39 protein-coding genes, 2 tRNA genes and 3 rRNA genes (1 of these 44 running past the window's edge) are annotated in these 57,671 nt (G+C 38.8%); 28 read left to right on the forward strand and 16 right to left on the reverse strand.

Annotated features, from left to right (window positions below):
• From A9996_RS05280 to A9996_RS05305, 6 genes are all read left to right on the forward strand, one after another.
• A partial coding sequence (locus A9996_RS05280; RefSeq protein ID WP_211272632.1) for a COR domain-containing protein occupies positions 1-774 on the forward strand: 774 nt, incomplete at its 5' end.
• 19 nt (positions 775-793) lie between these two features.
• Positions 794-1,360, forward strand: a complete 567-nt coding sequence (locus A9996_RS05285; RefSeq protein WP_157487183.1) for a hypothetical protein — start codon at positions 794-796, stop codon at positions 1,358-1,360.
• A 19-nt stretch (positions 1,361-1,379) separates the two neighbouring features.
• Complete coding sequence (locus A9996_RS05290; protein WP_066431923.1) at positions 1,380-2,003, forward strand: acyltransferase; 624 nt, start codon at positions 1,380-1,382, stop codon at positions 2,001-2,003.
• Between the two features lie 173 nt (positions 2,004-2,176).
• Complete coding sequence (locus tag A9996_RS05295; RefSeq protein WP_245905313.1) at positions 2,177-3,517, forward strand: dihydrolipoamide acetyltransferase family protein; 1,341 nt, start codon at positions 2,177-2,179, stop codon at positions 3,515-3,517.
• A 131-nt stretch (positions 3,518-3,648) separates the two neighbouring features.
• Positions 3,649-5,709, forward strand: a complete 2,061-nt coding sequence (locus A9996_RS05300) for an alpha-ketoacid dehydrogenase subunit alpha/beta (protein WP_066431929.1) — start codon at positions 3,649-3,651, stop codon at positions 5,707-5,709.
• Between the two features lie 62 nt (positions 5,710-5,771).
• Positions 5,772-6,014 carry a hypothetical protein gene (locus A9996_RS05305; RefSeq protein WP_066431931.1) on the forward strand — a complete coding sequence of 81 codons (243 nt, stop codon included), beginning with the start codon at positions 5,772-5,774 and terminating at the stop codon, positions 6,012-6,014.
• A 49-nt stretch (positions 6,015-6,063) separates the two neighbouring features.
• Here the strand turns inward: A9996_RS05305 and A9996_RS05310 are convergent, their stop codons facing one another.
• The 4 genes from A9996_RS05310 to A9996_RS20075 all read right to left on the reverse strand — a co-directional run bounded on the left by A9996_RS05310 (position 6,064) and on the right by A9996_RS20075 (position 10,660).
• Complete coding sequence (locus tag A9996_RS05310) at positions 6,064-7,734, reverse strand: SulP family inorganic anion transporter (protein WP_066431934.1); 1,671 nt, start codon at positions 7,732-7,734, stop codon at positions 6,064-6,066.
• A gap of 132 nt (positions 7,735-7,866) precedes the next feature.
• Positions 7,867-8,472, reverse strand: a complete 606-nt coding sequence (locus A9996_RS05315) for a DUF4136 domain-containing protein (protein WP_083993855.1) — start codon at positions 8,470-8,472, stop codon at positions 7,867-7,869.
• Between the two features lie 17 nt (positions 8,473-8,489).
• Positions 8,490-10,499, reverse strand: coding sequence for a urocanate hydratase (gene hutU / locus A9996_RS05320; RefSeq protein ID WP_066431937.1), 2,010 nt, complete (start codon positions 10,497-10,499; stop codon positions 8,490-8,492).
• Positions 10,499-10,660, reverse strand: a complete 162-nt coding sequence (locus A9996_RS20075; protein WP_169817239.1) for a C1orf53 family protein — start codon at positions 10,658-10,660, stop codon at positions 10,499-10,501. Before A9996_RS20075 ends, hutU begins: the two co-directional genes overlap by 1 nt.
• 50 nt (positions 10,661-10,710) lie before the next feature.
• On the opposite strand from A9996_RS20075, the gene A9996_RS05325 reads away from it, so the two are divergent.
• The 4 genes from A9996_RS05325 to hemL are packed head-to-tail and all read left to right on the forward strand — an operon-like array spanning position 10,711 to position 14,088.
• Positions 10,711-11,043 carry a hypothetical protein gene (locus A9996_RS05325; RefSeq protein ID WP_066432196.1) on the forward strand — a complete coding sequence of 111 codons (333 nt, stop codon included), beginning with the start codon at positions 10,711-10,713 and terminating at the stop codon, positions 11,041-11,043.
• Positions 11,040-11,951, forward strand: a complete 912-nt coding sequence (locus tag A9996_RS05330) for a 1-aminocyclopropane-1-carboxylate deaminase/D-cysteine desulfhydrase (protein WP_083993856.1) — start codon at positions 11,040-11,042, stop codon at positions 11,949-11,951. Before A9996_RS05325 ends, A9996_RS05330 begins: the two co-directional genes overlap by 4 nt.
• Before the next feature lie 7 nt (positions 11,952-11,958).
• Entirely contained in the window at positions 11,959-12,798 is an 840-nt protein-coding gene (locus tag A9996_RS05335; protein ID WP_066431940.1) for a glucosaminidase domain-containing protein, read from the forward strand.
• Positions 12,799-12,801: 3 nt separating this feature from the next.
• Complete coding sequence (hemL, locus tag A9996_RS05340; RefSeq protein WP_066431943.1) at positions 12,802-14,088, forward strand: glutamate-1-semialdehyde 2,1-aminomutase; 1,287 nt, start codon at positions 12,802-12,804, stop codon at positions 14,086-14,088.
• Between the two features lie 202 nt (positions 14,089-14,290).
• Here hemL and A9996_RS05345 read toward each other — a convergent pair whose 3' ends face one another.
• Both A9996_RS05345 and A9996_RS05350 read right to left on the reverse strand, forming a co-directional pair.
• Positions 14,291-15,202: a glycerophosphodiester phosphodiesterase family protein gene (locus tag A9996_RS05345; protein ID WP_083993857.1), complete on the reverse strand. Its 912-nt coding sequence runs from the start codon at positions 15,200-15,202 to the stop codon at positions 14,291-14,293.
• Positions 15,203-15,369: 167 nt separating this feature from the next.
• A complete protein-coding gene (locus A9996_RS05350; RefSeq protein WP_066431946.1) occupies positions 15,370-15,810 on the reverse strand; it encodes a DUF4890 domain-containing protein in 441 nt (146 codons plus the stop codon).
• A 270-nt stretch (positions 15,811-16,080) separates the two neighbouring features.
• On the opposite strand from A9996_RS05350, the gene A9996_RS05355 reads away from it, so the two are divergent.
• Together A9996_RS05355 and A9996_RS05360 are read left to right on the forward strand one after the other, a co-directional pair.
• Entirely contained in the window at positions 16,081-17,370 is a 1,290-nt protein-coding gene (locus A9996_RS05355; protein WP_066431948.1) for a DUF2157 domain-containing protein, read from the forward strand.
• A 4-nt stretch (positions 17,371-17,374) separates the two neighbouring features.
• Positions 17,375-17,932, forward strand: coding sequence for a GDYXXLXY domain-containing protein (locus A9996_RS05360; protein ID WP_066431950.1), 558 nt, complete (start codon positions 17,375-17,377; stop codon positions 17,930-17,932).
• Positions 17,933-18,044: 112 nt separating this feature from the next.
• Here the strand turns inward: A9996_RS05360 and A9996_RS05365 are convergent, their stop codons facing one another.
• The 3 genes from A9996_RS05365 to lysS form a co-directional block, all read right to left on the reverse strand.
• Positions 18,045-20,510: a zinc-dependent metalloprotease gene (locus A9996_RS05365; protein WP_066431952.1), complete on the reverse strand. Its 2,466-nt coding sequence runs from the start codon at positions 20,508-20,510 to the stop codon at positions 18,045-18,047.
• A gap of 212 nt (positions 20,511-20,722) precedes the next feature.
• Positions 20,723-21,625, reverse strand: a complete 903-nt coding sequence (locus A9996_RS05370) for an endonuclease/exonuclease/phosphatase family protein (RefSeq protein ID WP_066431960.1) — start codon at positions 21,623-21,625, stop codon at positions 20,723-20,725.
• 4 nt (positions 21,626-21,629) lie between these two features.
• Positions 21,630-23,318, reverse strand: a complete 1,689-nt coding sequence (gene lysS, locus A9996_RS05375) for a lysine--tRNA ligase (RefSeq protein ID WP_066431963.1) — start codon at positions 23,316-23,318, stop codon at positions 21,630-21,632.
• A 280-nt stretch (positions 23,319-23,598) separates the two neighbouring features.
• Between lysS and A9996_RS19530 the strand changes: the two genes are divergently transcribed.
• From A9996_RS19530 to A9996_RS05390, 3 genes are all read left to right on the forward strand, one after another.
• Positions 23,599-23,757 (forward strand): YqaE/Pmp3 family membrane protein, encoded by a 159-nt coding sequence (locus A9996_RS19530; RefSeq protein WP_083993859.1) that lies wholly within the window; start codon positions 23,599-23,601, stop codon positions 23,755-23,757.
• 224 nt (positions 23,758-23,981) lie between these two features.
• Positions 23,982-24,683: a lipoyl(octanoyl) transferase LipB gene (gene lipB, locus A9996_RS05385; RefSeq protein ID WP_066431969.1), complete on the forward strand. Its 702-nt coding sequence runs from the start codon at positions 23,982-23,984 to the stop codon at positions 24,681-24,683.
• Positions 24,684-24,700: 17 nt separating this feature from the next.
• Positions 24,701-25,180 carry a hypothetical protein gene (locus A9996_RS05390; RefSeq protein WP_066431971.1) on the forward strand — a complete coding sequence of 160 codons (480 nt, stop codon included), beginning with the start codon at positions 24,701-24,703 and terminating at the stop codon, positions 25,178-25,180.
• Between the two features lie 254 nt (positions 25,181-25,434).
• Here A9996_RS05390 and A9996_RS05395 read toward each other — a convergent pair whose 3' ends face one another.
• The 3 genes from A9996_RS05395 to A9996_RS05405 form a co-directional block, all read right to left on the reverse strand.
• On the reverse strand, positions 25,435-26,484 hold the full coding sequence (locus A9996_RS05395; protein WP_066431973.1) for a nucleoid-associated protein: 1,050 nt from the start codon (positions 26,482-26,484) through the stop codon (positions 25,435-25,437).
• Positions 26,485-26,610: 126 nt separating this feature from the next.
• Positions 26,611-29,040, reverse strand: coding sequence for a ribonuclease HII (locus A9996_RS05400; RefSeq protein WP_066431975.1), 2,430 nt, complete (start codon positions 29,038-29,040; stop codon positions 26,611-26,613).
• Between the two features lie 26 nt (positions 29,041-29,066).
• Positions 29,067-29,669 (reverse strand): ribonuclease HII, encoded by a 603-nt coding sequence (locus A9996_RS05405; RefSeq protein ID WP_066432201.1) that lies wholly within the window; start codon positions 29,667-29,669, stop codon positions 29,067-29,069.
• Positions 29,670-29,871: 202 nt separating this feature from the next.
• Here A9996_RS05405 and A9996_RS05410 point away from each other — a divergent pair, with 202 nt between their 5' ends.
• From A9996_RS05410 to rrf, 13 genes are all read left to right on the forward strand, one after another.
• Positions 29,872-32,997, forward strand: coding sequence for a SusC/RagA family TonB-linked outer membrane protein (locus tag A9996_RS05410; protein WP_066431977.1), 3,126 nt, complete (start codon positions 29,872-29,874; stop codon positions 32,995-32,997).
• Positions 32,998-33,021: 24 nt separating this feature from the next.
• The gene (locus tag A9996_RS05415; RefSeq protein ID WP_066431980.1) at positions 33,022-34,653 is read left to right on the forward strand and encodes a RagB/SusD family nutrient uptake outer membrane protein; all 1,632 of its coding nucleotides are present in this window, start codon (positions 33,022-33,024) and stop codon (positions 34,651-34,653) included.
• A 132-nt stretch (positions 34,654-34,785) separates the two neighbouring features.
• Positions 34,786-35,082 carry a RagB/SusD family nutrient uptake outer membrane protein gene (locus tag A9996_RS05420; protein ID WP_317047114.1) on the forward strand — a complete coding sequence of 99 codons (297 nt, stop codon included), beginning with the start codon at positions 34,786-34,788 and terminating at the stop codon, positions 35,080-35,082.
• A 433-nt stretch (positions 35,083-35,515) separates the two neighbouring features.
• Positions 35,516-38,818 carry a SusC/RagA family TonB-linked outer membrane protein gene (locus A9996_RS05425; protein ID WP_066431989.1) on the forward strand — a complete coding sequence of 1,101 codons (3,303 nt, stop codon included), beginning with the start codon at positions 35,516-35,518 and terminating at the stop codon, positions 38,816-38,818.
• Between the two features lie 8 nt (positions 38,819-38,826).
• Positions 38,827-40,335, forward strand: coding sequence for a RagB/SusD family nutrient uptake outer membrane protein (locus tag A9996_RS05430; protein ID WP_083993860.1), 1,509 nt, complete (start codon positions 38,827-38,829; stop codon positions 40,333-40,335).
• 69 nt (positions 40,336-40,404) lie between these two features.
• The gene (locus tag A9996_RS05435; protein WP_066431991.1) at positions 40,405-42,015 is read left to right on the forward strand and encodes an aryl-sulfate sulfotransferase; all 1,611 of its coding nucleotides are present in this window, start codon (positions 40,405-40,407) and stop codon (positions 42,013-42,015) included.
• Between the two features lie 499 nt (positions 42,016-42,514).
• Positions 42,515-44,443 (forward strand): putative porin, encoded by a 1,929-nt coding sequence (locus tag A9996_RS05440; protein ID WP_066431993.1) that lies wholly within the window; start codon positions 42,515-42,517, stop codon positions 44,441-44,443.
• A gap of 1,250 nt (positions 44,444-45,693) precedes the next feature.
• Positions 45,694-46,023 carry a hypothetical protein gene (locus tag A9996_RS05450; protein ID WP_066432001.1) on the forward strand — a complete coding sequence of 110 codons (330 nt, stop codon included), beginning with the start codon at positions 45,694-45,696 and terminating at the stop codon, positions 46,021-46,023.
• 275 nt (positions 46,024-46,298) lie between these two features.
• Positions 46,299-47,816 (forward strand): 16S ribosomal RNA (locus A9996_RS05455).
• Positions 47,817-48,026: 210 nt separating this feature from the next.
• Positions 48,027-48,100 (forward strand) — tRNA-Ile (locus A9996_RS05460).
• An 83-nt stretch (positions 48,101-48,183) separates the two neighbouring features.
• A tRNA-Ala gene (locus tag A9996_RS05465) sits at positions 48,184-48,260 on the forward strand.
• Positions 48,261-48,690: 430 nt separating this feature from the next.
• Positions 48,691-51,521 (forward strand): 23S ribosomal RNA (locus A9996_RS05470).
• A 142-nt stretch (positions 51,522-51,663) separates the two neighbouring features.
• Positions 51,664-51,772, forward strand: a 5S ribosomal RNA gene (gene rrf / locus A9996_RS05475).
• The 16S, 23S and 5S rRNA genes sit together here with 2 tRNA genes alongside, the layout of an rRNA operon.
• Positions 51,773-52,360: 588 nt before the next feature.
• On the opposite strand, the gene A9996_RS05480 is transcribed toward rrf, so the two are convergent.
• The 4 genes from A9996_RS05480 to A9996_RS05495 all read right to left on the reverse strand — a co-directional run.
• Positions 52,361-52,591 (reverse strand): DUF6095 family protein, encoded by a 231-nt coding sequence (locus A9996_RS05480; RefSeq protein ID WP_066432003.1) that lies wholly within the window; start codon positions 52,589-52,591, stop codon positions 52,361-52,363.
• A gap of 367 nt (positions 52,592-52,958) precedes the next feature.
• Positions 52,959-53,774, reverse strand: a complete 816-nt coding sequence (locus A9996_RS05485) for a DUF4249 domain-containing protein (RefSeq protein WP_066432006.1) — start codon at positions 53,772-53,774, stop codon at positions 52,959-52,961.
• A gap of 2 nt (positions 53,775-53,776) precedes the next feature.
• Positions 53,777-56,152 (reverse strand): TonB-dependent receptor, encoded by a 2,376-nt coding sequence (locus A9996_RS05490; RefSeq protein ID WP_066432011.1) that lies wholly within the window; start codon positions 56,150-56,152, stop codon positions 53,777-53,779.
• Between the two features lie 110 nt (positions 56,153-56,262).
• On the reverse strand, positions 56,263-57,671 hold the 3' portion of the coding sequence (locus A9996_RS05495; protein ID WP_066432013.1) for an NADP-dependent isocitrate dehydrogenase. 829 nt of this gene lie beyond the right edge of the window; the window shows 1,409 of its 2,238 coding nt (coding positions 830-2,238); its start codon lies beyond the right edge, outside the window — the gene reads right to left on this strand; the stop codon is at positions 56,263-56,265.

The following is a 57,671-nucleotide window of genomic DNA, read 5'->3' on the forward strand; positions in this document are numbered from 1 at the left end:
TTTCTTCATTTTAAGAATGATCTTATTTTAAAGCAAGTTATATTTTTAAATCATGAATGGGTTACAAAAGGTGTATATAAAATACTCGATGACCCAATAGTTATAGAAAATCGTGGAATTTTTACAGATAAAGATATTGAGAGGATTTGGAAAGATTCTGAACATAAACCCAAGACTGTTGAACTAATAGCTTTAATGAAAAATACAAAATTTGATTTGTGTTTTAAAGTTGGCTCTAACAAATATTTAGTCCCAAGATTGTTGCCTGTAGATCAAATTGACTATTTATGGGATAAGGATCAAACAACAGCAAAGTTTGAGTACAGATATAAGTTCATGCCTAAAGGAATTTTAACTCGTTTAATTGTAAAGCTCAATGAAGACATTTTTGAAAATAATTATTGGAGATATGGGGTAAAATTAAACCATGAAAATACGTTTGCGCTGGTCCGAGAGTATTATTTTGAGAATAAGATTACTATTAGTTTAATAGGGGATTCAGTAAAGGAATATCTCTATATTTTGAGGAAAAATATAGCGTCTATTCATAAAGACTACAATGAGCTCGAGTTTAAAGAAATGGTTCCTTGCAGTTGCAGTTATTGTGAAAAAAGTAAAAAACCTCATTTTTTTGAATTCAAAGTTTTAAAAAAATACGAGGTTAGTGGCAAATCTAACATTGTGTGTGATGAGTCAGTGGAAGACGTAGATGTTAATTTACTTTTAAGTAATTACGGGAAAGAATTAAGACAAAAGGAAATTAGTCGTATGTGAGAATTTAAATGCGGAAATTTTGAATAGTTTGGGATTTCTAAATTTAGATTTTCTTCCTGAAAAAGACAGCTTCACTGTTTTTGGTAGAGTGCTGTCAGATTCTCAAATTATTGGAATTAGGGATAAGGATTTCATATTGGATTCAGAAAAAAAAGCTATTGAATCTGAAAACCCAAACTACTGTATACTTAATTACTATTGTATAGAAAATTATTTATATCACCCTGATAATATTGAAGAATTACAATTACAAGGTTTCGATAAAGAATCATACATTGAAGACATTAAAAAATATAAAAACGAAAAAATTCTTGTCATTGCTCAAAAGTTAGACAAAGCTAGAAGCACATTCTATGAGTTAAAAATACATGGCGAGAAATATAGAGACGAAAAAAATTCTACAAAAATTCTGGAGAAACTCAGAAGTGACAACTTTTTTGATTTTTACGAGTTTCTGAATATGAAGGACTACCGTAAAAACTACCTAGGTAAATTCAACTTAAATCAAGATTGTCTTTCCTCAACGAAATGGTTTAAAGATTCAATTGAGAATTTGCTAATCCGAAAGGTTAAAGTAAATATTTAAGATTTAAAGATAATAATGAATGGTATACTCATTTAATAAATACATCCCTGTCATTCACCAAACTAGTTTCGTGCATCCTTTGGCAGCAGTTACAGGCAATGTCATCATTGGCAAAAATTGTTACATCGGTCCAGGCGCAGCAATCCGAGGCGATTGGGGACAAATCATTTTGGAAGATGGTGTCAACGTACAAGAAAACTGCACGGTGCATATGTTTCCAGGTAAATCTATAACCTTAAAAGAAAGCGCTCATGTGGGCCATGGCGCAATTATTCATGGCGCCAATTTGGGCAGAAATTGTCTGATTGGAATGAATTCGGTCATCATGGATGATGCTGAAATTGGTGACGAAAGCATCGTTGGAGCCCTGAGTTTTGTCAAAGCCGAAACCATCATTCCAAAACGAAGTTTGGTGGTTGGCAATCCAGCAAAAGTGATAAAAGAAGTGAGTGATGAGATGATCGCTTGGAAAACCAAAGGCACAGAACTGTATCAGCAATTGCCAAGGGATTGTCATGACACGCTAAGAATGGTTGAGCCTTTGAGGGAGGTTCCCGAAAACATGAAAATTCAGGAAGGTGTTTATGATACGCTTCGGGACCACTTCTTACGCAGGCAGGAATCTCATGATAAAAAAGCATGAAACCTTGATATGTTTATATAATGGCAATCAAGCCAACCTGAGCTCCAATAATGCCTCAATTCTTAACGCGATAGTGAGATTCAAAAACAGCAATAATCAGACCTCACAGGTTTCTAAAACCTGTGAGGTCTCAAAGAGATAAAATGTCGATGTTCGAATTAAAAATGCCCAAAATGGGCGAAAGTATTACCGAAGGAACCATCATCAATTGGCTCGTCAATGAAGGCGATTCTTTTGAAGAAGGAGACATCATCCTGGAAGTGGCCACAGATAAAGTGGACAACGAGGTTCCAGCTCCGGTTTCAGGAACTTTAGTAAAGACCTTGTTCAATGCCAAGGATGTTGTACCGGTTGGAACGGTGATTGCTGTATTGGAAATTTCAGAAGAAAAGTCATCAAAAAAGCAATCAGTCACTTCTAGCCGTAGCGAATCGTCAAAAGAGGATCTATCACGTGATAAGAAATCAACTAAAAAGTCATCCCATTTAGCATCCCCTGTTCCAAGCTCAAGTTCAAATTCAAGTTCAAATTCAAATTCAGCATCATTTTCAGTACCGAGTAATTCCTCCCCTTCGGGGAGGTCTGTAGGGGATCTATTCTTCTCCCCACTAATCATTTCCATCGCCAAAGAACAGCACATCAGTTTTGAAGAACTCTCCAGAATTCCAGCAACTGGAAACGAAGGAAGGTTGCGTAAAAGTGATCTGTTCAGTTATTTAGAAGAAGGCCGGCCCTATAAATTTGCGCAAGCCGTAATCCAAGATCCCACAGCTTACCGAATTCCGCAATTGAATTTTGATAAAGGCAAAGGGAAAATTATTGAAATGGACCGTATGCGCCAAATGATTGCAGATCATATGGTCTATTCCAAACATACAGCGCCGCACGTCACTGCTTATGTGGAAGCCGATATGACCAACATGGTCAATTGGCGAAATGCAAACAAAGAAGCGTTTCAAAAAAAACATGGTGAACGGTTAACCTTTACACCATTATTTGTAGAAGCTGTCGCCAAGGCCATAAAAGATTTTCCAAATATCAACGCTTCGGTGGATGGTAGTAACATTATCGTGAAAGAACATATCAACATAGGGATGGCCACGGCATTACCAAGTGGGAATTTGATTGTTCCGGTTGTTAAAAATGCAGACCAAAAAGATTTGAGAACCTTGGCTGAAAACGTGAACGAAATGGCCAATAAAGCAAGAGAAAACAAGTTGGGAGGAGACGATATTAAGGGCAGCACTTTTACGATTTCCAACGTAGGAACTTTTGGAAGTGTCATGGGAACGCCCATCATCAATCAGCCCGAAGTCGCCATTTTAGCGCTCGGCATTATAAAAAAACGTGCTGAGGTTATTGAGACTAAAAAAGGTGATGAAATTGCGGTTAGAAGTATGATGTATTTGTCTTTATCCTTTGACCACCGCGTTGTAGATGGATTTTTAGGAGGAAGTTTTGTGCGTCGTGTCGCTGATTATTTCGAACAATTTGATAGTAATAGAAAAATATAATGTGAACAAGACCTCACAGTCCCGACGCTTCGTGGTTGAAAACCTGTGAGGTCTGAAGCCAATTTGCGTTAGGACTAGTAACGTACCTGCCTGCCTGCAAAAAGTCCGCCCCAACGCCCAAAAAATAAAACATGAGTATTGTAACAAAAGAGATATTAAAAAAAGCGTTTTCAAACCTTTGTACGGCCAAAGCCATGGCGGAATTGTACGAAGCCAATTTTAAACACGTTTCAAAATACGTTCATGCCACGTCTAGAGGCCATGAAGCCATCCAGACGGCTTTGGGGATGCAATTATTACCTCAAGATTATGCCTTTCCCTATTATCGCGATGATGCGATGCTCTTATCATTCGGATTGAAACCGTATGATCTGATGCTGCAACTAATGGCCAAAAAAGATGATCCGTTTTCTGCGGGACGTACTTATTATTGTCATCCAAGTTTAAAGGATGACGACAAGCCAAAAATTCCGCATCAATCTTCAGCAACGGGAATGCAAGCGATTCCTGCAACAGGAGTGGCCATGGGAATGCAGTACAAAGAATTACAAGGTTTGAACGATAAAGCGATAAAAGATTTGCCTCTAGTGGTCTGTAGTTTAGGCGATGCTTCCGTAACCGAAGGTGAAATTGCCGAAGCTTTTCAAATGGCAGCTTTAAAGCAAATGCCAATTATATTTCTGATACAGGATAACGGTTGGGACATTTCAGCAAATGCCGCTGAAACCAGAGCACAAGATGCCTTTGGATATGCTAAAGGTTTTAACGGATTGGAAGCCATTTCAATAGACGGCGCAAACTTTATAGAGAGTTATGAAGCTGTTGAAAAAGTCATAAAAACGATTCGCCAAGAAAGAAGGCCTTTTTTGATTCATGCTAAAGTTCCGTTGTTGAATCACCATACGTCTGGAGTTAGGATGGAATGGTATCGTGACGATTTGGAAGAAGCGCGATCACGAGATCCATATCCAGTTTTGAAACAGCAGGTGTTGGATAGTGGGGTTTCTTCAGAAGAAATCCTAAACATAGAGAACGAATGCAAAACAGCCGTAGAGACAGATTATTATCTGTCTCTAAAGGCCGAGGATCCGAAACCAGAAGATTTATTCACGCATGATTTTGCACCGACGCCCATCACCGAAGAAAAGGGAGAGCGTTCCCCAAAAGGTGCTGAAAAAGTGGTTATGGTAGATTGTGCATTGTTTGCCGTAGAAGAACTGATGACCAAACACAAAGAATGTTTACTCTATGGACAAGACGTTGGCGGTAGGCTGGGAGGCGTTTTTAGAGAGGCGGCAACATTAGCGCAAAAGTTTGGCGATGATCGCGTGTTCAATACACCAATCCAGGAAGCATTTATTGTGGGTTCCACTGTTGGCATGAGTGCCGTCGGATTAAAACCCATCGTTGAGGTTCAGTTTGCCGATTATATTTGGCCAGGACTCAATCAGTTATTTACAGAAGTCAGTAGAAGTTGCTATTTATCAAACGGAAAATGGCCCGTAAGTATGATCCTGCGCGTGCCAATTGGTGCTTATGGTAGCGGCGGACCTTACCATTCCTCATCTGTAGAAAGTATCCTTACAAATATTAGAGGGATAAAAATTGCGTATCCAAGTAATGGTGCCGATTTAAAAGGCTTGATGAAAGCTGCGTATTACGATCCAAATCCTGTGGTTATTTTAGAGCATAAAGGCTTGTATTGGAGTAAAGTTCCAGGAACTAAAGGTGCAACGTCTGTACAACCCGCTGAAGATTATGTGCTACCGTTTGGGAAGGCATGGGTACTTCAGGAAATCTGGAAACAGGAGCATATGGAAACGCTAACCATAGTAACTTACGGTATGGGTGTGCATTGGGCCATGAATGCTTCTGAAGCATTAGGGATGAAAGAGCAGATTGAGGTGATTGATCTACGAACCTTGTTTCCGTTGGATGAGGACACGATTATGAAATCGGTCAGAAAAACTGGAAAATGCTTGGTAGTAACTGAAGAGCCTTCCAATAATAGTTTTGCAAGAGCATTGGCAGGAAAAATTCAGGAAGAGTGCTTCAGGTTTTTGGATGCTCCAGTAATGACCATTGGTAGTGAGAATATGCCAGCCATTCCATTGAATTCAACCTTAGAAGAAACGATGATTCCCAGTACGGAGAAAGTAAAGCGAAAAATAAATGAGTTACTAAATTATTGATTTACGTTAACGCTCCTATTAAATACTGAATACTTTCATTCAAAATATAAAAACCAGATATTATGAAAAAAGTAATTTTTATGTCAGTTATGGCATTGTTTTTATCACTATCGCTTAGTTCTTGTAGGGAACAAACCGAAAAAGAGAAAATCATTGATGAAATGAATGATGAAGGGGCAGACATTGAAGTTAGCAGAGATGGCGATAAAATTAAAATGGAAACCGATGACAAAAAAGTCAAAATAAAAACAGATGATGACGGTAATGTAAAGATCAAAGAAAAAACTAACAATGATGATAATTAAACATCAGTATATCTAATAAAAGCGACTCCTATGAAGAGTCGCTTTTCTTTTATAATTTATATTCTGACAGCGGTTTGGTGAACTTTTCAGGATCTTCCGCTAAGTAATAGCGCGGATCATCAACGGCTTCAATAATCACCTCTTTAAACTTAGGACTTGCTTTGTAGAGCAATACCTTACAGTCTTCACTTAAATGCTTGAGCCTAATTGTTTTTCCTTCAGTTTCGTATTTGTTCACTAAATTGAATATGGCTTCAATTGCAGAATGATCACTTACGCGCGATTCTACAAAGTCTATTTCAACGTTTTGTGGATCAGTTTTGACATCAAACTTGGTGTTGAAATTTTGGATAGAACCAAAAAATAATGGCCCCCATATTTCATAAATTTTTGTACCGTCTTCTTTGACGCGTTTGCGCGCTCTGATCATCGTTGCACTTTTCCATGCGAATACAAGTGCAGATAAAATTACGCCAATAAATACAGCAATGGCAAGGTCATAGATAACCGTAACGGCTGATACAATGACGAGCACTATGGCATCTGGAAAAGGAATTTTTCTAATAATTCTAAAACTGGACCAGGCGAATGTTTCAATAACCATCATAAACATAACGCCTATCAAGGCCGCGATGGGAACTTGCTCAATATATTGAGCTGTAAATAGAATAAAGGTTAATAGCGTTAAGGCCATGACAATTCCAGACAAACGTCCTCTACCACCAGCATTAATGTTAATAACAGTTTGACCAATCATGCCACAACCGCCGGTGCCTCCAAATAAGCCACTTACCATGTTGCCGGCGCCTTGGGCGATACATTCTCTGTTTCCATTGCCCCGAGTTTCTGTTAACTCATCAACCAAATTCATAGTCATCAAAGACTCAATTAGTCCTACAGACGCGGCTAGAAATGCATAAGGTAGAATGAAGTTGAGCGTATCAAAATTGAAAGGTAGATTTTGCCAAAGTTCAGTATTAGGAGTCGGGAATTCGCCCTTTAATCCTTCCCCGCCACCTTCTATAATATACGAGCCCACCGTGCTTACATCCAAACCTCCAAAAATAACAACGCCAGTTGTAACCAGAATTGCGGTTAAGGCTGCAGGAATTTTTGTGGTTACTTTAGGAAGCAACCAAATAATGGCCATGGTAAGCCCCACAAGGCCAAGCATGATATACAACTCTGAACCCGCCATTGGGATGTCGATATATTTTTTTAAGCCATCAGCTCCAATTTCCAGTTCTTTATGAGAAAACATGCGCACTTGCGCCAAAAAAATGACAATTGCCAATCCGTTTACAAAACCCATCATTACCGAATGTGGTATCAAACGGACAAACCGCCCTAATTTTAAAACACCGGCTCCTATTTGAATTAACCCCATTAATACAACTGCTGCCAACAAATAGAAGTAGCCCATATTGTCAACGGTAGTGTCAAATAACATGCCTTTAGCATGCCCTTCTATAATGAGATTTACAAAAATAACAGCGACAGCACCGGCTGCCCCAGAAATTAAGGCAGGTCGGCCTCCAAAAGTTGCGGCGATCAATCCAACGATAAATGCGCCTGACAGTGCTACCAAAGGGTCTATCTGTGCCACAAAAGCAAAGGCGACAACCTCAGGAATCATAGCTAATGATACTGTAATGCCTGCGAGGATATCGTTTTTTGGGTTTTGGGTAAAGTTTTTTCTTGTGGTTTCTCCTAATCTCATAATCTACTGCGCTTAAAAGTTGGCAAAGATATGGTTTTTAAAACGAAGCATAAATTTATAGATACTCTTTAAAATTAAAAAAGCATCAGTTTTTAACACCGATGCTTTATTAAAGTTCTTTTTAATTCTGTTTTATTGGGCCATCCCCGGAGGATATTTCTCCATGACTTTTGATACAAATTCTTGAATGCGCTCTTCTTTTTTCTCTAGATTTTGGGTTGGGAGATAGCCATTACCCATACCTTGCCAAACCAATTCTTTTTTATCGGCATCAATAAAATCGATGAACAAGGTACCTTCTGTTCTAGTAGACACTGTTGGTTGCTGATTCCAGCCCCAGCCCCAACCTGGTCCGAAACCTCCCCAGCCCCAGCCGCCAAACCCCCAAGCATTGTTGTAAACATCAACACGCTGTTGGGATTTGGTAAAAATACTGACAAGCATATCAGGATTTTCAGACTTTGTAAAACCTTTAGCCATTAGTTCAGTTTCAATGGCACGAAGGATACGGCGTTTGTCTAGATCGCTAATTTCAGCTTTATCAATGCCTGGTTTGTAAAACGCAAAGGTTTTGAATTCGTTGAAGTTGGCATTCTTATCATAATCTGCAGCCACTCTAACAGAACTACAGGACGCTATTAACAAGAATAGCATTAAAACGGGTACTACTTTAATAATTTTTTTACTCACGACACTTAATATGTTTTGGTGTTCGTGAAAATTTTTTAAATTGTTCATTGGATTTTATTTAAGGGTTATAACGAGTTCAATAAATTAGTATCAACAACATTTGGAATTGTGACCTTTAGATTAGGTTCCATTTCCATGGCGCGTTTGATGGCGAAAATAGCAGCATCATTTCGTGCCCAACTCCGTCTGGCAATCCCGTTGTTGACATCCCAGAAGAGCATTGATTTTATGCGCCTTTCGGCTTCTTTACTTCCATCAACAACCATACCAAATCCGCCGTTTATCACCTCACCCCAACCAACGCCACCACCGTTGTGAATGCTCACCCAAGTGGCGCCTCTAAAGCTATCGCCAATCACATTTTGGATGGCCATATCTGCAGTAAAACGGGAACCGTCGTAAATATTTGAGGTTTCTCTATAAGGGGAATCCGTTCCAGAAACATCATGATGATCACGACCTATAACCACGCAACCGATCTCTCCGTTAGCAATAGCGTCATTGAAGGCTTTGGCAATTTTTGTGCGGCCTTCAGCATCAGCATACAAAATTCTGGCTTGAGAGCCTACCACCAATTTGTTGTCCTGCGCACTTTTGATCCATTGGATATTATCAGTCATCTGTTGCTGAATTTCCTCTGGAGCCTGTTTTTTGATATCCTCCAAAACCTTACAAGCAATGCGGTCTGTTTTTGCTAAATCTTCTGGTTTTCCTGAGGTGCAAACCCATCTAAAGGGTCCAAAACCATAATCAAAACACATAGGACCCATAATGTCCTGTACATAACTTGGGTATTTAAACTCGCGTCCCAAGGTCGGGTTGTCAGCCATCACATCAGCACCAGCACGGGAAGCTTCCAAAAGGAAAGCGTTGCCATAATCAAAAAAGTAAGTGCCCTTTGCCGTGTGCTTGTTAATAGCTCTAGCATGGCGACGCAAAGTTTCCTGTACTTTTTCTTTGAAAAGTGAAGGGTTGTTTGCCATCATGTCGTTGGCATCTTCAAAAGAGACATCCACTGGATAATACCCGCCAGCCCAAGGATTATGGAGCGAGGTTTGATCGCTTCCTAAATCAATCTGCACATGTTCTTCGTCAAACTTCTCCCAGACCTCCACAATGTTTCCCAAATATGCCAATGACACAACTTCATCATCAGCTTTGGCTTTTTTGACCCGCTCCACAAGATGAATCAAATCTGAAATTTTCTCATCAATCCAACCCTGGTCTAGCCGCACTTGGGTGATTTTTGGGTTGACTTCAGCACAAACTGTGATGCACCCCGCAATGGATCCTGCTTTGGGTTGCGCGCCAGACATTCCGCCTAAGCCTGAGGTGACAAACACATGACCTTTTGGTGATTTTTTGATTTTCCTAAAGGCATTTAAAACCGTAATAGTAGTGCCGTGGACAATGCCTTGCGGACCGATGTACATAAAACTCCCGGCAGTCATTTGTCCGTATTGGGTTACGCCCAACGCATTAAATTTCTCCCAATCGTCAGGTTTGGAATAATTTGGGATCATCATGCCGTTGGTCACCACAACTCTAGGAGCATCCTTGTGACTTGGGAACAAGCCCATTGGATGGCCAGAATACATGGTCAGCGTCTGCTCGTCATTCATTTCAGCCAAATACTTCATGGTCAATCGGTATTGCGCCCAATTTGAAAACACCGCACCATTGCCACCATAAGTAATAAGCTCATGAGGATGTTGGGCCACGGCGTAGTCGAGATTATTCTGGATCATCAGCATAATAGCGGCCGCCTGTTTGGACGTTGCAGGATAGTCATCAAGAGGTCTGGCGTACATTTTATAGTCAGGTCGCAAACGGTACATGTAAATTCTGCCGTAAGTTTCCAATTCATTTTTAAATTCAGGAAGTAATTCCGCATGTTGGCTTTGATCAAAATAACGCAGTGCATTTTGCAAGGCAAGTTTCTTTTCTTCGTTAGATAAAATAGCTTTGCGTTTAGGCGCATGGTTAATGGTGGCATCATAAGGTTTTGCTGGTGGCAGAACGCTTGGAATGCCTTGCAGAATTTGATCTTTAAAAGAAACGGAAGTACTTTGCATTAGTTTGTTTTTAATTTTTTTTTATCGAAACCGTAGGGGCAATGTCTACAACCACTTTCACAACAATAGCCACGTTTAAGATGGTATTGTTCTGTGAAGCAACGATAGCCTTCTGGTGTTAAATAATAATCACCTTCTTCAACAGGTACAATTTTCTTCATAGTATTACAAATATAGTGTAAATTGGAAAGATTTTTGAAAGACCATGGCTATGATTCTAGTTTCAAAATATATGGTTCCTAAGGGATTTATTGGCCTTACTTTGTTCCCCTTTGTGTTTTTAAAACATGCTCAGCTCAAACTGAATAGGGTCTTGATAAACCACGAACGGATCCACCTCAGGCAACAATTGGAACTGTTGATCCTGCCGTTTTTTATATGGTATAGTCTCGAATTTTTAATGCGCTATAGTCACTATAAAAATTGGCATCAGGCCTATCGGAATATTTCATTTGAGCGCGAAGCCTACCAACATGAACAGGACTTAGATTATCTCAAAAAACGCTCCTTTTGGAACTTTTTGAAATATCTTTGCCAACCATGAGTTTTAAAGTCCATCTTTCCGAAAATCAGATCTTAAATCTGGGTAAAAATGTCAGTCAATTGTTGGTTGTCAAGAGAGAAGATCGGATCCATCCGCATATTTCAGGAAACAAATACCGAAAGTTAAAATACAATATAGAGCAAGCCAGCGCTGATGGCAAGCAAACGCTCTTAACTTTTGGAGGTGCTTTTTCAAATCATATTTTGGCTTTGGCAGCAGTTGGAAAGGAATTTGGTTTTGAAACGATTGGTATCATAAGGGGCGAGGAGCTGGCGGACCAAGTGGATAAAAATCCTACCCTTAAATTTGCAAAAAGCTGCGGCATGCGTTTTAAATTCGTGTCACGAGAGGCCTTTAGAAATAAAACTTCCGATGACTTTATTCAGAATTTGAAAAATGAATTTGGAGACTTTTATTTGATTCCTGAAGGAGGCACCAATACATTGGCAATTAAAGGCTGTGAGGAAATTTTGATAAAGGAAGATGCTGACTTTGACTATGTCTGCTGTTCAGTAGGGACGGGAGGTACTATTTCTGGGCTTATCAATGCAGCAAAACCACATCAGAAGATTCTCGGATTTCCAGCGTTAAAAGGTGATTTTTTACAAGAAGAAATTAGTAATTTTGCCACAAATTTAAACTGGGAACTTATCACAGACTATCATTTTGGCGGTTATGCTAAAATAACTACTGAATTAATCAGTTTTATAAACCAGTTTAAGATCGATTATGGTGTTCCACTAGATCCAGTATATACTGGAAAGTTGATGTATGGCGTTTTGGATTTGCTAAAAAAGGGATATTTTCCCGAGCATTCAAAAATTCTGATCATTCATACCGGCGGATTACAAGGAATTTTAGGGATGAACGACCTATTGAAAAAAAAACAATGGCCTTTAATAAGTTAATATACATATGAAGTTTGTTTTGAGAATAGTAATGGTTTTAGTGCTGGCGCTGATGCTTGCAAGTTGCGGTTCAAAGAAACGTATTGTGACTAAAAAGAAAAATGCCAAAGCAAAAACTGAACGTGTAGTTGTTGTTAAAGAAGATTCAAAACCTTCCGTTGCGTATGATGCTAAAGATCGCGATAATGCACCTACGCCAAAAACCACAGGTAATGCCAATAGCAGTGAAATTTATATTGCTACTTACAGTGCTATCGCACAGAAAAAAATGCGAGAGCATAAAATTCCGGCGAGTATTACCTTAGCCCAAGGCATTTTAGAATCGGCTTCTGGCAAAGGGAGGTTGGCTATAGAGGGCAACAATCACTTCGGTATAAAATGCCATAACTGGACGGGCGATAAGATTTATCATGATGACGATGCCACACAGGAATGTTTTAGAAAATACAGGTATGCAGAGCAGTCTTTTGATGACCATTCTGAATTTTTGACCTCAAGAAGTCGTTACGCCAAATTATTTGAATTGGATATGGATGATTATAAAGGCTGGGCAAAAGGCTTAAGAGCTGCCGGCTATGCCACAGATAGGAAATATCCTGACAAATTAATCAGCTTGATTGAACGTTTTCAGCTTAATAGATTTGATAGTGAGGTTCTTGGTAATTCGGTCTCAAAACCTAAATCAAGTGACTTTGCCAGTAATTTGACTCACAAAGTGGAGAAAGGAGACACCATGTATTCCCTTTCCAAACGCTATAATCTTTCTATCAAAGAATTACAACAACTCAATGGGATGTCCGACACTAACTTACAGCTTGGACAAATTCTCATTATAAAATACAATTAGTTCATGTTATATCAACGCAGTAGTAGTTTGTTTAAGGAAGCAGAAGTCGTGATTCCGGGCGGCGTAAATTCGCCAGTAAGAGCATTTGGTGCAGTAGGTGGGACGCCTGTTTTCGCGAAATCGGCCAAGGGTGCGTATGTGTACGATGAAGATGGCAATACATATATTGATTACATCAATTCTTGGGGCCCAATGATTCTCGGCCACGCATTCGATCCTGTTGTAAATGCCGTTATTGAAAAAGCAAAACAAGGCACTTCTTTTGGGATGCCAACAGCCATAGAAACCGAGATTGCACAATTGGCGACGTCCATGGTGACCAATATTGAAAAAATAAGATTTGTCAACTCAGGTACGGAGGCTTGCATGAGTGCTGTACGATTGGCGCGCGGCTTTGCCAAAAAAGATAAAATTATCAAATTTGCGGGGTGTTATCACGGGCATAGTGATTCGTTTTTAATTGCTGCAGGCTCAGGGGCCATCACTTTTGGAACACCAAATAGCCCTGGAGTGACGCAAGGCACGGCAAAAGATACGCTGTTGGCAAAGTACAATGATATTGATAATGTTACTGAAGTTGTGGAAGCCAATAAAGGCGAAATTGCCTGTATTATCATTGAGCCTGTTGCAGGAAATATGGGGTGTATTCCTCCTAAAGATAACTTTTTACAAAAATTAAGAACCCTGTGTGACCAACATGATATTCTGTTGATTTTTGATGAGGTCATGACCGGGTTTAGATTGGCTGCAGGTGGTGCGCAAGAATTGTATAACGTATATGCGGACATCGTTTGCTTTGGAAAAGTGATTGGTGGCGGATTGCCGGTGGGAGCCTTTGCTGCTCGAAATGAAATTATGGATTATTTAGCGCCAATCGGTCCTGTGTATCAAGCGGGAACCTTGAGTGGAAATCCATTGGCTATGGCGGCCGGTTTGGCAATGTTGAAAGCACTTGATGCTGACAAAACAGTTTTCAAACGTTTGGCTGAAAAAACTGAATATTTACATCAAGGCTTTTCTAAAGTCCTTCAAAAAAACAATGTAAAGCATTCCATAAATAGAGTGGGTTCCATGATTTCCATTCATTTTGAAGAACACGAGGTGTTCGATTTTGAAACCTCAGCAGGAGCCAATAACGAAACGTTCAAAAAGTTCTTTCATGGCATGCTTAAAGAAGGCATTTATATTGCGCCAAGTGCCTTTGAAACTTGGTTTATCAGTGATGCGTTAAGCTATGATGATTTGGATGCGACTATAAAAGCGGTAGACAAAGTGAGTAAAAATTTTTAACTTTAAAACATAATGTTTTGATTAGTTTATACTAGGATAATATACCAAAGTATTGGATTTGAAGTTTATAATCCTAATTTTTTTTTTAAATTGGGATGAGAGTTCGATTCTCTTTGCTCGAATTAAAAAAAGTCTTTCGATTTCTCGAAAGACTTTTTTAATTGAAGAGCTGTCGTATGCGTAAACATTAACTAAGAAGAAGCTATTTTAATACCTTAATAACACGTTCTGGATAATCAGTTATAATCCCATCAACACCTAATTTTAACATCTGGTTGATGTCTTCATCAGTGTTGACAGTCCACGGAATTACTCTCATTTGTAACAATTTAATGGAGTCTACAGTTTTTTGTGTTTTGAGTAATTTAAAATTTGGGCTGTAAATTTGGGGTTTAAAATTTAAAAGGGCCATGTTTGTTTGAATTCCTGATTTTGAAACGAGATAAGCAACTTCAATATGAGGATATTTTTTGTGAACTCTATTTAATATGACGGGATCAAAAGATTGAATGTAGATTTGAGATTCCATTTGGTTATCATCTACGACCTGCATAACCAGTGAAACAAAATCGTCGGGTTGTGGTTGATAAATGCCATAGACTTCTTCATTAGATTTTATCTCTATGTTGTATTTTACTCGAGGAAGATGTTTGGTTTCTATTTCGGTTTCAATGGTCTTAAAAACGTCACTCAATAGCGGTTTGTATGTTTTTAGTTTTTGCTGCATAGCAAAGTTTGCATTTCCTCTAGATCCACTATCAAAAGCCTTAATACTGTCATAGGTCATCTGATACAAATTATAATGTTCTTCTTCTGTTTTTAGAATGGGATCACCAGAGGTTTTAGACATAAATAAAGACGACATATAAGGTTCGTGAGACACAACTACTTTGCGGTCTTTTGAGATGACAACATCAAGTTCGATCACGTCAACGCCTTTATGAAGTGCGCTTAAAAATCCTTCGATTGTATTTTCAGGTAAATTTCCTCGATCCCCACGATGGCCTTGGACTTCAATTTTATGGATTTTTGATGTTGACTTTTCAGTTTTATTTGATTTACAGCTAATGGTAAAAATAAAAAGTAGGGCAGTTAATACTTTGAGTGTTTTCATAAGATTAATTTAAAAACGCTTGCGCAACCCATTTAAGACAGAACATGCGTTTGTATCTGTAATTTCGTTTTATTGCTTAGGATGTTCCAATCTATAAGAACTGGCAGCTATATGTTCGATTCCAAACATGTCGGTTGCTTTAATTTCGATGTGATGTGCGCATACGTCTAGTTGCGAGCTTTCAATTGCTTTCTATTTTTGTGTTGTTTCAATCTCATTTTTCCCCATTTGTCATACTGCTCTGTAGATAAAATAGTTTTCATTTTTTTCTTAAGGTCAATCAGATGGTCCAAACGGTCGTTTTTTATTTTAAGGCGGTCTTCTTTCGTTAGACTATTGTTTTCTGCCTTGGCCTTAACCTCTGAAAAAGCCTCTTTTTTACTTTGTCTCAATGTTGCTTCTTCCAAAAATAATGTTGAAATCTCTTTTTGCTGTTTTTCGTTAAGATCAAGTACTAAGGTCAATCTTTTGGTTTGAAGTTGTACAGATTCTTCAGGGCTATAGTTTGCATTATCAGTCCGGTGCTGTTTTTTCATTTCTCTCTTTTGCTCTTGTGCAGAAACTTGTAACGTTGCAAATGCGATTACTATCAGTATTAGTTTTTTCATCTTTTATTGTTTTTAAGGTTATAGTGCTTTGACTGCTAAATGGATAAAAAGTTTAAAACAGATTGAATAACTACAGATTTATAAAATAGATAAGAACTTCCAATAGAGTAATCAACTTTCATCCATTTTAAAATAAAGTTGGGGATTTGCTACGATGGTTAAACCTTTTATTTTAGTGGCGTAATTTCATGATTATTCTCAAATCCCAGAATTTACAAGCGCATGAGATTTTAAAATAAAAGGCTACATTTAACCTGAAAATTAAAGCAGATGAAGTCAAAAATTATAGATGAATTGCCAGAATTGGTCAAGAACCAAGTGATCTCAGAAGAGATAGCTTTAAGGATTCGGAATTTTTATCAGTCGCAACAATCAGACGCACCGGGAAAATTGTTTACCGTGTTTGGTGTTTTGGGAGCGTTGTTGGTGGGGTTGGGAATCATACTGATATTGGCTCATAACTGGGATGATTTTTCACGATCCTTAAAAACCTTTCTAGCATTCCTGCCTTTAATTATTGGCCAGTTTTTAGTCGGATATGCTATTCTCAAAAAGAAAAGTTCCACTTGGAAAGAAGCCTCCGGGACATTTCTCTTTTTTGCAGTTGGTGGCAGTATTGCCTTGGTGAGTCAAATTTATAACATTCCTGGAGATTTAAGCGCCTATGTTTTAATCTGGATCGTACTCTGTTTGCCATTGATATATCTGCTAAAATCGCATTCTGTCGCCATTCTGCACACTGTATTCTCAACCTTTTATGCTTGTAGTTTAGGGTATGGTTTTAATGCAGCGCCCCAAGTACCTTGGCTCTACTTGTTGCTCATGGTATTAATGCTACCTCATTATGTGCATTTACTTAAGCAGCACCCGCAAGCAAACATGACCTCCATTTTTAATTGGTTGGTGCCATTGAGCGTTATCATCACATTAGGGGCCTTTTTAGAGCGAAATGGCGATTTGGGCTACCTTATGTACGTTATCTTATTTGGGCTGTTTTATAGTGTTGGTAAAATTCCAGCTTTTCATACACAAAAATTAAGACGAAATGGGTACTTGATTTTTGGCTCCTTCGGAACGATTATTCTATTGTTGATCACAAGTTTTAATGGGATTTGGGATTTTAAGATGGATGCAGCGGTATTCACATCACGTGAGTTTTACATCACGTCATTTTTGTTTTGTTTGAGCTCGGGATTGCTCGTCTATTTATATAGAAAGCAATGGTTAAAGCGTACCAATCTTTTTCATTTTGTGTTCATCATATTTACGGTTGTATTTTTCAGTGGTTTGGCAAATGGTGTGATGGCAACAATAGCCGTCAACGTTCTCGTATTGGCGCTCGGACTGATCACTATAAAAATAGGAACGGACCAATTCCATTTCGGAATCCTGAATTATGGGTTGCTCATCATTACGGCGCTGATTGTGTGTCGTTTTTTTGATACTGATATGAGTTATATCATTAGAGGCTTTTTGTTTGTAAGTGTTGGGATTGGTTTCTTTTTTACCAATTATGTCATGCTAAAAAAGAAAAAATCAATTTTAAAATCAAACAATTAATAGGATGAAAGCAATCTATATATTTCTACTATTTGTAGTGGTTGTTTTGGCTCAGATTTTTGTGCCTGCAAGGATGATTTACGATCAAGAAAACGTCATCGCCACAGGAACAGCCTACAAATTCAAAACGCAACCTGTTGATCCTTCTGATCCTTTTAAAGGGAAGTATATTCGTCTTAACTATGACGTAAATTCAGCACCTTCAAATGATACAACTTGGATTCCTTCTGCGCCTATTTACATCACCCTGACGACTGATGAAGCCGGTTTTGCAATGGTGAAAGCAATATCCAAAGAGGTTCCAGGAGACCTCGATTATCTGGAACTAAAAGCCAACTGGTACAATGCCTATGAAAAGCGTGTGGAGTTCTCCCTGCCTTTTGATGAGTTTTACATGAATGAAACCAAGGCGTATGATGCTGAAGTAGCACACGCAAACGCCCAACGGGATTCTGTACCAAATAATACGTATGCCTTAGTTTATGTTCTAAACGGCAGAGCGGTTCTGGACAATGTTTTTATCAATGAAGTGCCAATTGGAGATTATGTTGAAAAGCGCTAATTCACAAACTTTCTATGCTTGAAGTAGATTAAAGGAAGGCTCAACTATTTCTAATAAAAAAATAGCTCCAAGAAGTTCTTGAAGCATTTTTAGTGTATGTATAATAGTGTATTTAACTCTTCGGATTCAGTATAGCATCTATACGTTCCAGAGCATCTCTTAAGTGGATTTTGCTCATTGTGTCGTCTGTTCTTGCCAATCCAGATTTGATCGTACTTTCTAAAGTTTTCAGTTCGGCTCTAGCTATCGCTCTGATGTCAGACTGGTTCACATCGACATTAGTTCTTGAAACAAAACGTCTGAATTGTGATGGAATAGGCGTTTGTTCTTTCGTCATCAAATAGTTCATACGGTCAATATAACCACGCTGAAGGTTTCTTCTGTAGGCATCTATTGATTTCCCGCTGCTCAATTCGCTAAACACACCTTTGCGTAGATCTTGCATCATAGCCAATAAGCCATAAGCCTCTTTTCCATGGGTGGTTTCATTCTCAATCATACGCTGCATTCTTCCAAAGTCAAGGATGTTATCAAGCGTGTTGGTCTGCATCCCACGGATACGCTCCAAGGTACCCACAAATTCAATTTTGTTAAAGATAGAATCATCTATTAACCACTCTGGAGTAGTAAACAATTCGTCTTGAAGAAATTGTAAGGCTTCTGCTTGTTTGGCTTTGTCAACCGGCGTATACACTGCACCTTCCTGATCATAGGTTTTATAAACTTCGTAAACCCCACCAATATTTCCAGTCACATGGCCCATATAACGGTTGTACTGGCCCAGTACTTGCTCATACATCGTTTCTAAATCATCATAGTTCTTGCCATCTTCAGCAGTCCATTTGATAAGATTAGGAACAATTCTCTTCAAGTTGGCAATTCCGTAAGCACTCGCTTTCATGGCATCATCACCTAAATCTTCAGTTTGAGAACTTGGGTCAATCACTCCGCTTTGCTGTCTTCCAAAACGGTACATTGGATCTCCAGCGTGTTTCAAGATCCAGCTGTCTAAGGTTTTCTTTTCATCTTCCGGTGTTTTGGCATCCAATATCGGACGGTATCCCCATTCAATTGAATACTTGTCATAAATACCAATATTAGGCATTAAAGCAACACCTTCATCGCCTGGTTGTGCAACATAATTGAAACGCGCATAGTCCATAATGGATGGTGCCGTACCATATTTTTTGGTAAATTCTGGGTTGCGTAAATCGTCTACTTTGTAAGCAACACTACTTCCCATATTATGTGGCAAACCTAAGGTGTGGCCAACTTCGTGAGAGGATACAAAACGAATCAATCTTCCCATGATTTCATCTTTGAATTTCACGCCTTGTGCGTCAGGATTGATAGCAGCGGTTTGTACAAAGAACCAGTTGCGCAATAAGGTCATGACGTTGTGATACCAGTTGATGTCACTTTCTAAAATCTCACCACTTCTTGGGTCACTTACGTGAGGGCCATTGGCATTTGGAATAGGAGATGCCAAGTAACGCACTACAGAATAACGCACGTCTTCAGGGCTCCATTCTGGGTCTTCTTCAATTGTTGGAGGATCTTTCGCGATAATAGCATTCTTAAATCCTGCAGCTTCAAAAGCCACTTGCCAATCTTCAATACCTTGTTTGATATATTTGCGCCATTGTTCAGGTGTAGCTCTATCTATATAGTACACAATTTGTTTTTTAGGCTCTACCAATTCGCCACGCTTAAATTTTTCAAGATCTTCATCTTTAACTTCCAAGCGCCATCTGTCCAAATAGGTTACTTTTTTGCTCTCATGGGCGTCCAAACCGTAATCGGTCTGTCCGCTTGTAAACCAGCCTACGCGTTGGTCAAATATTCTGCGATTCATAGGCTCCTTTGGTAGGAGTACCATAGAGTTGTTGAGTTCTATTGAAATAGCACCATTTGCTGAATTTGAAGGGGGCTCACTTGCGCTGTATGTTTTGACATGACGTGATTCAATATTTAATGGGTAACTTTTTAGACTTTCGATGTAGGACAAATTGTCGTCTAAACGGGTTACTTTATATTGCTTTCTTGTACTTTCTGGCAAACCTAATGGTTTCACATCTTTGCTAAACAAATCAGTGACATCAATAACGGTTGTTAATGAATCTTTACCAATTGCTTTAATAGGAAAACTATAGAGGACCGGTTCAAAATTGGAATTTACAACGGCTTCATAAACAGGAAGGGAGTCATTGGCAACCACACTGTGGGAAACCATGCGCAGCAATACTTTTTTATCCTTTTTTTGCCAACGCAACACTTGCTCATCTTGCTTTCCGCCTCCAAAACCTAAGCCACTGGCTGTTTTGGCAATCCGGGTGACCATGAGCATTTCACGTTCAAAAAGAGAATCTGGGATTTCATAAAAATAATCTTCATCTACTTTATGCACCGTAAATAACCCTGGGTCACTTTTGGCATCTTTTGTAATGACTTTACCGTAAGGCTGGATGTCATTTTTACCAGGTTTTTTTGCTGAATCAGCACTCGCGGTAGTTGATGATTTGGAGGCTTTTTTTGTAGTTGAACACGATGCAACTAGAAAAAAAGAAGCCATAACCATCACGCTTAAGGAAACTTTCTTCAAAATGTTAGGAGTTTAAAAATTTTAGAAAGTGAAAATAAGCAATACATCACATTCTTACAGTATTGTAAAATATTTTAGTATTTTTTTAACTATTTGAAATTTCTCAAAAGCAAACATCAATAGCTCGCTAATGACTTAGTCAGAGACTGGTAAAAAGGAATGGAAAGCTCCTAGGAATTTTAAAATTACTACTGAAAATATCCCACAAGCATCGCGTGGTCAGATACAGGGTGATGAAACTTTTCCAATAGGATGGGTGTCATAGATTTGGTCACGAAAATTTGATCGAGCTCCAGTAACGGGATTCTAAATGGCCAAGTCGCACTAAAGCCTTGTCCGTAATCATGAAAACTTTTGTATTCAGTTTCAAAATTTCTAAAATGGACACTTTCATAGGGTGTGTTAAAATCACCAATAATGACATCTGTATTACTTTGAATAGCCAGTTGCAACACCGTGTTTAATGTTTTTCTTTTATCCATCGTTGGATTTTGAAAAGTGTCTGTTATGGCAAAGGAAACATGACCTGTGCTCAGCTGCGCTTCTACAAAATTTATGTCATGACTGTTTTCCTTACATTTGAATGTAATTTTCTCTATACTACCTTTCACGCCAACCAACATGTGCCCTTTTAGAATTTGAAATTCGTAATTTGGAAATGCTTTCGAAAGCTTCTGAATATCTTCTGCGGAAGCGTTTTCGGCTTCCACAAGACCGATGAAGTCCGGTTTGATGCTGGTGATGCTTTTTGATAGGACATCAACAGGAAGTTTTTTTCGATTGGCAGCATTCCAAAATAAAACCGACGTAGAATTTTTAGAAATTTCAACAGGTTTCGTAAAAAAATAATAGGTGCTGAACCAAAAAAAAGTCATTCCCAAAACAAGACCTAAAAGGGATAGGATATAAATTTTATGAGTATAAAACAAGATGGCGACGCATATGCCCATGGTGATCAAAATGGGCAAGGGGAAAGCATAAAATATAACACCTAGGACCTGAAAATGGTCTTTTATAACAAAATGAATCAATAACAACAAGACATACAACACCAAGATCAGTGCTCTGATGCTTCTTGCAAATTTTTTCATGTATCTAAGCGAGGTCGACAAATAGGCCATTTTCAGTTTTTGACACTTTTGCCAATTTGTTTTTGGTCAAGCCTTTTATGGCGGCATCCCATTTTTTATTACTTAATCCTGATTGCTCCTTTAAGGTATTGAGATCTGTAGGTGCGGTCGATTTTAGCATGGTGAATACTGCCTTTTCATCGTCTGTCATAGCCACAGCTTTCTTCTCAGGTCTCATCTGCGGAAAAAACAACACTTCTTGGATGGATTGATTATTGGTTAAAAACATAATGAGTCTGTCCATACCAATTCCCATTCCAGAAGTTGGAGGCATCCCGTATTCTAGAGCGCGCAAGAAATCATAATCGATCAGTCCCGTAGCTTCATCGTCACCATTTTGAGCCAATTCCATTTGGTGTTCAAAACGCTCACGCTGATCAATTGGGTCATTTAATTCAGAATAGGCATTGGCAATTTCCTTACCACACACCATTAATTCAAAACGTTCAGTCAATTCTGGGTTGTCTCGGTGTTCTTTACACAACGGACTCATTTCCTTTGGATAGTCTGTAATGAATGTTGGTTGGATGTAGTTGCCTTCACATTTTTCACCAAAAATCTCATCAATCAATTTGCCTTTACCCATCGTGTCATCTACCGCAATGCCCATATCTTGAGCTGCCTTTTTGATCTCCTCTTCAGTCTTGCCTGTAATGTCAAAACCTGTAAAATGCTTGATGGAATCCGTCATGGTGACGCGGGCATAAGGGGCTTTAAAGTTGATATGATGTTCGCCAAAAGTAGCTTCTGTAGTTCCGTTTACGGCATTAGCGCAATGCTCCAACAACTGCTCACAAAAGCGCATCATCCAATTGTAATCTTTGTAGGACACATAAATTTCCATTGCTGTAAACTCCGGATTATGAGTACGGTCCATTCCTTCATTTCTGAAGTTTTTAGAAAATTCATAAACACCATCAAAACCACCAACGATCAATCGTTTTAGATAAAGTTCATTCGCAATGCGCATGTATAACGGAATGTCCAAACTGTTGTGGTGGGTCGTAAATGGACGTGCCGCTGCGCCTCCAGGAATGGGTTGCAATACAGGAGTTTCTACCTCAAAGTACCCTGCATCATTAAAAAACTGACGCATCGCATTGAACAATTTGGTGCGTTTGATGAACACATCTTTAACTTTCGGATTCACTACCAAATCAGCATAACGTTGTCTGTAACGTTGCTCAGGATCTGTAAACGCGTCATATACTACCCCGTCTTTTTCCTTTGGTAAAGGCAACGGTTTCAAAGATTTGCTCAATAGCGTGAAATCTTTAACTTTTACTGTTTTTTCGCCTACCTGAGTGGTGAACAGTTCACCTTCAATACCGATGAAATCGCCAAAATCCAACAACTTTTTAAACACTTCGTTGTATTTGGTTTTATCGTCACCGCTACAAATTTCATCTCTGTTAAAATACACTTGGATTCTTCCTTCAGAATCCTGTAGTTGCGCAAAACTTGCCTTGCCCTGAACTCTCATAGACATCAATCGGCCAGCAATAACAACGTTTTTGCCTTCTTCAAACTGCTCCTTCACCTGTTTTGAAGTTTGGTCTACAGGATATAAAGCGGCTGGATAAGGATTAATACCCAACTCACGTAATTTGCCTAATTTCTCTCTTCGGATGAGTTCTTGTTCTGAAAGTTGCATGCTGTTAAATTTTTGAATTGCAAAATTACACTATTTAGAAAAATTAGCACGCTACTTTTGCTGATAGATTATGTTTTTGATAGAATATTAGGGCGGGGCAGTGGCTTGGCCTTTTAATTGTTTAATTTGGGTTTCATTCGGCAATTTTTTTTGAAGGGTTCAATCATGTTCAAATAAGCAACATCCCAAAAAGAATAACGCTTACTTTCTGAAGTCAACCGTAACAAATTCCATAATTTCCCGTCTTACAAATACGTCAATCATCAAAATCATTAGTATCATGGGAATTTGGAGAGTTATTCTTTCTATTTTTTGTCCGCCTTTAGCAGTTATTGACAAGGGTTGTGGCTCTATTATTATCGTGTTCTTATTGTGGCTCTGTGGTTGGGTTCCAGGAGTCATTGCGGCTTTGGTTATTTTGAATAATCCGAGAAGGTAGTGGTCAGTCATCAGTCTTCAGTCATCAGTCTTCAGTCATCAGTCATCAGTCATCAATCTGCACCATTCACCCCTCACCCTTCACCCGTCACCCTTCACCCGTCACCCCTCATCCGTCCCAATAAACATTTCCTCCGTGTAACTCCGTGTTCCTCTGTGGTACACTGTGAAATAGTTCTCCCTCATCCTCACCCATCCATCCAAAATAGTTTAATTTTGTAGTCTATGAATAAAACTGTTGAAATTCAAGATTTAGGCCACAAAGATTATAAAGCAACATGGGATTATCAGGAGGGGTTGTTCCAATCAGTTTTGAGCACAAAAATCAAGAACAGAAGAGAAGAAACCAACTTGGAAACCTCCAATTATCTGTTGTTTGTAGAGCATCCACATGTGTATACACTTGGCAAAAGTGGCGATTTTTCAAATCTTTTATTGAATGAAGAACAGCTTATCCAAAAAGGGGCTACGTTTTACAAAATTAATAGAGGGGGAGATATCACGTATCACGGACCTGGACAAATTGTGGGTTATCCAATTCTTGATCTCGAAAATTTTTTCACAGACATTCATAAATACTTACGCTTATTGGAAGAGATGGTTATTTTAACCTTAGCGGAATATGGTCTTAAAACCGAACGAAGCCCAGGAGAAACTGGCGTTTGGTTGGATGTGGGGACGCCTTTTGCCCGAAAAATTTGTGCCATGGGTGTGCGTGCTAGCCGCTGGGTGACCATGCATGGATTTGCGCTGAATGTTAATGCTGATTTGGGCTATTTTGACAACATTGTTCCGTGTGGCATCATGGGGAAAGCCGTTACGACCTTAAATGTGGAGTTGGGCGTTGAAAACGTTGACGAAGCTGAAGTGAAAGCCAAATTATTAAAACATTTTCTGAATCTCTTTGAAGCCGAAGCATACCATTAATAAAGTGTGTTATACATATGGGCCACATTCAAAAAATAATCTTACTGGTTTTAATAGTGCCCTTGGCGCTTTTTCCAGGTGGCTTAATTTCTTATTTCTTGCTATTTGAGAAACCAGAATTTGAAAATACCATGTGGATTCCTATTGGCATGACAGCCCTGGGTTTGTGCAGCTTTATGTTCCATTTCAAAACAAAAATGTTTTATAAACTGCTCAAAAAGAAAGCAGATCTGCCAAAAATAGACCCGTTGTTCTGGTTGTTGGATATTGCCTTCGGAATTGTCTATATCTTGATTTCTTTTTACTTGGTGTACCTCATGTATATTTTGCCTGTAAGACAAAATGCATTTAGGCTACTGTTATATATAATTCCTTTGTTTATTGCGGGCTTATGGACAGTTTTTGAAGCTTTCTATCTTCACAATCTCATCCAAATTCACAAATTTGCGCACCGACATGCTGAGATTGATGATATTAAAGGAAACATTAGAGATTAAGTCATCTCTTCGATTCCATCGATTAAAATTCTTTGTGAGGTGTCAGAATTTGAGTAAAACATCGATGCTAGGAATATTTATCTCCCGCAGATAGCGCAGATTTGCGGAAATGCATTCTGCGTCTCTCTGCGAGATCTGCGGGAAGTGTTTTTTAATCGAGAAGCCTCCAACTCTAAATGGTAATTCTGATTTATCAACAATCAACAATCAACAATCAACAATCAACAATCAACAATCAACAATCGAAAATCGTTCTATCCTTCTTCATTGAAAAACACTTTGTAATAATGCATTTTCCTAGCCTCATCATAACCACGCTCTAAATATTCTGCGGAAGCGTCAGGAGCGTCAACATCTAGCTTGATCTGAATATTAGTATCGAGTTTGATCTCCGTTTTGATCTTCTGTTTCTCCTTTTTCAAGACGCTTTCAGAAACATCAAATTGGTTGCGGATAACCAAGGCATGATCTGTTTCAAATCCTTTTTTATAATCATCAAAAAGATCTTTGTAAGTGTCATCATCAAAAACATCATCCTTAAAATTTTCAACGTTGATGACCTCATTTTCCTTGAAGAAGTCAATGGTTTTGGCCAAAAATGTGCTTTTTTGCTGAAGTCCGAAACTAGGTTTTAAAATATCTTCCGAGAAATCTTTACAGAGTTCAATATAATTTTTGGTGTGTTGGTTGTGATCATCAGGATATTTAATGTTCAAAAAGTGCTTGATCCAATATTGGGTGTCGTAAGAATTGTTGTCAACACTCAAGATGATATTACCTTCCGTATCTGAGGTGTTCAATATCAAACAGCCTTTGTCTACCTTTTTAGTGGGAATACCCTTTTGGGTAATAATGTCATAACTGTTGTTTTCCAAATAGGTTTGAAAAAATTCAGCTCTAGTTTCTATTTTAAAAATGCCGACTGCGTTTACAAACAAATCCTCATACTGGATGTCATTGAACAAGCACACCACGACATCTCCCGTTTTTATCTGAGCGGAATTGCTCTGTTCAAACAAATGCGTAACGATATGTTTTGAGACCTCCACAAAGTTGCTTTCATCAGCAAATAATTGTGCAGCGTAACTATTGATTTCATTAAGGTTGATGTTGGAATGGTGATTGAATCTATAACTCTCCACCAAACTCCCAAAAGGACGTAAGAGATAGGGTAACATCAAATCATAACTTATTTCATCAAAGTCCAGTTCCTGTTCAGAAAAAGCATTTTTGGTACTGTTGAATTTATTGCCAACTTTATGGAGAATGGCTTTTGAAAGCGAGGCTTTGGTGCGTTTGATCATGATGGAATTTTTACTTTTTTGAGGTCTGCAATACTACACAATTTTGCCTTAAATCAAATTAAAAACCATCACTTAATTACTCAAAATATAATGGGACTATGATTTGTGATGTAGCGCAGAAATTAGCTAGTTCATTTGATAAATGATGATGCTGTTTTTATCCCCTTTGGTTACAAACTCCGGACTTTTTTCCTTGTCAATATTGTCGAGATCAATAGTTGAGTTGCCATACACAGGGAAGTTATCAATGAGTTTCCCTAAACTGTCAAAAAGATATATTTTTTTGGCCTGCAAATCAGTAACGGAGATGTAAATTTTATCGTTGCTGTAGAATATTTTTGGAGGCGTATAGTCTCCAAAATCCAGTTCTACTTTGTTGGTTTTAATATGCAGAATATTATCTGAAAGAGTTACAAGAGTTTTGCTTGTTGAGGAAATCGAATGCTTCTCTCCTAAGTTCAAATTATTGCTGGACATTTTGCCGTTTTCATCAATCTGAATGAGATCACCTTTAGCTGTCGTGGTTGTAAACGTGTTATCATAAAGGTAGATGCCGCTGTCACTAAAACTTATGTTATTCTTTACATTGACGCGCGTTTTGCCAACACGGTTTAAAATTTCAAGCTCATTGCCTTGCACAAATACGATATAATCCTTTTTACCAATTCTGAAATGCTGAGGTTGGGTGTTAATGGTGTTGTCTGCTTTTTTATAGTTAAATCCTGAAACCGTTTTCCCTCGCTTATCATACATTAAAACAGATTTCCCTTGAGTGACCAGCAAGCGGTAATCACGGTTTTTGTCATAGTCAAAAACTGCAAGCGGCTGCGTAATTTGATCCCTAAATTTTAACGGGAAGCCGCCAACGTCTTTTCCGCTTCTGTCCAGAACATAGACCCTGTTTTGGGTTGCAAATGCCAATTGAAGTCGCCCGTTTTTATAACTGTCTATTTGTTCTATCCTCCCTAAGATCCTGCTGCCCAATTGCTTTTTCCATTGTACTTTTCCATCTTTTGAAATAAGGTACAAATTGTTGTTAATGTCCTGAACCACCACTTCCATTTGGCTGTTGGTATGGTTGTTTACAAATTGCGGATTGGTCAATAAGTCAGCATCCAAAGTCACGTTCAAATCTTCGTAAACCGAATTTGATGTGGACTTTTTCTTGTTCCTTTGGATGATGGCGTGAACATGTGCAAAATCAGTTTCATAAACAAACTGAATGGCAGACGCGGTAAAATCGTCTGGCTTAATAGTGTTTTCTATGTTGAAATTTGAGTTGATGATGGTTTTGAGATTATTGGCGTTGGCATACACGAACATTGAGGATTCATCACTCAAGTTTGTCATGATTTCTTCAAAAGCAGCGGAGGTAAAAAGAGTAGTGTTGTTTTGGTAATTGCTAATGATATCTTTTAAAAGTTCAAGATCATTTGAAAACACAAAAAAGTCTTCAATCCTAACGTAGTTTGCAGCGCTTTTATAACTAATTAGTGGACTAAATACTTTGGAGAAAAGATCAGGTTCATCAAACCCATAAATAGGGATGTCTCTATAGGTTTCGATGGTATTTTGAGCACCAAAAAAGTCACTCATGGTGGAGGCGTTAATGCTATTTAAAAACACCGCCTGTTGTTCGTTTTTATAAATGACGCCTGCCTCCAAAACACTTTCAAAAATAGCGGTGTCCAATAAAGAACCTTTCGCTCTGTAGGTCGAGAGGTTTTCGTTAAATGTTTTAAAATCCTGAAATGAAAAACTTAAAAATCCGTCAACATCGGGTGGACAAATTTTTGGCAATTGATTTTCTTGAGGCAGGGTGTTTTTAAATACATTGATGAGACTTTTTAGAGAATCCTTAGCTGTTGTGATGCCATCAAATTTGAGTTGGTCCTGGGTCAATTCGGCATCCAAAAGAATATAGTTGGTGAGTTGAATGCTGTTGAGATTCTGATCAAAAAAGAAATTGGGTTTAAAAGATTTAGCCTTGGTATTGATAAGGATGGATAATGATTTCCCATTGCCGGCAGTCTGATAGAGTTCAGCCAATGCAGCGTTTGATTCTTTCTGCTGAAATGCAGCTTCAGTAAGTGCTCTGTCATTGGATGCAAAAAAGATACTGTCTTTAATGATGCTATAAATAACAGCGTTGTCAATAGTAGTTTTAGTTAAAGAGTTACCGTCAGTCGTGAAGGTTTCCACCGAGTGGTTGGGAACAGAATCTAAGTTGAAAAGATCGGCATGATATTTTGTGATGACGGCTACTTGAACGCTGTCAGTGTAATGCTTGCCAAAGGTGATCAATACCTCCTTTGACGGTTTTAAATGATCAAGAAAACGGAGCTTTGAGTCTAGATGTTGAATTGATTTGGCGTCAGAAAATTGTAAGAGTAAACTGTTATTTTTTAAAGCGTTCTTCAAACCTTCAATAGAAGTAGTTTTGACAATGACTGAAGTATTGGGTGGCACCAATGAAATGAGCTTTGAATGTTCCTGTGGGTCATTGTTGCAGCTGGTAACAAGAATAAACGTAAACAATAACCAAAGTGTTCTCATGGAGGGTTTTTTGCAAATATAAAAAGTTACAAGTCTAATTGGAATTGTTGTGGCAATAATCTAAAGCTTTTCCTGTGATATTTAGTTATACCATATATTTTTATGGCTTCTCGATGCTCGGCAGTGGGATAGCCCTTGTTTTGTTTCCAATTATACATTGGAAATTCTTCATGGATCTGGCACATATACGCATCTCTATTGGTTTTTGCCAAAATGGAGGCTGCTGCAATATTCAAATGCTTGGCATCTCCCTTAATAATGGTTTGATGAGGAATGCTGCCAAAGGATTTAAACCTGTTGCCGTCAACACTGATAAATGTTGGTGCTGGTGATAAATAGGCAATAGCTTTATGCATAGCCAAGATAGATGCGTTTAATATGTTGATTTGGTCAATTTCTTCAGGATAAACATGAGCAAAGGCAAAAGCGACGGCGTCTTTTTCAATAATGGGTTTAAGGCTATTGCGTTTTAGTTCAGAAAGTTGTTTGGAGTCATTTAAGGTATCATCCTTAAAGTCTTGAGGTAAAATAACGGCCGCTGCCGTAACCGGACCTGCAAGGCACCCGCGGCCAGCTTCATCAGTGCCGCATTCAAAAGGGTCGAGAGTAAAAGAAAGTTTAAGTTTCAAAGGGTTAAAAAATTTGGGTGAAGTTAGAGTTTTAGAATAACGAATAATCAACTGTCAGATAAGAATATCTATTGATGAAACAGATTTAAATCTCTTTGATTCATGAGTAAATGTTAATCTTTTAACTCTTTTTGATCATTTATTTTGTTTTATTAAGATTTTATTAAGAAATTAAGCCAATAACTAACTTAAATAAACATTCATGAAAGTAAAATTACTAGGATTTATGACGCTATGTATGGCGTTTGTAATGCAAGTATCTCTTGCACAAGAGAAGACTATTTCAGGTATGGTAACATCGGTTTCAGATGGACTGCCAATTCCTGGAGTAAATGTTATTGTTAAAGGGACCACCAGAGGTGTTCAGACGGATTTTGATGGAAACTACACCATTAAAGCGAGTGTGGGAGAAACATTGGCGTTTTCCTACGTCGGTCTTAAAACTACAGAAGCAGTTGTAGGATCGAGCAATACCATTAATATGACCTTAAACTTGGACAATGCCTTAGATGAGGTGGTTGTTGTAGCATTTGGTACGACTACCAAAGAAGCTTTTACGGGCTCTGCCAGTGTTATTGGAGAAAAGGATTTAGCACTTAGGACAGTGACATCACCAATCGCAGCGATTGAAGGTAGAGCGACAGGTGTACAATTTACATCACCTTCTGGTCAACCAGGGTCTTCGCCAAATATAGTGATACGAGGCGTTGGTACACTTAATGGCTCTACCGATCCCTTATTCATTGTTGATGGTGTTCAATATGAAGGAGCTTTAAGCACAATCAATCAAGAAGATATTCAATCTTTTACAATCCTCAAAGATGCAGCATCAACGTCATTATATGGTTCTAGGGCTGCTAATGGAGTTGTTTTAATAACAACAAAAAGTGGTACTAAAGGTGGGATAAAAACAAATCTGTCAGTTCAAACTGGTTTTGCTAGTAGAGCGATTCCCGAATATGACTATTTAACTCCAGGCCAATATTATGAAAGTATGTGGGAGGCGCTCAGAAATTCAACTGCGGGTAATGGAGATCCTGCTTTTGCCTCTGCTAATATTTACAATCAGTTAGGTTACAATCCTTTTAATGTCCCTAATGATCAAATTGTTGGAGTAGATGGTAGACTAAATCCTGATGCAAGTGTAATTTACCAAGCACTAGATTGGTATGAGGTGCTGGACAGGTCGGGTGTGAGAACCAATTACAATGTCAATGTAGCTGGCGGTGGTGAAAAGCATAAAGTCTTTTTCTCTGCTTCGTATTTAGACGAAGAGGGCTATATCATAACATCAAATTATAATCGTTTAACAACTCGTTTAAATGCGGATTTTGATGTTAATGATTGGTTAAAAGTGGGAGGTAGCGCTAATATAACAATTTCAGAATCTAAGGGTCCGGATAATGGAGGTGAAGGTAGTATTGCCAACCCTTTTGCTTTCGCTAAAAACATAGGTTCAATTTATCCTGTTTATGTTAATGACAAAAATGGAAACTTGTTGAGAAATGCTGCTGGACAACTCATATTTGATAATGGAACAGGTTATCCAGAATTCGGCATTGGTACGAGACCAACCAACCAGTCGCGTCATGCACTTCAAGAGCTACTTTTAAATGACGAACGGAATAGAGACAATACCTATGGTCTTAGGTATTATGCAGACGCTCAAATTTTCAATGGTCTAAACTTTAGAGTGAATTATGGAAGGGATATCAACGAGGGCATAAATAAGAGCTATGAAAATAACATCATTGGAGATGCACAACCAACTGGGCGATATGGTGAGACTAGGTTTAGGAGAGAGGTGGAAAATTTCAACCAGATTTTAACTTATAATAAGGGCTTCGGCGATTTACATAATGTAGACATTACCGCTGGGCATGAAAGTTTTAGTAGATCGTTTTCAAGTAATAATGGCACCGCAATAACTCAAGTTGTAGAAGGTATTTTTGAATATGACAATTTCTCTGAGCCTGTAACATTAGGAGGATCTACTACAAACAAAACCCTTGAAGGTTATTTTTTAAGAGCCAACTATAACTTTGATAATAAATACTATATTAGTGGGTCAGTCAGAAGGGATGCCTCTTCGGTTTTTGACCAGCAATCGAGATGGGGTACGTTTTATTCAGTAGGTGCATCTTGGCGAATCGATCAAGAAAAATTTATGGAAAATGTATCTTTTATTGATCGCTTAAAACTGAGAGGATCTTATGGAGAGGTGGGAAATGATAATCTACTGGATTTTTTCTTGTCTCAACCAAGGTATGGTTTAACTTCTAATGCAGCCAGTCCTGCGATTATATGGAATGAAATAGGTAATGCTGATTTGCAATGGGAAACCGTTGAAAGTTTTGATGTAGCCTTGGAATTTGCTTTTTTCAATAATTTCTTGGAAGGATCTGTAGAATACTATAAGAAAAGCTCAACTGACCTGCTTTACGACTTGCCAATTGCTTTGAGTAATGGTTTAAACGAGTTCCCTACCAATATTGGGGACATGTATAATTCTGGTTTTGAAATTGGGTTAACGGGCCATCTCGTAAATACACAAGATTTTAAATGGGATTTGACCTTGCAAGGATCAACTTTTAAAAATGAAATTACGGATCTTCCATCTCCTTTTGTAAATGGTTCTAAGCGATGGGAAATTGGCCGTTCTCGTTTTGATTTTTACCTGCTTCAAACGGCCGGTGTAGATCCAGCTAACGGAGATCAATTGTTTTTGCTATATGAGTTAGATGGAGATGGGAATAGTGTTCCTGTATTAGATGCCAATGGGGTTCAGGAAACTACAAATGATTGGGAAGAAACTGAAAGAGCCTATAACGGCAGTTCTATTCCAGATTTTTTAGGTTCTATCTCAAACAGTGTGAGTTATAAGGGTTTCTCTTTAGATTTCTTGATTACCTATGGTATTGGTGGTGAAATCCTAGATAATGGTTACTCTGCAATGATGCATAGTGGTACTTATGGACGTTCTTTCCATCCAGATATTTTAAATGCTTGGAGAGCGCCAGGTGATATTACGGATGTTCCAAGATTACAAAATGGAACTGCAGCGTTAGTACAATCTCAGTCATCTAGATTTTTGACAGATGCTTCATTTTGGTCTCTAAAAAATGTCAGTGTCGGTTACTCTTTCGACAATAACCTCACAGATGCTCTTGATATGGATAATTTAAGAATTTATGTGTCTGGAGAGAACTTGTATCTTAAAAGTGAAAGAAAAGGTTTAGACCCTCAGTATAACATAGGCGGAACAGCTGCAGGTGATGACTATAGTCCAGGCAGAATTTTCTCTGTTGGACTAAATGTTTCATTCTAATTAAAACAACTTAAAATATATATCATGTTACGAAAAATAAAAATTAGCTTACTAGTATGCCTCTCGCTTACTATAGCTTCGTGCTCAGAGGATTATCTGGACACGAAACCCACAGATGCCATTTCGGCGAGCGACGCTTTAGCCACTGCAGAAAACATGGCTCTGATACTTAATGGATTGCATCGTTTACTTTATGCTCAACCCCAAACTTTAATCTCTGGAGGTGACAGTAGTAGATCTGGTAACCAATATTGGACGCCGTTAGACGATAACTTTTCAGGCGGAGTGATTCACACGGCACCTGCAAATAATTTGGGTTGGCAAGATGAAACACGTTGGCAATCTCATACACAAGAAACGTCTCTTACAACTGAGCAATTGTGGTATCAGCGTTATCATATTGTTGCAAGTGCTAATGCAATAATCAATAAAGCTACAGATGGTAGTATCCCTGAAGATGCTAGACTAAGGGAAATTATTGCACAAGCATACGCTTACAAAACATATGCTTATTTTTCTTTGATAACACATTACGCTAAGGGGTATTTGATTGGAAATCCTGCTACGGATCCTGGAGTACCTTTATTATTTGCTTCTGAAGCGCCTTTTACGAGTGCACCAAGATCTACTGTTCAAGAGATTTATAATCAGATGGAATCAGATATTAATAATGCCATATTATATTTTGATGGGGCTACTACTAATTCTAATGACAAATCTCAATTAAATATTAATATGGCTTATGGCATGAAAGCTCGTATAGCACTTTCAAAAGGAGATTGGGAAACTGCTGCGGATGCTGCAGTATTGGCACGTCAAGGCTTTCCAATAATGGGAGAAAGCGACTATAAGTCTGGATTTAATACTGTCGATCTACCAGAAGTTATTTGGGGGAGTAAGGTGATAGGGACAGAGACCACATTTTTCCGTTCTTATTTTTACCTCATGTGTAATACGTTCGCTGGAAGTCAAAATAGAGGTAATCCTAAAATTATAGACAAACGATTGTACAATCAAATTCCTGATTCGGATTACAGAAAAGATTTATTCTTGGAAGATGCACCTAACACCAATAGCTCCGCATCAAATGGACAGGGTGGATTTGGTAATGACCCTAACTATACTGACCGTGCTGTTTTTAACGCAAAAAGACTGGAATATCAAAATCAATATGGATGGCTTTCAAATCAAAACACGCATCCATACATGCATGTTAAATTTTTACAAAAGAACCCTGGAACTACAGATCCAGATGATATTATTAACATGCGTACTTCAGAAATGTATTTAATTGAAGCCGAGGCATTAGCCATGTTAGATGATGTTACAGGAGCTCAAGCAGCATTGTCAACTTTAGGTGAAGCAAGAGATAGCGCTTATGATGCTACAGTGTTTAACACCAAGGCAACCTTAATGGAGCACATTAAATTTCAACGTAAGATAGAATTATGGGGAGAAGGCTTTTTATACACCGATAAAATACGTTGGGATGAAGCAATTGACCATGCCGCCAATGGTGGTTCAGGAGCGTCTGTTACACTTTACCAAGACGGCTTTATGCAAGGTAAGCCCTCTACAAATGATAAATGGGTTTTCAAAATTCCGCAAGCAGAGATCGATGCAAATCCAAATATAGGGCCTGCAAATCAAAATTAATCTTTGTATTTATAGTATATAAAAACAATTTTAATCCCCAAGAACATCTTTCTTGGGGATTTTTTATTCTAAAACTACATTATAACATAATGTAATTCTATTCATAAATAATGAGCTCACAATGCGCTTGCTATATTAGGAGAGAAAAGAGATTCTGCATTTGATAAATCCGCTTATACCACCAAAGCTTTTTTAATGAACGAGATCAAATGGCAACGACGCGTTGAATTGTGGGGTGAAGGATTTAGCTACCATGATCACATCAGATGGGATGAAGGTCTTGACCAATCCAACTCTGGTGCGGCTGCGGTTTTATACCAAGCTGGATTTATGCAGGCAAAACCTTCAACAAACAGTGAATGGCTATTCAAAATCCCACAACAGGAAATTGATGCAAATCCATTTATTTCTGAATCTGATCAAAATTAAACCTGAAATATGAGGTAAGCTAAAACGGCTTACTGAAAAAAATAAATCCCGGAACATCTGTTCTGGGATTTTTTGTTTAAATAGGTTTATGATTTTTATAAAATCAAATTGGGTATAAATTTGGTTGAATTTATTTTCACCGATTTGAAATCAACAGATCCATTTTTATTTGTTTAAATACAGGAAATCTTTAAGTAACGTCTATTTTGAGAGTCTTCATTTAGTTAACTTTCCGTGACTAAACCAAAAGAGTTAAAATTTTAACGCAACCTTTTTGCAGCTTATCCATCTTATACATATTGAGCATTAGTATTTTACGTTGTTTTCTAGTATTAATGACGCAAATTAGTATTAACATTTTTTTTTGACTAATGTTTGTTTATTTAATATTTTATTATGATGTTTGCGAAAGACTAACTCAAAAAATTGTTTTATGAAATTAAAGTTAACATGGTTAATGACGCTTTTTATGGCGTTTGTGATGCAAATTTCTCTTGCACAAGAGAAAGCTGTTTCAGGTACGGTTACATCTGTGACGGATGGTTTGCCGTTGCCTGGTGTGAATGTAATTGTAAAAGGAACTACACGTGGTGCCCAAACTGACTTTGATGGTAACTATACCATTAATGTAAGTGTTGGAGAAACACTAGCGTTTTCTTTTGTGAGTATGAAATCTACAGAAGTGATTGTAGGTGCAAGCAACACTATTAATGTTGCATTGGAAGAAGACATTGCTGCTTTGGAAGAAGTAGTGATTGTTGGCTATGGTACAACAACAAAAAAAGCATACGCTGGTACTGCGTCAACAATTAGTGCTGAAAATATTGAAGCCAAATCGTTTTCGAACGTAACCCAAGCGTTAGCAGGGGAGGTTTCAGGAGTTTCAGTAGTAAATTCATCAGGACAACCTGGATCAGTCGCTGAAGTGCGAATTAGAGGATATGGTTCACCATTGGGAAGTCGTTCGCCTTTGTACGTTGTGGACGGAATACCGTTAGCTGGAAATTTTGAGCTAAATTCTATCAATCCATCGGACATTAAAACAACTACTATACTTAAAGATGCAACAGCAACTGCTATCTATGGATCAAGAGGTGCTAATGGTGTGGTCTTAATCACAACCAAAACTGGTAACTCGTCTGAACAAGGCTACGTAGAGGTTGATGTGAAGACTGGGATCAATCAGCAATTAATTGCGAGGTATGATGTCATAACTAATCCAGATGAATATATCGGATATGTTTGGGAAGGTTTGTACAATAGAGGTGTTGTTACCGGAAATGCAGATCCTGTGGCTTTTGCTAATAATAGATTGTTATCTGATAATGGTATTGGGGAAGGTTATAATATGTGGGATGCTACTACAGGTGGCGCATTGATAGATCCAAACACCCGAATGTTGAGAGCTGGAGTAAACAGGTTATACACGCCAGAGCTTTATGCAGATGAGGCTTTTGGAACAGGATATAGAACTGAGACTAACGTTCGTATGGGAGGTGGTTCAGAAAAGTCTAAATATTTTCTTTCTGCAGGTTATCTTAATGATAGAGGCTACAGTATCAACTCAGATTATAAGAGATACACTACACGTTTAAATTTAAGCTCTGATGTTAAGGACTGGTTAAAAGTTGGGACGAATATTGGGTATTCATACTCTCAAAGTACCAATAATGGTCAAATTGATGGGTCTGAGAACCTTTTTGAATTTGCCGATAAAATGGCTCCAATTTATCCTGTATTTGCAAGATTTCCAAATAGTTCCCAATTAATTGCTGATCCTATTTATGGAGGTTTTCAATATGATTACGGTTCACCAACTGGAACTGCAAATGGATTTGAAAGAAACCGTCCTAATGCTAATTTGGTAAATCCAATTGGTTCAGCGGTATTGGGTTTTGATGGTAGAGATACACACGCAATTAACGGTAATTTGACGGCAGAGATTAAATTTACTGATGATTTGTCTTTTGAAACAACATTTGGTGGACAATACTCGTCAGTACAACGTAATATTGTAACTAACCATGTTTATGGTACAGGTGCAGGCTCTAATGGGACTATTGATGTTATTGATGATGTGAGATATACGATGTCATTTTTACAGTTATTGAGATATAAAAAATCTTTTGGAAATCATGAGATTGAAGCCTTGGCAGCTCATGAGACATTTGAACAAAGATTTTCGAGAGCACGCGCTTTTAAACAAAACGTAGTGATTCCGGGTTTGTATAATCTTGATAATTATTTGGAAAGCGCAGCGCTTTCTGACGGTTATGAAGATGGTTCTGGTTTGGAATCTTATTTTGGGCAGCTTAATTATAACTATGCAGGAAAATATTATCTAACGGGATCCTTAAGAACGGATGGGTCTTCGCGTTTTGTTGAAGATCAATGGGGAGTTTTTGGTTCAATAGGTGCTGCTTGGATATTAAGTGAAGAGAGTTTCTTAGATGACAGCATTTTTACATTTTTAAAAGCTAAAGCGTCTTATGGTGTTACTGGAGACCAGCAAGGAGTTCAAACCTATTTCGGTTTTGATACCTTTAATGCCAATTTTGTTGGTGGTGGTTTAGCCATTGATTTAAGAGCACCAGGATCGCGAGAGTTAACCTGGGAGACTTCAAAAATGTTGCAAGGAGGTTTGGAGATGAGTTTAGGCAATTTCTTGGATGTCAATATAGATTATTATAGAAAGAACACTGATAATTTGTTTTTTAACCAACGTGTAGGGCCATCTAATGGTTTATCAAGCATTAGGGTAAATGATGGTGAAATTTTAAATGCAGGACTCGAGTTCGATGTAACTGGCCATATTTTAAAATCTAAAGATTTTAGCTTAGATCTGTCGATCAATGGCGAAATCTTGGAAAACAAAATGGTGAAAATGCCAATTGATGCAAGTAACGGTTTGCCAAAAATTATTGATTCAAACTCAAGTGAAGATGGCGCATATGCATTTGCTGAAGGCCGTTCAATCTTTGACTTTTACATGAGAGAATGGGCTGGAGTTGACCCTACTGATGGTGCCCCAACTTGGTACCAATACTATGATGATGCCAATAATAATGACGTGCTTGACGCAGGTGAAGGTGCGTTTGTTGTCTCTGACGGATCAGGTGGTAATGATAACACATCAGGTACATTATATGAATACACCCAGAAAGTTTCTAATACGAATATCAAGAAAACGGTTACCAAAACCTACGCAAGTTCCACTCAAGTATTCATCGGGAAGTCATTCATTCCAGATTTAAGAGGCGCTTTCAGATTGTCAGCTAGAATTAAAAGCTTTGATTTCTCAACACAGTTCACTTATAGCTTAGGCGGTTATGCCTACGATGCTCAGTATTCTGAGTTAATGAGTGATCGTTTTGGAGCTGCTGGTAATAATTTCCATAAAGATATTGCCAACAGATGGCAACAACCTGGAGATGTTACAGATGTTCCAATTTTGTCAGACAATGCTGTCGTGAACGGAACGTCCCAATCAACGCGTTTTATTATTAGTACAGATTATATAGCGCTCAACAATGCACGGATTGGTTACACACTGCCAACCAAATTTGTAGAAAGAGCTGGTTTAGATACTGTCAACCTTTGGGTTTCAGGGGATAATCTTTTTGTAAAAACAGCCAGAGACGGGTTTAATCCATCAATCAGAGAAGTTGGAAATTCTGAGCGTGCAATTTATGCACCTGCAACAACTATTACTATTGGTGCAAGAGTTAAATTTTAAAAAAAAAGATGATGAAAAATATTATTAAATTAACATTGGCAACTTGCTTGATAGTGAGTGTCAACAGTTGTAGCGATATACTTGACAATAGTGGCGTGGCGGGAGATAGCCAACCTACTCAATTTCTTACCGCAGATCAACTTGAAAAAGCTTCAGAAACCAATTTAGGGATTCCAGCGGCTTTTGTGGGCGGTATTTATTCCCAAATGATCCAAACAGGTTCAGGGGGTTCTACGAGCCAAACTGATTTTGGACACAAGAGTTATGATCTTTTTAGTGATATGCTGTCCGGTGATATGGCACTGAGTGTAAGTACTTATGGTTGGTATCGTGCTGACATTACTGAGTTTCAGGCACCATTGGATTACACAAGAGGAAGTAACAGACAAGTTTGGAGATATTACTATAGAATTGTAAGATCTGCCAATACCGTGATACAGAATTTGGGTGGTAATGACGCTGTTCCTGAACTTGTATCGAATAAATATGCTATGGGTCAGGCAAAAGCAATGCGTGCACATTCTTATTTTTACTTAACACAATTTTTTCAAAAAGAATATAATGCGTCAGAAGCTATTTTACCATTGTATACAGAGCCTACAGGAGGCAACCTACCTAAATCTACAGCGAGTGAAATCTATGATTTGATGGAAAGTGATCTTACGTCTGCTATCTCGTTATTAGAAGGTTTTAATAGATCTGCCAAAAATGAGGTTAACCAAGATGTTGCTAAAGCAATATTAGCTTATGTTTTGGGTGCCAAAGGTGGAAGAGATACTGAAGTGGCTACCTTAACCCAAGATGTTATCAATTCTGGGGCTTATTCTATGCTTAGTTCCGATGAATTAACTACCACTGGTTTTGCTGATGCCAGTAATCCAAGTTGGATGTGGGGTATAGACGTTGTTGAAAACAATGGTCTAGGTCTAGTATCTTGGTGGGGTCAATTAGATGCTTACTCATACAGTTATGGTTGGGCAGGAGATTATAAAGTTATTGACAAGACTTTATGGGACGCCATTCCAGCTGATGATGCAAGAAAAGCGCAGTTTTTGAACAATCCAGCAAGTGGAAGAAATTTGCAACCATTGAAAAAGTTTTTTGCATCGGGTACCATTGGTGGTACTTCAATTACCGTTACTGCTGATTATGTTTACATGCGTATAGAAGAGATGTATTTGTTGAATGCTGAGGCTAACGCCAAAGCAGGAAACGATGGCGCTGCAAAAATAAGCCTCAAAGCTTTATTGGCTAATAGAATACCAAACACAGCTTATGTAGATGGATTAGCAGGTCAAGCGTTAAAAGATCAAATCTATTTGCAAACCCGTATTGAATTATGGGGTGAAGGAAAAAGTTATTTGGCCATGAAACGTAATAAGGCTACGACGGTTAGAGGAACTAATCACCTATCTTTTGTTGGTGATCCAATACCTTACAATGATGAAAGAATGCAGTTTGAAATTCCATTAGATGAAATTCAAAACAATCCATTCATCACTGATCAAAATCAATAAATTATAATTTACAGTAATAAAGACCGTCTCAAATTTATTTTTGTGACGGTTTTTTTATGCTTATATTTAATGAAAAACTTAAGACATATGAAAAAAACTATACTTTTTATTTTAATATTATTTTGCGAATTCGCTATTGCTCAAGAAACCGTTGGTTTGGTATATAGTGATATTAATGAAACCAAAGCTGATGGTTATACTCTATTTAACACCTTATCTGACGATAGAGTTTATCTCATTAATAATTGTGGAGAAGTTGTCAATCAATGGGATTTTTCTGGAAAGAACAGTAAACAAAGTTATTTGTTGGAAAATGGAAATTTATGGCAAAGTGATCAAGAAACTGCTGATATAAGAGATTGGGACAACAATGTAATTTGGAGCGTTGAATTTAACTCCTTAGGGTTTAGAATTCATCATGACATTGCACCCTTACCAAATGGGAACTTTTTACTTTTAATTAGAGACACTTATACTGACGTAGAAATGTTGGCACAAGGAAAAGATACATCTTTTGATGGATCTAGGTTTGTTTTAGATAAAATTATAGAAATTGAACCTGTAGGAACAAATTCTGCTAACATCGTTTGGGAATGGAAATTTTTTGATCACTTGATTCAGCAATTTGATTCATCAAAACCTAATTTTGGAAGCATCTCTGCTAATCCTCAGTTATTGGATATGAATTATGAAGCCTTCAATTCTGTAGATTATACGCATGGAAATGGTATTGACTACAATGCAGACTTAGATCAGATCATGATATCTGCTAGACACACTAGTGAGATTTATGTAATTGACCATAGTACAACGACTGCACAGGCTGCGTCAAACTCAGGTGGAATTTACGGAAAAGGAGGCGATTTTCTTTGGAGATGGGGCAATCCCGCTGTTTACGATAGCGGAACGGCTGCAAATCAAACATTAGGAAAGCAACATGATGCTAAATGGATAACTGATGGTATTCATAAAGGTAAAATTTCTGTATTCAGTAATGACGCTTATGGGACTGACCTTTCAGCGTCTTCTGCTCATATAATTGAACCAAATGATGTTGATGGTGTATATAATTTGGATAAAGGTAAATTTTCACCAGAAGATTATTTTTGGTCGTATAATGGAACAATCTTAGGTGAAATACTGCGGGAGAATTCTAGAAGTGGTGTTCAAATCATGCCTAACGGAAATGCTTTGATTAATGAAACCAATAAAGGAAGAATTTCTGAGGTGGACAGCTCTGGAAAGGTGATTTGGGTATATAAAATCCCTATTAGTGGAGGAACTACGTTTGATCAATATACAAAAGAAATTGCTGATAATGGCTCTTTCAGGGCCACTAGGTATCCTGAAAATTATGTTGGATTTGACGGATTAACCATTGTTAGTTCAGGAATTATTGAAAATGAAAATTCTATTTCTGCCAATTGTGCTAAGCTGTTATCAGTTGATAATTTATATTTTAGTGATTTAAGAGTTTACCCTAATCCTACAAAAGATTGGTTGAATTTCAATTTTAATAAGCCTATTGATCAAATTAAGGTGTATGATATCTATGGAAAAATTGTATTAACTCAAACAAATGCTGAACTTGTAAATTTAGAAAGCTTAGCAAATGGGCTATATGTAGTTAAAATTTTATCTGGTGGAAGTACTGATTCCCTTAAAATAATAAAGAATTAAGGAGTAAACACCGTCATAAGCATTGATAAATAGATCTTTTATGGATATAAAGTCCATGGGGAAAATTTGACATGGCCTTTTCCAATTTGGCTTCAATATAATCAAAACTTCACGATGAAGAGGTTGAAATCTAACTTGTTATTTATAAGACAACTGTGGGTATGGAACTTGCGTTTTTCATAAGTAGATTAAAAAAATGAAATTAGCAGCCTACAATGCTAATTTACGTAGAGTTGAATAAAACCATAGTAACTATTATTATAAAAGACCGAACAAGTTATCTTGTTCGGTTTTTTTATTGCCATCATATGTCGAGATTTTAGATAACAATTATTCTAAACTTTTTGTTTCTGGTTTCGGATTACTGCAAGAAGATCTTATTCTGTTTTTCTTCGCCTTAACAACTGTAAGAGTAGCACATGAGATTACTCACATTATCTCCATAATATACAACCCAAATAGAAGTTATATTATTATTTTTGTCACTCAATAATTAAAAATGAATAAAGTTTTTATAGTCGTCTTTGTAATGCTTTTTAATGTCTGTACAATTTTTTGCCAGACCAAATTGTCAAGAGAGGGCAATGGATCAATTAGCGACACTCTACAATCAAAGAACAAAAACAAAGTTGCCAAAATTGAGCAGTATCTTATTATAGGCGCTGATAGAGATACCACATATGTGGATACAACTCTGTCCATAAAGAAAGACTATAAATTCAATTACTTAAGAGAAGACGAATTTGGACTACTGCCTTTTTCCAACTTAGGGCAAACGTACAACCGTCTCATACATGACTTTAAGGACAATCGATCGCTTCCATTATTTGGGGCGCGCGCCAAACATTTCAACTATTTTGAAGCGGATGATATCAATTATTACCACGTCCCAACACCGTTGACCGAGTTGTTCTATAAAACCGCTTTTGAACAGGGCCAGCTATTGGATGCTTTTTTCACGGTCAATACTTCTGAACAATTCAATTTCTCCGTAGCCTATAAAGGGCTTCGTTCTTTAGGCAAGTACCAGCATATCTTGACCAGCGCTGGTAATTTCCGATTTACAACCAACTATATCACGAAAAATCAAAAATACCAAGCAAGAGCGCATGTTGTAATGCAAGACATTCTTAACGAAGAGAACGGAGGATTGACAGTTGAAGATGTTGAAAATTTCAAATCAGGAGATCCGGAATTTATTGACCGATCAGTATTTGCTCCAAATTTTGAAAATGCAGAAAATAATCTTGAGGGCAAACGCTTCTATCTAGACCATCAATACAATCTTATAAAACCATCCGACAGTTTGACAAATAGCTTGAGTATCGGTCAAACTATTTCTTTTGAAGATAAATATTACCAATTTACCCAAGCGGCGCGTAGTGATTTTTTTGGGGAGGCATTTTTAAACCTTAAAATCAATGACAAAGTGACGCTCGAGGATTTTTCCAATCGGTTCTTTGTCCAGTACCAAAACCAAACTCTAGGGCAATTGCAATTCAATGCCGACTATAACAAGTACAATTACGGATATGATGCTATAACGGTAATTAGCGGAGAGCGCATCGTAAACAGATTAAAAGGGAGTGTTTTCGGAATTGGAGGCAGCTATAAAAATACGATTGGTGGCTTCCATTTAGATGGAACCTTTGGTCTAAACCTATCCGGAGATTTTAGCGGGAATTATATAGATCTCAATGCATCTTACAAACTCAATTCTGATTTCAACGTATTGGCAAATCTAAACACCAGCTCAAAATCACCTAATTTTAATATGTTGCTCCACCAAAGTGATTATCTCAATTATAATTGGGATAATAGTGCGGGTTTTGAAAATATTCAATCACAAAATTTGGGATTCAAGCTAGTCTCTGATCGTATCGCTACCGCGGGAGTAGAATACACCACCATAAATAACCACACCTATTTTGCAAAGGATATTACTGATAATGTCAAACCAATGCAAACAAACCAAACCATCAATTACGTAAAGATAAATGTATCCAAAGAATTCAAGTTTGGTAAATTTGCTTTAGACAATACCATAATGTATCAAAATGTTTTGGATGGAGAAGGCCTATTAAATGTGCCAGAATTGATAACGCGAAATACAATTTATTTTTCAGATCACCTGTTTAAAAAGGCACTCTTCCTTCAAACGGGAATTACCCTTAACTATTTCACAAGCTATGCTATGGATGCCTATGATCCTTTATTGGCCGAATTTTATGTCCAAAACCAAACCACAATAGGCGATTTTCCGAGATTGGACTTTTTTGTCAATGCCAAAATAAGACAGACCCGAATTTTCATTAAGGCAGAACATTTCAATGCGTCATTTACAGGATATGATTATTTCTCCGCTCCCAACAATCCATACAGAGACTTTACCATTCGTTTTGGGCTCGTTTGGAATTTCTTTCTTTAATATTTAAACTCTAAAGACCACCTTTGCTAACATGACCTTGGTAGAATTTCTCTTCAATGTCGAGATGCCTTGTCTCATTTGAGAGATAAGAATTGGCAGTTCATCTCTGGTGTTATTTGGATGGATAGCATAATTTAAGAATTAATAGTGCTGATCCTAATCTCCAATTCTGTCCACAAGCTGATTGAGTAGGTGAAAATGGTAGCATTTCCATACCTTACTATACTATAGGACACATTCTATTTAAACTCAAAATCATACTCATGCAATTCCGTAAATCTTCAAATAGTTTATTGATGGGGATGCGTTTTACAAATGTTTTTGCCTCGAAATTTAAAGGAGTTTTTAGTATTGACCTCTTTCTGAAGCTCACTTAAATTCCTTGTACCCAATTAACCATTACTCAGCATTTAATGTCATTGATGTTTTATATGAATGAGTTCACAACTACTGTGCTTAATAATAGTAATAATAATAATAAATCCATCAACGCTCTGAGTTTACCTTATTATAATGACGCTTTTATTTATTTGGGCGTTTGTGTTGCCGAAGGGGCAACCCACCGCGCTCTCGCCCCTCACTTTTCACAGTCGCCGCCGGCGCCTGTAAAAGAGTTCAAGCAGGGGGCTCCATCGCTAACGCGGCCCGGGCAACATCTGTAAAGTGGGCGCTTTGGGATGTCAACATGACAAGATCTGAGATCCATTCCATAAAGATGTCGGTCCGCAGCTCCCCATTTTAGATTGCAGAAGCTCAGCGCCTGGTTCCCAAAACAAGGGATCGGGGTTTTTCCGTGAATTCAAACCAACGATAGTCTTACCTGTATATCTAAATATATCTAGATAATTAGTGTCCTATTATATAGTCGGCATGTATGATGTTCGGGTATTTGGTTTCCTGGATCGTCAAACTTCGGCACCATCCCGCCATAATCTTTATGGTATTGAGAGGTGCTGGAACTGGGAATCGAATTGTAAAGTGGGCGCTTTGGGATGTCAACATGATAAAATCTTAGATCGATTCCATGGAGATACTACGCCGCAGCTCCCCATTTTAGATTTTAAAATCTCAGCGCCTTCTTCCCTAAACAAGATAAAAAGCTTTTTCGTGAACCCAATCCAACAAAAGTCTTACCTATATATATGTAACGAGAGTCCCATATATCATATCCCTGAGTTTTTTTCGGCCATTTGTTATCCTGGAGCGGCACGCTTCGCCGCCTTCCCGTCATATTTTTTAGGCCCGGCACCATGGGTCAAGAACAGTCGTGGGCAGCGATCCGGCCTTGGGCCAGGGCAGGGCCAGCTTTTTTGGCCCCTAAAGCCTTCATTTTCAGATCGGAGAAAAAAAGTCAAAAAAAAGTGGGCGAATTTGTTGTTTGCAAAAGAAAAAGGGTTGTATATTTGCACCCCGCAAACGAGGTGGCCAAGGCCGCCGAGAGCAAGGAAAAACGTTCATGTACAGACCAAAAAAAGAAAAGCGAAATTTTCGAAAAAAAAGTTTTGCAGATCAAAAAAGAGGTTGTATGTTTGCAGCCGCAAAAAACGGCAACGTTGGGAGCGGAGAGTTCATTAAAATAATGTTTGTTGTAGTTGATTGGAGTGTGAAAAAAAACTTTCAAAAAAAACTTTCAAAAACATTGCGAGGAACAGAAAAGGGTTTTATATTTGCACCCGCTTAGCGATTGAGTTCGCTGGGAGAGACAAGAAACAAGTTCATTAACATATTGGATTGACAGCGTAGCGAAGTACTGGAAACGGTATTAGCACAAAAAGAGAACAAACCATTTTGAGTACCAAAAAATTGAATTTCCTTTGGTCGTTGAAAAGTACTGGGCGCAAGCCCAAAAAAATTAACGATGAAGAGTTTGATCCTGGCTCAGGATGAACGCTAGCGGCAGGCCTAACACATGCAAGTCGAACGGTAACAGCACTTCGGTGGCTGACGAGTGGCGCACGGGTGAGTAACGCGTATGCAACCTACCTTTCACAGTGGGATAGCCCAGAGAAATTTGGATTAATACCGCATAGTATGCAGGACCAGCATTGGATCTGTATTAAACATTTATGGGTGAGAGATGGGCATGCGTTCTATTAGTTAGTTGGAGTGGTAACGGCACCCCAAGACAGCGATAGATAGGGGCCCTGAGAGGGGGATCCCCCACACTGGTACTGAGACACGGACCAGACTCCTACGGGAGGCAGCAGTGAGGAATATTGGACAATGGGCGCAAGCCTGATCCAGCCATGCCGCGTGCAGGAAGACGGCCCTATGGGTTGTAAACTGCTTTTATACAGGAAGAAACACCCCGACGTGTCGGGGCTTGACGGTACTGTAGGAATAAGGATCGGCTAACTCCGTGCCAGCAGCCGCGGTAATACGGAGGATCCAAGCGTTATCCGGAATCATTGGGTTTAAAGGGTCCGTAGGTGGACGATTAAGTCAGAGGTGAAATCCTGCAGCTCAACTGTAGAATTGCCTTTGAAACTGGTTGTCTTGAATCATTGTGAAGTGGTTAGAATATGTGGTGTAGCGGTGAAATGCATAGATATCACATAGAATACCGATTGCGAAGGCAGATCACTAACAATGTATTGACACTGATGGACGAAAGCGTGGGGAGCGAACAGGATTAGATACCCTGGTAGTCCACGCCGTAAACGATGGATACTAGCTGTACGGACTTCGGTCTGTGTGGCTAAGCGAAAGTGATAAGTATCCCACCTGGGGAGTACGTTCGCAAGAATGAAACTCAAAGGAATTGACGGGGGCCCGCACAAGCGGTGGAGCATGTGGTTTAATTCGATGATACGCGAGGAACCTTACCAGGGCTTAAATGTAGATTGACAGGTTTAGAGATAGACTTTCCTTCGGGCAATTTACAAGGTGCTGCATGGTTGTCGTCAGCTCGTGCCGTGAGGTGTCAGGTTAAGTCCTATAACGAGCGCAACCCCTGTTGTTAGTTGCCAGCGAGTCATGTCGGGAACTCTAGCAAGACTGCCAGTGCAAACTGTGAGGAAGGTGGGGATGACGTCAAATCATCACGGCCCTTACGTCCTGGGCTACACACGTGCTACAATGGTGGGGACAGAGAGCAGCCACTGGGCGACCAGGAGCGAATCTATAAACCCCATCACAGTTCGGATCGGAGTCTGCAACTCGACTCCGTGAAGCTGGAATCGCTAGTAATCGCATATCAGCCATGATGCGGTGAATACGTTCCCGGGCCTTGTACACACCGCCCGTCAAGCCATGGAAGCCGGGAGTGCCTGAAGTCCGTCACCGCAAGGAGCGGCCTAGGGTAAAATTGGTAACTAGGGCTAAGTCGTAACAAGGTAGCCGTACCGGAAGGTGCGGCTGGAACACCTCCTTTCTAGAGAAAGACGGCCAAGGAAGTAAGAGTGATTGGAAAAGGGATGTTTTGTTCTCCCGCTGTTAATTTAATAATATACTATAGTAGAGTCTCATAGCTCAGCTGGTTACCCGCCCGCGCCGAAAAGGCACGTTCGGACGGGGAGCGCAGCGCTCTTTTAAGTTTTTATCGACGATAATGACTTGAGGTCAGGTTTAGAGATTTTAAAACAGTCTCATAGCTCAGCTGGTTAGAGCGCTACACTGATAATGTAGAGGTCGGCAGTTCGAGTCTGCCTGAGACTACTAACTACTATAGAAAGGAAATTCTGGAAGCTAGAGAATTCTAAATTCGTAATTCTGAATTCAAAAATTCTGAATTCCAAATTGGGGGATTAGCTCAGCTGGCTAGAGCGCCTGCCTTGCACGCAGGAGGTCATCGGTTCGACTCCGATATTCTCCACCAAAGTACCCGTGAAAACGGGTATCTCACAGAGAGATCTGTAAGTTCATTACATATTGAATAGAGACTCGGCACAAATAGGGTGCTGGAGCGTCCCGAAAACGGGAAGGTCATCGGTTCGACTCCGATATTCTCCACTAAAAAGTACAGAGATATAAGTACAAAGTATCAAGATTCGTCTTAATACTTAATACTAAAAGTCTTAATACTTTTAAACGTTCATTGACATATTGAAAAAAGATACATAAAAAATATTACTGTTACAGTTTTAGGACTGTAATAAAGTAACATTTAGATTGATTAGGGTTTACGAGCTTTTAATCAATCTAATAAAGTTTGGTTTATGAGATTTAAGATCAGTGTTTGGTACTTGTACCGAAAACCGCGACTAAAAACTGTAAACTGAATAGTAACTCATTAAAAGACAAAAGTACAATAAGCTACATAAGAGCGTATGGGGAATGCCTAGGCTCTCAGAGGCGATGAAGGACGCGATAAGCTGCGAAAAGCTGCGGGGATTGGCACATACAAATCGATCCGCAGATATCCGAATGGGGCAACCCACCATATTGAAGATATGGTATCCTGCAAAGGAGGCAAACCCGGAGAACTGAAACATCTAAGTACCCGGAGGAGAAGAAAACAAAAGTGATTCCGTAAGTAGTGGCGAGCGAACGCGGATTAGCCCAAACCGGCACTGTTACGGCAGTGCCGGGGTTGTAGGACCACGAGATTCGAAGCACGATGAATTAGAACCCTTTGGAAAGAGGGGCCAGAGACGGTGATAGCCCGGTATAGGTAAAGACTGCATAGATAGTGGTATCCTGAGTAGTGCGGGGCACGTGAAACCCTGTATGAATTTGGCGGGACCATCCGTTAAGGCTAAATACTCCTGAGAGACCGATAGTGAACCAGTACCGTGAGGGAAAGGTGAAAAGAACCCTGAATAAGGGAGTGAAATAGAACCTGAAACCATACGCTTACAAGCGGTCGGAGCCCTTTAGGGGGTGACGGCGTGCCTTTTGCATAATGAGCCTACGAGTTACCGTTGCCAGCGAGGTTAAGTGGTTAAGCCACGGATCCGTAGCGAAAGCGAGTCTGAATAGGGCGCTTTAGTTGGTAGCGGTAGACGCGAAACCGTGTGATCTACCCATGGGCAGGTTGAAGTTTAGGTAACACTAAATGGAGGACCGAACCGGTTGACGTTGAAAAGTCTTCGGATGACCTGTGGGTAGGGGTGAAAGGCCAATCAAACTCGGAAATAGCTCGTACTCCCCGAAATGCATTTAGGTGCAGCGTTGATTTATAGTTTTATAGAGGTAGAGCTACTGATTGGATGCGGGGGCTTCACCGCCTACCAATTCCTGACAAACTCCGAATGCTATAAAATGTTGGTCAGCAGTGAGGGCCTGGGTGCTAAGGTCCAGGTCCGAGAGGGAAAGAACCCAGACCATCAGCTAAGGTCCCCAAATATATGTTAAGTTGAAATAACGAGGTTGAACTGCTTAGACAGCTAGGATGTTGGCTTGGAAGCAGCCATTCATTTAAAGAGTGCGTAACAGCTCACTAGTCGAGCGGTTCGGCATGGATAATAATCGGGCATAAACATATTACCGAAGCTATGGATCCCGTTTTTACGGGATGGTAGGGGAGCATTGTAGTGTCGTCGAAGGTGTGCTGTGAGGCATGCTGGAGAAGCTACAAAAGAAAATGTAGGCATAAGTAACGATAATGCGGGCGAGAAACCCGCACACCGAAAGACTAAGGTTTCCTCAGCTATGCTAATCAGCTGAGGGTTAGTCGGGGCCTAACGCGAACCCGAAAGGGGAAGTGGATGGACAACCAGTTAATATTCTGGTACCTGCTCACGTTAAAAGTGACGGAGGCGTATATTTGGTGCGTGCTGACGGAATAGCACGTTGAAGCGAGCAGTAATGCCGCGATAGTACACTGAGGCTACGGCCAAGGTGATAATCCAGAAAAGCGACTTCCAAGAAAAGCGAGTGAAGCAGCCCGTACCGCAAACCGACACAGGTAGTTGGGATGAGAATTCTAAGGTGCTCGAGAGATTCATGGCTAAGGAACTAGGCAAAATTGACGCGTAACTTCGGGAGAAGCGTCGCCCCACTCCGGTGGGGCCGCAGTGAAAAGATCCAGGCGACTGTTTATCAAAAACACAGGGCTCTGCTAAATCGAAAGATGATGTATAGGGCCTGACACCTGCCCGGTGCTGGAAGGTTAAGAGGAGGGTTTAGCTTCGGCGAAGATCTGAATTGAAGCCCCAGTAAACGGCGGCCGTAACTATAACGGTCCTAAGGTAGCGAAATTCCTTGTCGGGTAAGTTCCGACCTGCACGAATGGTGTAACGATCTGGATACTGTCTCAGCCATGAGCTCGGTGAAATTGTAGTATCGGTGAAGATGCCGATTACCCGCAGTGGGACGAAAAGACCCCGTGCACCTTTACTATAGCTTAGTATTGGTTTTGGATAAGTAATGTGTAGGATAGGTGGGAGACTTCGATCCTGCGTCGCCAGGCGTAGGTTAGTCATTGTTGAAATACCACCCTTTGCTTGTCTAGAGTCTAACCCTTGAACAAAGGGGACAGTGCTTGGTGGGTAGTTTGACTGGGGTGGTCGCCTCCAAAAGAGTAACGGAGGCTTCTAAAGGTTCCCTCAGCACGCTTGGTAACCGTGCGCAGAGTGCAATGGCATAAGGGAGCTTGACTGAGAGACATACAGGTCGATCAGGTACGAAAGTAGAGCATAGTGATCCGGTGGTTCCGCATGGAAGGGCCATCGCTCAAAGGATAAAAGGTACGCCGGGGATAACAGGCTGATCTCCCCCAAGAGCTCATATCGACGGGGGGGTTTGGCACCTCGATGTCGGCTCGTCACATCCTGGGGCTGGAGAAGGTCCCAAGGGTTGGGCTGTTCGCCCATTAAAGTGGCACGCGAGCTGGGTTCAGAACGTCGTGAGACAGTTCGGTCTCTATCTACTGTGGGCGTTAGAAATTTGAGTGGATCTGACTCTAGTACGAGAGGACCGAGTTGGACGAACCTCTGGTGCACCAGTTGTCACGCCAGTGGCATTGCTGGGTAGCTACGTTCGGAAGGGATAAGCGCTGAAAGCATATAAGCGCGAAACCCACCACAAGATGAGATTTCTTTAAAGGGCCGTGGAAGATTACCACGTTGATAGGCCATAGGTGTAAAGGCAGTAATGTCATAGCCGAGTGGTACTAATAGCCCATAGGCTTATTGTACGCCTGTTTTTTATTAGAGTACAACTGTTTTTTTTATGTATATCCACGCTTAGCGTGCTTTTTTCAATATGTCAAGATATTTGTCACATGCATTTGTGACGCTGTAGGTAATGATACATTTCATTACGCCGCAGCTATGACTTAAGGTGGTTATAGCGACGGGGCTCACCTCTTACCATTCCGAACAGAGAAGTTAAGCCCGTTTGCGCCGATGGTACTGCATCTCGTGGGAGAGTAGGTCGTCGCCTTTTTTAGAGAGTCCCCAACATTTATTTGTTGGGGACTTTTTTGTTTGTATATGTTCACAAATTATAATCATGATAATTAAAACCAATTATTTTTTGATTGAGCTTGTTGTTAATCTAAAGAAGCATAATTTGACTTTTGTAAAGATGCTAAAATTTGTTCTTAACACTCAAACTGCTGTTTTTGTAAGGTTCGTTTAGGTCAAAAAACATTCCACGCTAGATTCTATTTCACTCTATCGGCTTGAATGTGTTCTCTCACAATGTGTCTTAGCACTATAAATCAGGAAAGGATTTGGTTTTGTCAGGAGATTTCCAAATGAAATTTATAACTAGGACATAGTTTTAAGATTAATAAGTGACGTTTTTGAAGAACCAATAGTTACTAGGTTTCGAAACTATCTAAAGTAGTAACTAGAAGTAGAGCGTGAACTGATTAAAATCGAGGTTAGAATGTTCAAGCAGTCTTTTCTTTGTATTATCTTATATTGATCGTACTTCTAAAAATTAAGAAAATATTCATGATTAACATAAATTATAATGGAAATCTATAGTTGCGCATTCTTCCAAGTTACTATAGGATGATACTGTATTTTAATTTTTAAATAAACTCTGCATAATAATGTAGATACCTCTGAAAAGGAAGAAAATAGCGCCAAGGCACAGTACAATTGCAATAATGAGCACTAATATGTAGGTAGGCTTGTCAGGATTGCTGAACGCAAGGTGCAGCATTGTTGGTCCCAAAAACATTAACACCACACAGATACCCATATTTTGAATCCCTTTAACAAGTAAGTCTTTATTGGTTCTCTTAGTTTCCATGCGTATAGTTTTGAATTGCTGAGCTCACAAAGTGTTGTGAATTCTTAAAAGTTCTTGTGGTTGCTGTAAGATAATATTAAGCTCTTTCACGATCATCTTAATACTTCTTCCTATTAATTTTTGAGAGGTTCCAGCTTTCATGCGTGAATGTTTTTGTTGTAATCAAATTTCAAACACTTGTTTTTATAGATGATCGTAGCGTTAATAGTCTTCTGTGATTTTATGGAATTGCATAGTTCAAAAATACGAATTTTTTTATTGCGTCGGCACTGGTGTTTTGGTTAGTAAGATAATGAGAACAGTATGCCTACTCCCTGACAGATAAGGACCATTTTGAGCAAAAAAATTATAAAGCCAAAGCACATATTTATTGCACGGTATAAACGAGCTCAGAAACTTCTGAAAGTCTAAAATATCCTAATGGAAAATTCTCAGGGTTTGTTTCATTCACGCAATTACCCTTAACCACTGAGGGTTGGGTTTCAAAAGGTCCACCGCTGGCATCGCTATTTTGTTGGAGCAAGATGAACATATAGTTGTAAAAGCGTTCTGAAACTCCAAAATTCCTGATCGTAACCTGGTCTCCAACTTCCAAATCCTCCTCTGTGTAAAAACCGAATATTTGATTGCCGTTGTTAAACCTATCCTCATAAACTGCTAGGGATGGGATGACAGGAATATTACTTCTAAATTCGAAAAAATAGAAGTTGGTTTCATCTGCAGGATCTGTGTAATAGGCTTTCAATTCAATTTCATCGCCTGAAAATCCACCTTCATTGTTTTGATCTACAAAATCTATTGGCACCACAGCTACAAACGTTTCAGTAGCGCTGTAAACTTCGTCATTATATGTGATGCTAAGCTTATAGGAGGTATTAATTTGAGGTATAAAATTGTAATTTTTATAGATGCCCGTAGTGCCTTCTTCAGTAAAAGTATAGAGCGTATTATTTTGGTCTGTAACCGTCACAGTTGCACCGTTTGCTGGCGGAATGGTTACATCAAAATAAGGAGCTGTGAGTGATAATTTAATAGCTTGCTCATTTCCAGAAGTACCTTTGTACCAGTTTATGGACGCTTCAATAACCAATTTCGGATCGGCATTGTTTAGATCGACCTCTATGACATCTTCACATGACGTTTGGAGAAGTAAAAAACTTAATAAAAATATATACTTTCTCATCTTTAGAATTTAAAATTGTAAGAAACTGAGGGAATGATTCCAAATAGCGCCAGACGGTTCGCCTCATTGGCACCAGTATCCCTATTTTCTCTAAAGGTTATAGAGGCTGCGTTTTTGCGGCCATACACATTATACACACCAAAAACCCATTCGCCCTTCCATCTTTTGGTTGAATTTGGGTTAGGATTGTAATTCACTGAGAGGTCTAAGCGATGATAACTTGTTAAACGGCTAGAGTTTCTCGGCTCGTAATTTGGAATAGTGATACCATTGTATTGATACTGCCCATTTGGAAAGGTTGTAGGCTGTCCGGTCTGGAAAATAAAATTGCTGCTGAAACTCCACTTATCATCAAGGTCATAACTAGATGTTATAGAAATATCGTGGGTTTTATCATAAGGGGTATTGTACCACTGGCTATTATTGATTCCCGTTTCCAAGGCGGTTCTTCCCGGAGTTTGTTGTTCTGACTTTGATAGGGTATAGGCAATCCATCCTTTTAATCGGCCTTCATTTTTTCTCAATAAAACCTCTAATCCGTAAGCTCTTGCCTTTCCATTTAATATGACTTGCTCAATAGCATCATTGGCAATAAGGTTGGCGCCATCTATATAGTCTATTCGGTTTTTAATGTCTTTGTAAAAGGTTTCAACTTCCAATGAATACTTATTGTTCTTAAATGTTTTGAAATAGCCTAGCGCAATCTGATCTAATAATTGTGGTTTGATATACTTGCCGCTGGGAGCCCAAACATCTAAAGGGGTGGGAGAACTGGTGTTGGAAAGTAGATGTAAATATTGGCTCATTCTATTATAACTCGCTTTTATAGAAGTATTTTCATTGAGCTGATAGGCCATAGCCAAACGCGGTTCTAAATTCATAAACGATTCTATCACATCAGATCGGTCATATCTGTTTATGCCAATAGCTTCTGCTTTTTCATAAATTTGGAGCTCCTCATTAAAATTCACAGCGTGGTCATTTTCATAACTATTCAATTCTTTTTGCCCAAGGCGATGGAATGTACTCAATCTTAAACCATACGATACTGCAAACCTTTGGCTCAGCTCGTGTTCTGCATCTATATAAATGGCATTTTCAAACGCATATTTTTTGATGAGATCATAAGGGTTGATACCAGAAGTTTCAGTAGTTGGCTTTATTTCTCCCGGATTGAATGTGAGATAAAGACTGTTTAATCCATACTCCAATTTAAAATTTGAAGTGATATAATGTTTGAAATCGTATTTAAGATTAAAGTTTTTAATTCCAGATTTCCAATCAAATTCAACAAAATTGAGTGCAAGTCCATAATAATAGTCAGAGTAAATGAGGGATAAATTTGAAAACAATTTATCAGAATACAGATGATTCCATCTAAAATTTAGAACGGTATTGCCATAGGTGTTCTCAAAACTATCTGATATTTCAAAAACATCCCTTCCAAAATAACCTGAAAGATAAATGTTGTTGTTTTGATTGATATTCCAGCTCAGCTTGGTATTTAGATCGTAAAAATAGGCTTTACTATTGATGTCGAAAAGGGGTAAAAACAAATGCGCATAACTAGAGCGCCCACCAAATAAAAAGGATGCTTTTTCTTTCTTAAGCGGACCTTCGACCAACAGTCGGCTTGAGACAATACCGATACCACCACTCATCTGATATTCATTACTGTTGCCTTCTTTTTGATAAATGTCCAAGACGGAAGAAACACGTCCACCATATTTTGCAGGAATGCCACCTTTATAAAGTTTGAGGTCTTTAATCGCATCTGGATTAAATACAGAAAACAACCCAAAAAGATGGGACGAATTAAAAATGGTCGCTTCATCCAAGAGAATCAAATTTTGATCTACCGCGCCACCTCTCACATTGAATCCGGAAGAGCCCTCGCCAGCGTTGGTAACACCAGGTAATAATGTAATGGATTTAATCACATCTACTTCTCCCAACACCGCGGGCATTTGTTTGATGGTATTTATGGAAAGTGAATTGACACTCATTTGAGGTTTTCGAATGTTCAACTTCTCAACATTTTCTGTGATGATAATTTCTTCTAAACTTTCAGTCGATTCTGTAAGTTTATAATTCAAGGTTTTATTTTCATCAATGGTTATCGTTTCAGAAATACTGTTAAACCCTAAATAACTGATTTGAAAATTATAAGTTCCTTTTGCTAAGGTTATGGAGTAGAAGCCATATTCATTAGTTATAGTTCCGGTTTGGAGTTCTGGGAAAATAATATTGACACCAATCAAGGTCTCATTACTGCGTTGATCTGTAATTTTTCCGCTTAACGTATATTTTTCTTGTGCAGATAAATAGAGTGGCAAACATAACATGAGCCATAGTGAAACTTTAATTTTATTAATCATCTGCAAATTTTCGTTAAAAATAAAAAAAGCCCCTTGATAAAAGGAGCTTTTTGTGATAATATTGTTTAATTATTTTTAAATAATTGTAAACAAACATAAAGAAATATCTCTTAAAGGTGTTCTGCTTTATTTTTGAGAATGGCGTTAAATGTTGAACTAGGTCTCATAACATTATTTAACTGATCTTCATTGGGTTTATAATAACCACCAATTGAAACTGGTTTACCCTGCACGTCATTTAACTCATTAACAATAGTATTTTCATTGGTTTTTAATACTTCAGCAAGTACTTTAAACTCTTGTTGTAATTGGATGTCTAAAGATTGGTTAGCCAAAGCCTCAGCCCAATACAGTGCCAAATAAAAATGACTGCCTCTGTTGTCCAATTCCCCAGACTTGCGAGAGGGCGATTTTCCGTTATCCAATAATTTTCCAGTAGCCTCATCTAGCGTGTCTGCCAAAATTTGAGCTTTAGAGTTATCATTCTTTTCAGCAAGATGCTCTAAAGACACGGCTAAGGCTAAGAATTCGCCTAAGGAATCCCAACGCAAATGATTTTCCTCTACAAGTTGATCAACGTGCTTGGGAGCCGAACCTCCAGCTCCTGTTTCAAATAATCCACCACCATTCATTAGAGGTACGATGGAAAGCATTTTTGCACTTGTTCCCAATTCCAGTATAGGAAAAAGGTCTGTTAAATAATCGCGCAATACGTTTCCTGTTACTGAGATGGTGTCTTTTCCATCTTTTATGCGCTCTAGGGTAAAGGTTGTGGCTTCAACAGGAGACATGATTCTGATATCTAAGCCAGCCGTATCATGATTTGGAAGGTATTTATTTACTTTTTTGATCAATTCCACATCATGGGCTCTGTTTTTATCTAACCAGAAAATGGTTGGTGTATGTGTTGCTTTCGCTCTTGACACCGCTAATTTTACCCAATCCTCAATTGGCGCATCCTTAACTTGACACATTCTCCAGATATCTCCCTTCTCAACATCATGTTCAACGAGTGTCTTTCCTTCAGAATTGACAACAACAACTTTACCGTCATTGGTCATTTCAAAAGTTTTGTCATGGGAGCCATATTCTTCTGCTTTCTGGGCCATCAGACCAACATTTGGAACGGTTCCCATTGTAGTGGGATCAAAAGCGCCATGTTTTTTACAGAAATCGATGGTGGCTTGGTATAGACCTGCATAACTACTATCAGGAATAACTGCTAATGTATCTTCAGGTTTACCTTGGGCATTCCACATTTTACCTGATGTTCTAATCATAGCTGGCATAGACGCATCAACAATAACGTCACTTGGAACATGAAGATTGGTAATACCTTTATCTGAATTTACCATGGCTAAATCTGGACCGGTGGCAATTTCTTTTTCGATTGCAGCTTCTATTTCTTTGCGTTTGGCATCAGGAAGTTCTTTTAATTCGTCATGTAAATTTGCCAATCCGTTACTTGGGCTGAAACCAATCTGCTTGAATTCATCATGGTATTTATCAAAAACATCAT

Source organism: Gelidibacter algens (genome assembly GCF_001678675.1).
GTDB classification, from domain to species: domain Bacteria; phylum Bacteroidota; class Bacteroidia; order Flavobacteriales; family Flavobacteriaceae; genus Gelidibacter; species Gelidibacter algens.

Excerpts from the sequence above, each read along its gene's own strand:
- A9996_RS05290 (WP_066431923.1), top strand. The coding sequence starts at position 1,380 with ATGGTATACTCATTTAATAAATACATCCCTGTCATTCACCAAACTAGT.
- A9996_RS05295 (WP_245905313.1), top strand. The coding sequence starts at position 2,177 with ATGGGCGAAAGTATTACCGAAGGAACCATCATCAATTGGCTCGTCAAT.
- A9996_RS05300 (WP_066431929.1), top strand. The coding sequence starts at position 3,649 with ATGAGTATTGTAACAAAAGAGATATTAAAAAAAGCGTTTTCAAACCTT.
- A9996_RS05305 (WP_066431931.1), top strand. The coding sequence starts at position 5,772 with ATGAAAAAAGTAATTTTTATGTCAGTTATGGCATTGTTTTTATCACTA.
- A9996_RS05310 (WP_066431934.1), bottom strand. The coding sequence starts at position 7,734 with ATGAGATTAGGAGAAACCACAAGAAAAAACTTTACCCAAAACCCAAAA.
- A9996_RS05315 (WP_083993855.1), bottom strand. The coding sequence starts at position 8,472 with ATGAACAATTTAAAAAATTTTCACGAACACCAAAACATATTAAGTGTC.
- hutU (WP_066431937.1), bottom strand. The coding sequence starts at position 10,499 with ATGCAAAGTACTTCCGTTTCTTTTAAAGATCAAATTCTGCAAGGCATT.
- A9996_RS20075 (WP_169817239.1), bottom strand. The coding sequence starts at position 10,660 with ATGAAGAAAATTGTACCTGTTGAAGAAGGTGATTATTATTTAACACCA.
- A9996_RS05325 (WP_066432196.1), top strand. The coding sequence starts at position 10,711 with ATGATTCTAGTTTCAAAATATATGGTTCCTAAGGGATTTATTGGCCTT.
- A9996_RS05330 (WP_083993856.1), top strand. The coding sequence starts at position 11,040 with ATGAGTTTTAAAGTCCATCTTTCCGAAAATCAGATCTTAAATCTGGGT.
- A9996_RS05335 (WP_066431940.1), top strand. The coding sequence starts at position 11,959 with ATGAAGTTTGTTTTGAGAATAGTAATGGTTTTAGTGCTGGCGCTGATG.
- hemL (WP_066431943.1), top strand. The coding sequence starts at position 12,802 with ATGTTATATCAACGCAGTAGTAGTTTGTTTAAGGAAGCAGAAGTCGTG.
- A9996_RS05345 (WP_083993857.1), bottom strand. The coding sequence starts at position 15,202 with ATGAAAACACTCAAAGTATTAACTGCCCTACTTTTTATTTTTACCATT.
- A9996_RS05350 (WP_066431946.1), bottom strand. The coding sequence starts at position 15,810 with ATGAAAAAACTAATACTGATAGTAATCGCATTTGCAACGTTACAAGTT.
- A9996_RS05355 (WP_066431948.1), top strand. The coding sequence starts at position 16,081 with ATGAAGTCAAAAATTATAGATGAATTGCCAGAATTGGTCAAGAACCAA.
- A9996_RS05360 (WP_066431950.1), top strand. The coding sequence starts at position 17,375 with ATGAAAGCAATCTATATATTTCTACTATTTGTAGTGGTTGTTTTGGCT.
- A9996_RS05365 (WP_066431952.1), bottom strand. The coding sequence starts at position 20,510 with ATGGTTATGGCTTCTTTTTTTCTAGTTGCATCGTGTTCAACTACAAAA.
- A9996_RS05370 (WP_066431960.1), bottom strand. The coding sequence starts at position 21,625 with ATGAAAAAATTTGCAAGAAGCATCAGAGCACTGATCTTGGTGTTGTAT.
- lysS (WP_066431963.1), bottom strand. The coding sequence starts at position 23,318 with ATGCAACTTTCAGAACAAGAACTCATCCGAAGAGAGAAATTAGGCAAA.
- A9996_RS19530 (WP_083993859.1), top strand. The coding sequence starts at position 23,599 with ATGGGAATTTGGAGAGTTATTCTTTCTATTTTTTGTCCGCCTTTAGCA.
- lipB (WP_066431969.1), top strand. The coding sequence starts at position 23,982 with ATGAATAAAACTGTTGAAATTCAAGATTTAGGCCACAAAGATTATAAA.
- A9996_RS05390 (WP_066431971.1), top strand. The coding sequence starts at position 24,701 with ATGGGCCACATTCAAAAAATAATCTTACTGGTTTTAATAGTGCCCTTG.
- A9996_RS05395 (WP_066431973.1), bottom strand. The coding sequence starts at position 26,484 with ATGATCAAACGCACCAAAGCCTCGCTTTCAAAAGCCATTCTCCATAAA.
- A9996_RS05400 (WP_066431975.1), bottom strand. The coding sequence starts at position 29,040 with ATGAGAACACTTTGGTTATTGTTTACGTTTATTCTTGTTACCAGCTGC.
- A9996_RS05410 (WP_066431977.1), top strand. The coding sequence starts at position 29,872 with ATGAAAGTAAAATTACTAGGATTTATGACGCTATGTATGGCGTTTGTA.
- A9996_RS05415 (WP_066431980.1), top strand. The coding sequence starts at position 33,022 with ATGTTACGAAAAATAAAAATTAGCTTACTAGTATGCCTCTCGCTTACT.
- A9996_RS05425 (WP_066431989.1), top strand. The coding sequence starts at position 35,516 with ATGAAATTAAAGTTAACATGGTTAATGACGCTTTTTATGGCGTTTGTG.
- A9996_RS05430 (WP_083993860.1), top strand. The coding sequence starts at position 38,827 with ATGATGAAAAATATTATTAAATTAACATTGGCAACTTGCTTGATAGTG.
- A9996_RS05435 (WP_066431991.1), top strand. The coding sequence starts at position 40,405 with ATGAAAAACTTAAGACATATGAAAAAAACTATACTTTTTATTTTAATA.
- A9996_RS05440 (WP_066431993.1), top strand. The coding sequence starts at position 42,515 with ATGAATAAAGTTTTTATAGTCGTCTTTGTAATGCTTTTTAATGTCTGT.
- A9996_RS05450 (WP_066432001.1), top strand. The coding sequence starts at position 45,694 with ATGGGTCAAGAACAGTCGTGGGCAGCGATCCGGCCTTGGGCCAGGGCA.
- A9996_RS05480 (WP_066432003.1), bottom strand. The coding sequence starts at position 52,591 with ATGGAAACTAAGAGAACCAATAAAGACTTACTTGTTAAAGGGATTCAA.
- A9996_RS05485 (WP_066432006.1), bottom strand. The coding sequence starts at position 53,774 with ATGAGAAAGTATATATTTTTATTAAGTTTTTTACTTCTCCAAACGTCA.
- A9996_RS05490 (WP_066432011.1), bottom strand. The coding sequence starts at position 56,152 with ATGATTAATAAAATTAAAGTTTCACTATGGCTCATGTTATGTTTGCCA.